Raw genomic sequence first — 56,596 nt, forward strand, 5'->3', positions numbered from 1 at the left:
AAAGCCGCAAATATATTAGTAGAAAAGAAGATTGAAAAAATCGGCCGAATCCAGAGCAAGTATACAGGTTAAGCAACAGGAGGTGAGAAGCATGCGCTATAAAAGCTTTAAAGATGTCATTGATGCTGCGAGAACAAGGCCGCCTGTAAAAATGAGCGTTGCGGCTGCACACGATTTGGATGTGCTCGAAGCTGTGAAAGCCGCAGTGGAACTCGGAATCATTGAGCCGTATCTAGTCGGCGACCCGCAAAAAATCTTTGAACTGGCAAGGGAACTCGACTTTTCTGTTGAGGAATACCCTGTTTATCCGGCCTATACTGAAAATGAAAATGCGTTTATTGCTGCAAAACTGGCTAGCGATGCTCAAGTGCAGGTAATCATGAAAGGCTTTGTGAATAGCACTCCATTTTTAAAAGGGGTGCTTCATAAGGAGCTCAATTTAAAAACTGGCTCTGTTATCAGTCATATCTCCGTGTTTGACATCCCGGGTGCTGATCAGCTTATTAGTATGAGTGATGGCGGTATTAATATAGCGCCAGATTTTCAGCAGAAGAAGCAAATCATCCTAAATGGTGTCGAATTCCTCGACAGAATTGGTGTGGACCGGCCGCGTGTAGCAATTTTAGCAGCGAACGAACGAGTCAGCGAGAAGATGCCAGTGACCGTGGAAGCTGACCATCTGGCCATGCTGATTAAAAATGAATCGAGCCAGGATCTGCTGATAGAAGGACCGCTTCCGCTGGACCTCGCCATCAGCAGGGAATCTCTTCTGCATAAAGGACTGGAAAGTGAGCTTGAGGGAGCAGCCGATCTGCTCATTGTCCCAACAATCGAGGCAGGAAACTTCCTTGGCAAGGCGATCACATATTTTGCGAAGGGAACGATGGCAGGAATCGTGCTGGGTGCGAAAGTACCGCTCGTATTAAACTCCCGGTCAGATACAGCAGAGGCAAAATTGGCTTCGATTGCACTGGCCGTCGTTGCGGCATCCAATACAACGGTCAGCGTTGGAAGATAGGAGAGTTATCATGAAAATCCTTGCAATAAATCCAGGTTCCACTTCTACCAAGCTAGCAGTTTATGAAGACGAAAAATTACTTTTTGAAGAAACCATCCGTCATGCGGATGCTGAAATCATGAAGCTGCCGGAACTAGCCGACCAGCTGCCATACAGGCTTGAGTCCATTATGGAGGCTTTACGTTTGAAGGAATTCAAGGCTTCAGAGCTCGACGCGGTCGTTGGCCGGGGCGGCATGCTGAAGCCAATGGACAGTGGAACGTATTTTGTAGATAACCATCTGCTAGATGATGCACGCTCAGGCAAATATGGCAATCATGCATCGAACCTGGGATCCATTATCGCAGCGGAGATAGCTGGAACTCATCAAATACCTGCCTATATCGTTGACCCTGTATGTGTGGATGAACTGATTGATGAAGCGAGAATTTCCGGCCTCGCTGATATCGAAAGAAAAAGCCATGTTCATGCTTTAAATATCAAGGCAGTCTCCCGTAAAATTGCAGCTGAGATCGGGATGGACTTGGTTGAAACCAGTTTTGTTGTGGCCCATCTAGGTGGCGGCATTTCAGTCGCTGCACTTCGGAATGGCAGGATCATTGATGTTAATAATGCTGAAAATGAGGGACCGTTCTCTCCTGAGAGGGCAGGCGGTCTTCCGGCAAAACAGCTTGTCCAGCTTTGCTTTTCAGGGAACTATACGGAAAAAGAATTGCTTCAGAGGATGACAAAGCTGGGTGGGATGTATTCCTATCTCGGTAACAAGAATCTTATAGAAGTTGAGAATCGGGTAGTTGAGGGTGACTTGGATGCCGGTCTAATTTTAAAAGCTATGGTACATCAGATAGGAAAAGAAATTGGTGCCATGGCCACGGTACTTGAAGGGAAGATTGACGGAATCATCCTTACCGGGGGAATCACCCATTCAGATATGATTACAGGTTTGATTCAGGAGAAAATCAGTTTTCTAGGAAAAGTTTTCGTGCTGCCTGGTGAAGCCGAAATGGAAGCCCTGTCTGCAGGTGCTTTTAGAGTGATGAACGGGCAGGAACATGCGAAAATCTATTAAAAAGCCTGAGCCAATGTGTTTTGTGAGGACACATAAAGGCTCAGGCACTTTTTTTGACTAGAACAGTGGAATTATTCACAAAAAAAGCATTTTAATCGAAAAAAGCCAGGATTTATTCACAAGTAAATAGAGTTATTGACATTTTTTTCGCAAATAAATGAAGTTTATTCTCAAAAAATAAGAGTTTATTCGCAAATAAACAACTTTATTCGCAAAAAACACCCTCTTATTCGCAAACTGGAAATTATCGCGGATTTTTTCCAGCATCAAGTCCACTTTCATAGATTTCCACATTAGCATAAATGGCAGATAGGATCGACGCCGCCATTCCTGACTGCTCAGCATTCTCCAGCAAGTAGCCAAAGAGGTGGTCGCCTTCTGTTAGCAGTGACTTTTCCATATCGCGCTGCAGAGAGGATTTCATTCCATGGCCGATTTCCTTCATTCTTCCAAGGGTAGCCTCCACAGCTCCTGGTGCAAGCGGCGCGCCGATTTTCTCCATGATAGCCGCCGTCTCAAGGACCAGACGCTCGATTGTTTTCCAGCCATGCTTCTGTTCGCGAATAGGACCAATCGGTGATCTAAATAAGGAGGTGATGCCGCTCATCGAAGTGATGAATAAGTATTTGTGCCACATTTCCTGCTCAATTTTTTCAGAAAGTCGGAAGTTTGCTTTCGTTCCGTTAAATGCTTCTTCCAGCTGTAAAATTTGTTCAGTCTTTCCACCATTCCGTTCACCGAACACTAAATCATGGATCGGGCTGGTTTGAACTATTTTTCCATCCTGAGTCAGGGTTGTCTCGATAAAGCATAGGCCTCCAATTACCTTTTCAGCCCCGAAAGTTTCCGTCAGCACATCAAGATGCGCAATTCCGTTCAATAATGGCAGAACCATCGTCTCGTTTCCAACATAAGGCTGGATGCTCTTTACCGCGCCTCCCAGATGGTAGGACTTTGTGGAAACAAGGATAGCGTCATATGGTTCCGCGTTTTCTCCTGCCAATATAGTCTTAGGCTCCGGAAAATGCATATCTCCATGAATGCTTTCCACTACCAACCCAGTTTCACGAAGCTGCTGCTTTCGCTTCTCGCGGACCAAAAATGTGACATCTTCTCCTTTTTCCAAAAGGCGGCCGCCGAAGTAACCGCCAATTGCTCCTGCTCCCACGATTAATATTTTCATATCCATCAACCTCCTAGACTATGTAAAAGTGCACGCCTGGAATCAAGCGTGCACAATCCTTATCTTATTATTATACAAGATAGGCTGCGAGCAGCCCTCCTGCAGTAATGAAAACAATGATGATTTTAGCGAAAAGGGGAAGCTGCTCTTTCCCTTTCTCATTCACCTGGCTTTCCTTCTCATTGACCGATTTGCGGTATTCAGGACTGCAGCATCCGCTCATCGTTACGCCACCTTGTTATAGTTTGAAATATCTTCGTCGAGCGGGATATTTTTAGCTCGTGCTTTTTTAGCAGCGTTAAAGAAAATAACCGTGATGGCGACTGTAACAATGAATGCTCCGATATTGGATACTGTCAGCGACTGGCCGAATCCGATTTGTGCATTAAGGATGTAGGAAGTCGTAGCTGCTGTCATGAACATACCAGGAATCACGGCGATCCAGTAGTTCTTTTTGGCGATGAACAGGTACATGGCACCAACCCACAGCGCGATTACCGCAGTTGATTGGTTAGCCCAGGAGAAGTATCTCCAAAGAAGAGTGAAATCCACTTTTGTAAGAGCGAAAGAGATAACGAATAATGGGACAGCGATCCATAGACGGCTAGCGATTTTCTTCTGTGAAAAATTGAAGTAGTCAGCAATAATCATACGCGCACTACGGAAAGCAGTATCACCTGATGTGATTGGAAGTACGATGACACCAAGAACTGCAAGAGTTCCGCCAATTGCACCAAGCATCGCTGTTGAAGCTTCACTTACGATAGCAGCAGGTCCGCCGTTTGCAAGCATGTCGTTCAAACCGTTGTAGCCATCGAACAAGCTCATTGCAGCAGCAGCCCAGATCATTGCGATGACACCTTCAGCAATCATCATGCCGTAGAAAATCTTGCGGCCATTCTTTTCATTTTGCGTTGTACGTGAAATGATCGGTGTTTGTGTTGCATGGAAACCTGATAGAGCGCCACATGAAATTGTTAAGAACAATAGCGGGAAAATCGCTGCATTACCAGGGTGGAAATTCGTTAAAGATAATTCAGGAATCGGTGCACCAGTGATGACAAGCATTGCGCCTACTCCGATTGCACTGATCAACAGCAATGCGCCAAAGATCGGGTAGAAGCGGCCAATGATTTTATCAACAGGAAGCAATGTCGCTAAAATATAGTAAATAAAGATTGCCCCGATAATAAGGCCCATTGTTACTTTTCCATCCATCAAATTGTGAAGCAAGCCAGCTGGAGCTGTAACGAAAACGGTTCCAACTAAAAGTAAAAGAAGAATGGCGAATGCGTTAACGACATGCTTCATGACTTTGCCAAGAAATTTTCCTGCAAGTTCAGGAAGGTGAGCGCCTCGGTTACGGATTGAAATCATCCCTGTAAGGTAATCGTGGACAGCACCAGCGAAAATTGCGCCAAGAACGATCCAAAGGAAGGCAACCGGTCCGTAAAGCGCTCCCATGATCGGCCCGAAAATAGGTCCAACACCAGCAATATTAAGAAGTTGGATCAGAGAGTTCTTTGCTGTGGACATTGGCACATAGTCAACGTCATCTTTATGTGTATAAGCCGGAGTGGAACGACCTTCGTTCACGCCGAAAACCTTTTCTACAAACTTGCCATACGTAAAATAACCAATAATTAAAAGTGCGATACCAGCTAGAAAGGTATACATATGGAACCTCCTCAAAGTATAATGTATGCGTTTTCATTAAGTATAATAGAGAAGGAGAAATTATGGCTGTTTTGTGAACAAGATGCAGGAAAATGAGCCTAACGTGCAAAAATTGTCGATTAAAATGCAAAAAAGCATCCTTAAGATGCTTTAAGAGAAGTTATAATTCTAGCTTGGTCCTCAGGGCTTTTACATAATTCCGGCTGACTGACAGCATTTCATCCTCACCTTCGATTTCCAGTTGATAGGCTCCGTTGAACCATGGGGTAAGGCGGATAACATAATCCAGGTTCACAATATAGCTTTTATGAATGCGGAAAAAAGAGTATGGCGTAAGCCGCGTTTCAAGATCCTTCAAGGGAATTCTTGTTTCGTATTCTCTTGCTTTCGTGACGATTTTAGAGTATTTTTCTTCTCTCGATATATAAAGGATATCCTTCGGGTCGAGGTAGAAGATTTCTCCGTCTCCTTCAACGGCAAGCTTGCCAGTTTGCTTGCCTGACTCTTGTTCGGCGGGCATCAGGAAATGCTTCTCAATCCTGAGAACCGTCTCCATCAGCTGATTCTCGTCATAGGGTTTAAGCAAATAATCAACTGCCTCGTATCTAAAAGCCTCTGCAGCAAATTGCGGATAGGCGGTTGCGAACACAATCAGCGGTGTTTTCTTTAATTCCATCAGCGCTTTTGCTGCTTCCATCCCATTCATTTTCGGCATTTCGACATCAAGGAAGACGACATCGGGATGGAGCTGCAGGGCCTTCATGACCGCAGCTTCACCTGATTCAGCTTCCCCGACAACCTGGATGGAAGGGAAGGATTGCAATAAGTGCCTCAGCTCATCCCTGCTGTACAATTCATCATCAACGATTAGAGTACGTATCATCTTGTCCATCTAAAAATTCCTCCGCTTGTGGAATCGTAAAAGAAATCTTTGTGCCTTTTCCTGGCTCGCTATCAATCCGCAGTGAGGCCTCTTCCCCGAAATTCATCGTAAGCCTTCTGTTCACATTGAAAAGTGCGATTCCGCTGCCTGTTTCAGAATCAATTATTTGTTTGCCTAACTGGTTGATCCGTTCCTTACTCATTCCCTGTCCATTATCTCTCACCGTTACTAGCGTGCTGTTATCGACTTTATGAATCTCTATATGAATTTGGCAGTCATGATCCATATTCTTGATTCCATGTTTTACGGCGTTTTCTACAATTGGCTGTAGCGTCAGCGGTGGAATTTTTACAGGCAAAGCGTCATCTTCAATATCATAGGTAACCTTCAGTTTTTCTACAAACCGGGCCTCTTCAATAGATAGATAGGCTTTAACATGGGCTAATTCCTGCTCAAGCGTTGTCATCGATACTGTCGTCGCGGTCAGGTTCTGACGCAGGAAATGGGAGAGAGAGACAAGCAGCATCCTAGCTTTTGCAGGATCAATTCTGATCAGCGAGGTGATGACATTCATGGTATTGAAAAGGAAATGAGGGCTGATTTGTGCCTGCAGAGCCTTTACCTCTGCTTCCTTGGCAAGCTGATAGGCTTTTTCGGCTTCGGCAATTTCAAGCTGGTTGCTAAGCAGATTGCTAAGGCCGGAAATCAGCTCAATGACGACATTGGTGATTTCTTTTTCAGATTTAAAATAAAACTTGAGTGTGCCAATTGTTTCGTCGCGTAGTTTTAAAGGTGCGATCACCGCAGCGCCAAGAGGGCAGCTTTGCTCGCGGCAGTGGATCGTTTCATCATTGGCGACGACAAGTTTGCCGCTTTTCAGTACATCCCTCGTAATCTGCGTCTGAATTGGACTTGTTGAGCGATGATGATCATCAGCAAGACCGATATGGGCCAGGATTTCAGTTTGGTTGGTGATTGCGACCGCACTAGTCTGCACCTCGTTGTGTAAAATCTGGCAGACTGCCCTGGCTGAATCCTGATTGATGCCCTTGCGCAAGTATGCGAGTGTCTGGTCGGCGATTCGCAATGTTTTTTGCGCAAGCATCGCACCAGTCTTTTCTTCTTCGGAAACAACATTCTTGATCACCATCAAAAATAAAGCAGACCCAAGGCCATTTGCGATAATCATTGGAACACCGATAATTTCGACGAGTGTTTGCGCTTGATCATAAGGTTTCGCAATCAAAAGGATAATCAGCATCTGCACCGTTTCGGCAATTGCCCCAACCAGGAAGGCTGTACTCAGATTGACATTGTTTTTCTTCTTCTGAAAGCGGCCGGCAATGATTCCGGCAACGATGGCCGCAAGTCCGCAGGCAAGAGCAGTGAACCCGCCGAGTGTGAAACGATGCAGACCTGCTATGAGCCCGGCACCAATTCCGACCTTATAGCCGCCAAGCATACCGGCAATCACAATCCCGATAACCCGGGAATTGGCAATCGCTTCATCCGATGCCAGGTCGGCAGTCCAGGGGTCGAACCGTAGCGTATCAGTTGAGAAGCTCATGCCTGAATATGTACCGATAATCCCGAAAAAACCAAAGAATACAATCGCAAAGTATTGCTGTCGCCTATTCAGTGAATCATGGTAAATCAATCCACGGAAGAAGCGGAACCTTGTTAAAATAAATGCAATTGTCACAATGATGCCAAGCCGTTCCAGCATCGTAATGAGTAATTCGAACATAACCGTACTCCTCAGGAAGTATTTGCATTCATTTTAAATGAACAGTGATGAAAAACAAAGATATATAGATGCAAAAAGAAGCCCGGTCAGCAGCAACCAGGCTTTGTTTCGGTTGAATACAGGTTTTCTAATCCGGTTTTATATCGAAATTGTTATTTATATAGCGAAAAACAATGTTTTATAGCGTTTTGGAAATAATCAGCAGTTTTTTTTAATCAAATTATAGGGAGATAGGCTCTCTAAGTTTGAGCTTCCCAACTTTATTGGCGAAAATCTGATTATATTGGCGGAGTTCACAATTTTATTGGCGATAATCAGATTATATTGGCGATGTTCACAATTTTATTGGCGATAATCTAATTATATTGGCGAACTGGAAATTACACTTCATTTTTTCCAGTTCGCCAATATGAGTGGCTAGAATATTTTAATATCGCCGCTCGATACATCAGCGTTGATTTCGTATTTACCACTGCCTTGTTTGCCGCGAAGGCGGTTATCGGATTCTTCTTTGTTTTGAAGCGGGAATTGACTCGATATGTCACCGCTGCTTATTTTTCCGTTCAATGTAAAATCGGCTTCATCTGGCAAATCCAGCTCGATATCACCTGAGCTAACATTTAAGTTAACGTCATCTGTCAATGAATCCATCTGGATTTTGAGCTCACCCGATGACACATCTGCCTCAAGCTTGCCAGAGTAGTTTTTGACATGGACGCTTCCGGAGCTGACTTCAAATGAACCAGACCTCGCAGCAATTGAGTTGAATTCAGCTTCGCCTGATGAACTTTGGTGTTCAAGTGATTCTACATCCAGATTCTCCAAAACCATGCTGCCTGATCCGATTTCAATCGCAAGATTCTTTAGCTTCATCGGAGAGTCGATCGAATCTCCTTTGAATACCACTTCACCTGAGCCGAGCTTGATTTGCATATTCTTTTCATAGTCTTCAGGTATATAAACTGTCAGAGACGTTTTATCCAACTCAAACCAGTTGAACCAGAAGAAGCCTTTGCGTTTAACAGCAACCTCAATCTCATCGCCATGTTTATCAACTTTTACCGTACCTTTGCCCTTTAGCTCGGCACGAACATCGTCCCGCTCTTCTGCCACAATCATCGTCTCGACACTGGAGATATCAATCGAGATATTTTCTGTTGCGCTGGTCACCTTCACCGCGTCATCCGTTTTTGCAAAATTAACTCCGCTGCCATCAAACATATAGTTCCAAACGATATAAGCCCCTGTAATCAACAGGAAAATAACCAAAATCCGTTTCATTTTAAAAATCTCCTCTCAGGTCTCATTCTATATTCAGAATACGGCAAAACATTCTTCTCCCCAATGCCCCTCCGATTTAAATCCGGATAGGACCTGAGGCGGATTTTGAGTTAAGTCGATCATCGGGGCTCTTTTCGAGAAGACCTCAGAAAAAAATTGCATTTATACAGGTTAAGAAAGCAACAAATTTTACGAAAAGAGCCAAAAAAAGCCAGATTCCGTTCACAGTCGGGAATCTGGCTTCTTGTTGTTATTAGTTAAGCTTTTGCTTCATAAAGTTTGCCAATCTCTACAATGGTTTCAACGGATTTCACCATATTATCCACAGAGATATATTCGAACCTTCCATGGAAATTCTCTCCGCCTGTAAAAATATTTGGTGTCGGCAATCCCATATAGCTAAGCTGCGAACCATCTGTGCCGCCGCGGATTGGCTTGACAATCGGCTTGATGCCGAGGTTTTCCATTGCCTCATAAGCAATGTCGACGATTTCTTTTACCGGCTCGATTTTATCCTTCATGTTGTAGTACTGATCGTTCATTTCAAGTTCGACCCGGGTCTCGCCGTATGTCAGTCTCAATTCATTGGTGATTTTCTGCATTAAATCCTTCCGCGACTGGAAGTTGTCACGGTCAAAATCACGGATGATGTAGTGAAGGGTTGTTTCCTCCACATCACCGTTGACCGAGCTGAGGTGGAAGAAGCCCTCGTATCCTTCCGTATGCTCAGGTGCTTCTTCTGCTGGAAGCTTGCTGTTGAACTCCATGGCGATCTTCGCTGAGTTCACCATTTTTCCTTTTGCCGTACCAGGGTGGACGTTTTTGCCTTTACAAGTCACCTTGGCGCTTGCTGCGTTAAAGCTTTCATACTCCAGCTCGCCAAGCGGTCCGCCATCAACGGTATAAGCGAACTTCGCATTGAATGCTTCAACGTCGAACTTATGCGGTCCTCTGCCAATTTCCTCATCTGGTGTGAACGCGACACGGATCTTGCCATGTTTGATTTCCGGGTGCTTGATCAAATGAGCCATCGCTGTCATGATTTCGGTGATTCCAGCCTTATTGTCCGCGCCGAGCAGAGTAGTGCCGTCAGTCGTAATCAATGTGTGGCCCTTATACTGAGGCAGCTCAGGGAAATCGGCAGGCGAAAGGATAATATTCTGTTCCTTATTCAGGTTGATTTGATTTCCATCGAAGTTTTCCACAACCTGCGGATTGACATTTTTGCCGGTAAAATCAGTTGCCGTATCGACATGGGCAAGGAATCCGATTGTTGGAACCTCTTTATCGGTATTGGCAGGAAGTGTCGCCATCACATAACCATTCCCGTCAATCGTCACTTCTGACATTCCAATCGTTTTTAATTCCTCGACAAGCATGTTGGCAAGAGTCAACTGGCCTTCTGTCGATGGAGTGGTTTCACTGTTTTCATTCGACTGGGTGTCCACTTTGACATATGAGGTGAATCTTTCGATGATTTCATTCTTCATATACTTTCAACTCCCATTACTATGTATATTTTCATATTAGCATAGAACATCAGAAACGCCATTTTAAAGGAATCTCAAAATTCAATTTTTAAGGTATAATGGTGAAAAGGAGGCTGGGGAATTATGGGATATATATTAACCGCCATTGTCCTGACTGTCGTGTTTTATTCGATCTATAAAATAATCACATCCGGAAAATTGCCGAGCAACAACTATACTCCATTTGATGATATTGCAGAAGGGAAAGTTGATAAGGATGAATGAATTGGGTATCATCGCACTCTTGTTATTGTTCCTGTGGTCCATCACGAAAACGCTGGAAAAATTGGCTGACAGAATCATGAAAAAACAGGATCAACAATATGAGCTGCTAAAAGAAATCAAAGATTTATTAAATAACGAAGAATAGCAGAATATGAACTTTTCACTTTACATATAAAAGAGTTAAGGCTAGGATAAAGACAATTGAATATTCGATTTACTACTAGGGGTGCCCTGCTGCGGGCTGAGAGAAAGACGCTAAGTCTTTTAACCCTTCGGACCTGATCTGGGTAATACCAGCGTAGGAAAGTAGTGTGAGAGATGTTTTCTTTCTTACTTTGCTTTTAAGCCAGGTCCTTTCAAGGATCTGGCTTTTTTATTTTTTCAAGGAGGTTTTATCAATGAAACTAAAAGATCAGGTTGTTCTAGTGACTGGCGGAAGCCGGGGACTGGGGGCAGAAACGGTAAAGGCGTTTGCAAGGGAGGGTGCGCGAGTCGTTATTAACTATTTCCAGAACGAAGAAAAGGCAAAGGATCTGGAAGCAATGATTGGTGAGAATGCCCTTGCTGTAGGGGCGGATGTAAGAGACCCAGCACAGGTTCAAAGCATGTTCAGGCAGGCAAAGGAGCATTTTGGCTCTCCTATCACGACAATTGTGAATAACGCTCTTGTGAATTTCAAATTTGACCCTGTGGCAAACAAGGATGCTTTTGCAGTTGGCTGGGAGGACTATCATCAGCAGCTTGAGGGAGCGATACGCGGTGCATTGAATACGATACAGTCGGGACTTCCAGACATGAAAGAATTAAAGTTTGGCAAAATCATCAACATTGGCACGAACCTGTTCCAGAACCCGGTTGTCGCTTATCACGACTATACAACAAGTAAAGCTGCCTTGTTGGGGTTCACCAGGAATATGGCAAGTGATCTCGGGAAATATGGCGTTACTGTCAATATGGTTTCCGGAGGATTACTTAAAAAGACCGACGCAAGCTCTGCTACTTCGGAGGAAATATTCGAGCTCATCGAATCATCAACACCGCTTAGAAAGGTGACCGAACCGGCTGAAGCTGCAGATGTGATATTGTTCTTTGCATCACCATGGGCACGTGCGGTTACCGGACAAAATCTGGTCGTTGACGGCGGCCTTGTGATGGATTAAGAAGGAGGGATTTTACATGGAGGCAAGAGAGATTGCTAGTTTGCTTGAAAAAGTTCGGAGGGAGAATCCGCTCGTCCATAACATTACCAATGTTGTGGTCACCAATTTTACCGCCAATGGCTTGCTGGCTCTTGGGGCGTCCCCGGTAATGGCATATGCCCAAGAGGAGGTTGCCGAAATGGCGAGGATAGCCGGGAGTGTTGTTCTCAATATCGGCACGCTGAGGCCAGAAGTCGTAGAGTCTATGCTGATTGCGGGCAATGCGGCAAATAAACAGGGAGTGCCGATTATTCTTGATCCGGTTGGTGCAGGGGCTACCACCTATCGTACCGAAACGGCAAGAAGACTTATGGAAGAATTAGAGGTTTCGATCATCCGAGGAAATGCGGCGGAGATTGCGAATGTTGCGGGAGAAAGCTGGAGCATACGCGGCGTTGATGCGGGAGAATCTGGCGGGGATGTTTTCAAGTTGGCCGTATCCGCTGCGGAAAAACTCAAGACAATTGTCGTGGTTACTGGCAAAGAAGATATTGTTACAGATGGCAAGACCACTTTTATTGGGCATAACGGGCATCCGCTGCTGACGAAAGTGACGGGAACTGGCTGCCTGCTTACATCTGTAATTGGGGCCTTTGCAGCTGTTGAAAAAGACTTGCTCAAGGCAGGAGCAGCTGCAGTAACCACATATGGAGTGGCAGCAGAAATCGCTGCAGAAAAATATGCAGAACGGGGGCCGGGGAGTTTCCAGGTTGAATTCTTGAACCAGCTATACCTTGTCAACGAAGAGGAGATTAATAGAAAAAGTTCTTTTGATCAGCAGGAGGTCGATTGAAATGGAAAAAGTTTTAACCATTGCGGGCTCGGACAGCGGCGGCGGTGCTGGCATCCAGGCAGATTTAAAAACATTCCAGGAGATGAACGTTTTTGGGATGTCTGCGCTGACCGCTGTAACAGCGCAAAATACGCTTGGGGTCCAGGGAGTCTTTCCGATGGAGGCAGAAGCAGTCGCCCGGCAAATTCAATCTGTCGGAGAAGATATAGGCGTAGATGCATTGAAAACAGGAATGCTTTTTAACGCTGAAATCATTGAGACCGTTGCTGAGAAAATAAAGCATTTCTCCTGGGAGAATGTTGTTGTCGATCCTGTCATGATTGCGAAAGGAGGGGCATCATTGCTTCACCAGGAAGCTGTTTCTGCCTTGAAAGTGCATTTGCTGCCGCTTTGCCTCGTGGTTACACCTAATATTCCCGAGGCAGAGGTGCTGACCGGGATGACTATTCACAGTCTCGATGACAAGAAGGAAGCGGCCAGGCGCATCCATGCCCTTGGAGCAAAAAACGTCGTCATAAAAGGCGGTCATGATGAGGATGCAAATGAGTCTGTTGATCTCCTTTTTAATGGTGCAGACTTTGTGTTCTTCTCTGTTCCGAGAATTGAAACGAAGAACACTCACGGAACTGGCTGTACTTTTTCCGCCGCCATCACTGCACAGCTTGCGAAAGGATCGACTGTATATGACGCGGTATCTGTAGCTAAGGAGTTCATCCATGCTGCCATCGCCACCCCTCTGAATATTGGTCAAGGCCACGGCCCAACAAACCATTGGGCTTTTAACAGGGAGAAAGGAAGGGTTATGACATGGCAAGGATAAGCACAGGGAAAATGAGAGCTCTGCTCAAGGTGTATTTTATCGCAGGCAGCCCAAATTGTCTGAAGGGACCTGGAAAAGTACTAGAAGAAGCAATCCGCGGGGGCATCACTCTTTTTCAGTATCGTGAAAAAGGGAGTAACTGCCTTGAAGGGACGGAAAAGCTGGCGTTGGGAAAGGAGCTGCAAAGAATCTGCAAGGATAACGGCATACCGTTCATTGTGAACGACGATATCGAAATGGCCCTTGAGCTTGATGCGGACGGCGTCCATATTGGCCAGGAGGATGAGGATGCACAGGAGGTTCGTAAAAAAATCGGTGAAAAGATTCTGGGAGTATCGGTGCATTGTGTAAAAGAGGCAGAAAAGGCAAAGCTTGCAAGTGCGGATTATTTTGGCGTTGGCCCGATTTTTCCAACAGAAACAAAGAAGGATACAAGAGCGGTTCAGGGAACGGCACTTATCGAGGAGTTAAAAGATTTTGAGATTCCGATTGTCGGTATCGGAGGAATTACCGCTGAGAATGCTTCGCTCGTGATGGAAGCCGGAGCCGATGGAGTTTCAGTGATTACTGCGATCAGCCATGCAGATGACGTCAGGGAAGCAGCAGCCAAACTTAGAGGGAAAATTTTTCACTAAATGGAGGGTAAAATGAGAAACACACAAAAGCTTACACTTACTGCTATGATGGTAGCCATCGGTACAATGACCAGCCATATGCTGTTTATCCCGCTTGGTATTGTGAAGGTGTTTCCTGTGCAGCATTTCATCAATATATTGTCCGCCGTGCTGCTTGGACCATATTACGCGGTAGCCCAGGCCATGGGCATTTCATTGCTGAGGAATTTGATGGGAACTGGTTCAGTCTTTGCCTTTCCGGGGAGCATGATTGGTGCGCTCCTGGCTGCTTATTTATATAAAAAAACGAAGAAAATAGGTTTCGCTTTTACCGGGGAGGTTGTTGGCACTGGAATCATCGGTGCAATTGCCAGCTATCCAATCGCGGTACTTTTTCTTGGCCAGGAGGCAGCTTTATTTGGATTCATTCCTGCGTTCCTTGCGAGCTCACTTGCTGGGGCGACATTAGGTTTTGTTCTTTTGAAAATTTTTCTGAAGAATGCTGGTGGAAGTATTGAGATGACCAGCAAGCTTTAATTTGGAAATAGTTTCTTCCGTATGTCTTTAGCTGGAAATGGGTGAATTCCTGCTATATGATTATAAATAGAATCATATATTCCAGCTGAAAAGGGTGACATTTTTGAACAAAGAGAACAAGCTTGGATTGGTAGTGGACGTAGAGACAACTGGACTTGGTCCAGATTCAGATGAAATAATAGAACTGGCTGTTAAGCTATTTTCCTTTCACGAGGAATCAGGAGAAATAATTGATATTCTTGATGAAGATTCTTACTTAAGAGAGCCGCTGTCGACAACCGCGCAGAGAAATTATGACAGAGCATACCGGATTCATGGGATTTCTTATGACATGGTTCGTGGAAAGACATTTTACGATGAAAAAATCATGGATTATTTCAATCGTACCGATGCGATTTTTGCCCATAATGCCTCATTCGACAGAAGCTTTTTATTCAGGATGTATCCAGAAGTCAACGAGATGAAATGGTATTGCACGATGAAGAATGTTCAATGGAAGAACCACGGCTTCCCGAACAGCAAACTGCTGACTTTATTGCAGGCGCATAACATCTCGAAATTCCAGACGCATAGGGCGATGGATGATATTACATATTTGGCGGAACTGCTTAAGCAGCAAAACCCACATGGTGATTATTATTTGAAGGAAGTATTGGATTACGGTCCGATGCGAAAGTACCAGCCTGCCCAAAAACAAAGAAGAAGAATGTTTTATTAGAAGAAGGTGCCTGATTTTGCAGGCACCTTTTCTAATTTTATAGAACATACAAGTAAACACTCAGGAAATGGGCAGTGCTCCCAAGCATGATGAAAATATGGAAAATCTCATGGAAACCGAGATGCTTGGAGCGAAGGAAATCAGGTTTCAACGCATAAATGACGCCGCCTATTGTGTACATGATGCCTCCGGCAACCAGCCAGAAGATACCGGCAGGATTTAAGACAGATGAGAGGGGAGAGACGACGAAAATAACCATCCAGCCCATAACAATATAGATAGAGGTAGACAGCCATCTTGGACTCCTGAACCAAATCATCTTAAAGAGGATTCCGCACAAAGCAGCGAATGTAATGATGCCGAACAAGGTCCAGCCTGTGACTCCATTAAGGCTGATCAGGCAAAACGGTGTATAGGTTCCGGCAATCAATACGAAAATCATGGAATGGTCAATTTTTCTAAGAAAGGCGATCACGCTATCTTTGCTGATGACCATATGATAGGTCGCAGATGCCGTATAAAGAAGGATCATGCTGATGCCAAAAATCGTGACAGAAGTAATAGCCAGCGCTGAGCCTGTGGTAAGCGAAGCTTTGATGACGAGCGCTAGCAGGCCTGCAAAGGATAGTAAAGCACCGGCAAGATGAGTCAGGCCATTAATTGGTTCGCGGATGTAGCTGTTCATTTTTTAACCTCCATATCACTTTATATAGTATTGATAACTACTTATAATAATATCCGCATAACGGTACATAGTCAATGTTTACGATTGTGTTTTTTTGCATTATAATAAAATAAAAACATGAGGGATTACTATTGAATAATTTAGAACAGCTGCTGGCTGAGCTTAAACTTGAAAATAATATCGCACTGGAAGACATCCCGGAAATCGACCTGTACATGGACCAGGTGATCCAGCTATTCGAAAAGAATTTTGGAAGCTCGACACGGAATGAGGATGAAAAAGTCCTGACGAAAACAATGATCAACAATTACGCAAAGGGGAAGTTGTTCTTCCCTATAAAAAATAAAAAGTATTCGAAGGAGCACCTGATCCTGATCAGTTTGATCTATCAGCTAAAAGGTGGTTTATCGATCCAGGATATCAAACAGACACTTGAGGGAATTAACCAGAGGACGGAGTCGGGGGATATTCCACTAGGCCACTTTTATCAAAGTTATTTAAAGCTTTATGAGAAAAATGTTGAAATCTTCAGCGAGGATGTCCTGAAAACGGAGCAAGATGTTAAACAGGAAGTGAAAAGGCTGGAAGCAGATGAGCCAGAGGAACTCGAATCGGTATTATTGATTGCTTCACTCATTAATATAAGTAATTTTTACAGAAGGACAGCAGAAAAGCTGGTTGACAGGCTTGCGGCTGAAAATAAGAAAAAGGACTGAACCAGGGTGTATTTGACAGTAAAAGAAACAGCAGAATATTTATCGATCCCGGAATCGAAAGTAGAAAAGATGATTTTTCAGCGAAAAATAAGGGCCATTCATGATGGCGACCATTATTTGATATACAAAGATCAATTCAACATGCATATGAAACAGATGGAGAAATATAAAAAACTTGTTGAAGAAATCATGAATGAACCGGTGCCTGAGGATATTGATATTAAAGATGAGGATTAAAAAAACGCGAAAGGACTCATCCTTTCGCGTTTTATCTTGCTGTTGTTTCGATTCCTCTTACTTTATCACCGTGCTTGATTGGCAATTGAACGATTACGTCTGTGCCTTTATCAGGCTCGCTTCTAAACTTGATTGTGCCATTATGAGATTGAACAATTTTGAAGCTGACGGTCATTCCGAGTCCGGTACCTTTTTCTTTGGAAGAATAAAAAGGTTCACCAATTCTTTCGAGCAGCTCTTTGGATATCCCAACACCCTGGTCCTTAACCACAACTGTAACATTGTTATCAAAGCTCTCGAGTGTGATGTTGACGACATCACCCGCTGAAGATGCTTCAATTGCATTCTTTAAAATGTTGATGAACAACTGTTTCAGTTGATTCGGCTCGCATTCAATCATGATAGGCTCGCTTTGTACCTGAAACTCGATTTGGATATTATGCAGGCTCGCTTCTGATTTTAAAAGTGAGATGACATCATGTAAAATAACCTGTAAATCTGCTTCTGAGTATTTAATTTGCTGCGGCTTGGCCAATAATAGCAATTCGCTGACGATATGGTTGATCCTGTTCAGTTCATCAATCATGATCTGGTAGTATAGCTGATGCTTCTCATCCTCCATCTGCAATAGCTGGACAAGTCCCTTTAAAGAAGTAAGAGGATTGCGGATTTCATGGGCTACGCTCGCTGATAGCTCACCGACTACAGACAGCTTGTCCGTTCTTCGCAAACGCTCTTCAGTTTGGCGAAGTTCCGTAACGTCCCTGGAGTTGCAGATTATTCCCGCGATTTTATCATTCACAATAATCGGCAGGGAAGTGCTCTGAAAAATGAGCGGCTTACCATTTTTTTGCAGTAATTCCAGTTCAAACATTTGTGGGCAGTGATTTTCCACCACATTGGCAACCTTATCTAAAACAATCTGCCTGTGGGAATCCGGAATTAAATCTGCCAGGTTTTTTCCGATATACTCGTCCCTGCTATAACCAGTGATTCTTTCAAACTGTGGATTAAGATTTGTGATCGTCCCATTCAAGTCGAGCATCGAAACAATATCAGGACTATACTCAAATAATGACCGGTATTGCTGCCTGCTCTCTTCAAGGAGAGTTTCAACGTATTTTCGTTCAGTAATATCCCGGCCCATTATGACAAGACCTTGCCGGCTTCCATCATCATTGAAAAGCGGAACTTTAATCGTATCAAACGTCTTGGTTGTTCCGTCCGGCTGTGGAAGCACTTCCTCGACACGGATGATTCCGCCTGCCTTCCATGCTTCTTCATCGGATATTTCGCAATATCTTAATGCATCGCCGAAATAATTGCTGTATTCCGCAAGCTCCGAGTCTTTCTTTCCTCTATAGTCAACGTTTTCAATATCAAACAGTTTTAAACCAAAATCATTGGCTTGTATCCACCGGCCTTCTCCATCCTTGAAGTTGACGAAATCGACCATTGAATTGATCAGTGTGGACAGTCGCTCTTCTTCTTCTTTTGACGCACTCAATTCTTCCATCTTCGAGATGAAAAAATAGAAAAACCATCCTGCCAACAAAACATAAAGGACTTCCTTAGTATGTTCGATAATGGCAACAAAGTCTGAAGGAGCGTATAAATTCAGCAGGTAATTTGTTCCGAAAATCCAGGCAATGCTCAGTATGAAAAAGATCAGGACATATTGCTTTTTTTTCATCTCTTGACTCCTAAAGTAAGCATTAGCTTACGCAATTTAAATAAGTGTTACTTTTCTATAGTAGCACAATTCATTCAATTAAAATTAAGATTATTTTTAATTTATCTTCTCTACTATTTGGAAAAATATACAAAGGACCGAATTAGATTCGGTCCTGTTTTCTTCCCAGATAAGAAAGTGTAAATTTTTACTACGAGAATTGTCTAGCTCCAGCGCCTAGCCCCTCGAGTCGCTTCGGTCCGCCCAATGAAGTCAAAGAACGACTTCGCTGGTCGGCCTTCCGAGGCACACGATGTGCTAGACCCGCCAGCCACAGGACGTGGCGTTTTTAGGCGGGCAGCGCTTGTCGGGGCTGAACAAGGCGCTTGCGCTTTCTTATTAAAAATCTCCATCAGAGGCCTGGAATGGAATATTCAAACGGTTTTCAACTGTCCGGAGTCTCTGGTTCAATCGATTTAAACGGCGCGTGTGTCGTTCGTCGTTTTGATTTAAGCGGGTAACCTCATTATTAAGACGTCCAATTTCCCTGTTAAGCCGTGCAATCTCCCTGTTTTGTCGGCCAATCTCTTTATTCTGTCTATCCAGCTCTGTTTTTTGAACCTGGAATTGCCGTTCAAGCTGATTGACCCTCCGTTCAAGAGCTGGCTGCCTTGCGTGATCATGTGATTCCTGCTGTTGCGTGTAATAGTTGAAATCATAATGAGTATAAGGGTCATATTGATGCGGACTGTAAGCATAGTGATTCGGATACATACGGGCACACTCCTTAGTTTTAGCCTGAGAATAAAATTCTCTATAAAATATGTAGGTGAACGCGGAGAGTGAAGGGCATTAGCCTAAAAGAGGAAAAAACTGGAGAAACAGCGAATGGATATACAGGGTGGTGAGAGTTTAATGGGAATGTCGAATTACTATCAGGATCTTCGAAATAAAGTGGGAAGTGACCTGATTTTTATACCCAGCGTGGCAGGAATAATCAGGAATGAAGCCGGAGAGATTTTATTCCAGAACAAAGGCAATGGAGAGAAGTGGAGTTTGCCAGCGGGAGCAATCGAATTAGGCAAAGCCCCGGCAGAAGCAGTTGTCCGCGAAGTATGGGAAGAAACCGGGCTCCATGTTGTTCCGAAAAGATTACTCGGTGTATACGGCGGGAAAGAGTTCCGTTACGAATATCCAAACGGCCACAAGGTGGAGTATATTGTGTTCGTTTTTGACTGCAGACCAGTCGGCGGTGAACATCACCCAATCGACAGCGAAACGGCAGAACTCCGTTATTTCAGCAGTGAAAGCATGCCAGAATTGGCACTTCCTTATCCAGAAAGCATTTTTGCCGAAATAGATGGAGAAACGACTGATTTTCAGTGGGACGATGGATGGGTGGAAAACCTTCATAAAGGGTGAATTTTGAGAATTTAATTAAGGTATAAAGTGAGGTATGGTTGCTGACTGTATCTAATGTAGGAATATCTGGAAATCAGCCTAAAAAAAGAGAGCGCATAACCCGCGCTCTCAACCTTTCCGTAGATGTTCCAAAATAACCTGTGCCTCATAACCGGCGGCGAAATCAATGATCGTTGCTTCTTCACCTTTAATCGCTTTTACGAGATTATCAACCAATGAATCTGTCAGGCTCTCATCGGCTTCCAAAGAACCAATCTTCTCGCCAATCTTTCCCCCTTCAAGCTGTCCCCAGTTCAAGAGTGATAACGTACCTTTATCTCCATAGGCAGTGAATGCAATTTCTTCCTTGCCAGCAATTTGGCTCATGCCATCAATCAGTACAGGAGTACCATCCGATAGCTCAAGAATAGCTAGAATCGCATTTTCACTAGCGTGCGGGTCCTCTGGAAATTGAACCTGGACGTCCTTCACCTCTACCGCTCCGAAGATCTTCTGCAGCTGCTGGATGAAATGGACCCCAACCTCCAGCACATAGCCACCCTGTTCCTTGCTCGCAACCCAAGCATTCTGCTGCCAAGGGCGCGGCCATTCAGGGAAGTGCATTTTTAACTGAACTCTTCGCAACTTGCCAACATAGTTTTCCTTGATTAATTTTTCAAAAGTCTTGCTGCCGGCACTATAGTTCAGCGGAAAATTCATCGCATGGACGACACCTGCATCTTCAGCTTGTTTCAATAGGCTTTCAGCTTCCTCTACCGAGTTTGCCAGCGGTTTTTCACATAAAATATGTACACCTTTTTCAAGTACATCAGATGCCACGGCATGGTGAAACTTAGGGGGAACAGCGACATATACAAGATCTAAATTAGTATTGTCGAGCATTTCTTTATGATTCACATAAGCCGGGATACCACCAAGTCCGGCTGCCGTTTCATTCACTCTAGCTTCCATAGTGTCACACACCGCTGCAATTTCCATCTCTGAGTGTTCTATAAAACCTCTTATCAAACGCTGGCCAATCGCACCCAGGCCAATCACTCCAACTTTTATCATAGGAAACCCTCCAAGTTTAATAGTTCTATCTTTTCATTATACAAATTATTGTAAAAATTAGTTTGAATAAAAATTCGGTAGTTTAAAATAAGGTCTTTAGGACTATAGATATTTAAATATTTAGATATTTTGGAATATTGTAATAAATAATTTAGGTAATTAAAATTATAGTGTAATAGACTAAATGACAGGAAGGGGTAAGGATTTGAAAAAGAAATTAGGCCTTAAGGTCCTATCGAGCATCACGATGACTGCAATGCTTGCAAGCACTCTATCGTTTGCATCAACAGGACCAGCAACAGTTAATGCAGTTGAAAAAGCAAGTATTCAGTCCCAGAGTGGAGCACCAATAGATTTAGGCATCGCGAACGATGAGAGATTAATAGAAATGCTGAAGAAAGAAGGAAAGATCGCTAAGAATGCAACACCTGCCGAGGCAGAGAAGGGGTTGCAAGAGTATTTGCAGAAAAGAGCATCAGGTGCTTCTAAAGAGCATGGTGAGCTTCATGGTCATGAGCAGGAATTAGACAGTACCCTGAAGGAAAAGCTGAACACAACCGGCCTGGTTAACGGTAAGGGAAACAAGGTCGGACACACAAAGGGGACAAGCGTTGCCCCGGTAAAGGAAGAAATGTGGGATGGTGGCAAGCGAAAGGATAATGTCCTTGTACTATTAATCGAATATCCAGATTTCCCTGCAACAAATATCCAGCCTGGCGAAACGGATATGTTTTATGATGAATACTTAAAAGAACACTATACAGATATGATTTTCGGGGACAACGGTTATACCGGTCCTAATGGAGAGAATTTAATTTCTGTAAAGCAATACTATGAACAGCAATCCGGCGGAAGTTACTCCATCGGGGGCCAGGTAGCTGGATGGTACAAAGCAAAGAATCCTGCTGCATACTATGGCGGCAATAATGCCTCGGATAACGATTCAAATCCTCGAGCTTTAGTAAGGGAAGCATTATTGGCAGCTGCTCAAGATCCTACTGTTAATCTATTGGATTATGACCAGGAGGACCGATATGATTTGGATGGCGATGGCAATTATCGCGAGCCAGATGGTTTAATTGACCACCTGATGGTTGTCCACTCTTCAGTAGGTGAAGAAGCAGGCGGGGGACAATTAGAGGGTGACGCAATCTGGTCTCACCGCTGGAATCTTGGTGGCATTTATCCAATTGCAGATTCACCAACTCCAGAAGTCGATTATTGGAAACAAGGTACTATGTACGCTTACGATTACACAATCGAACCAGCTGATGGCGCTGCAGGTGTATTCGCTCACGAATACGGTCATGACCTTGGGCTTCCAGATGAATATGACACCATTTACAGCAGCTCTGCAGGTGAGCCTGTTGCATACTGGTCAATCATGTCAGCGGGAAGCTGGGCAGGAAAGGTTCCAGGAACAGAACCGACTGGATTCAGTCCATATGCCAGAGAATTCCTGCAAGCCTCAATGCCTGGAAGCAACTGGCTGACTGGAACAACTGTTCATACGGATGAAGTGACGAATAAAGGCACTGAAGTATTGCTTGACCAGGCAAACTCAAAAGGCACAAATAACGATGCAGTAAAAGTTGACCTGCCGAATAAGGAAAGGGTCATCAACAAGCCGGCTGCAGGGGCATGGGAATATTTTGGCGGCAACGGTGATGAAATTGATCACAAGATGGTAACTGAAGTGGACTTAACGAATACTTCAAAAGCTACGCTGGAGTATGATGCATGGTATCAAATTGAAGATAATTGGGATTATGCGATGGTTCAGGTTTCCACTGATAATGGGGCTTCATGGAAATCACTATCAACACCAAATACTGACTCTGACATCGTGGCTGATGGATATCCAGAAATCATGGAAAACCTTCCTGGATACACAGGCTCAAGCAATGGCTGGATTCACGAGTCCGTTGACTTAAGTGAATATGCTGGCCAAAAAGTCCATCTCCAATTCCGTTATATGACGGACTGGGGTACCAATATGGATGGTTTCTTTGTGGATAATGTAAAAGTAACGGCTGACGGTGCCGTGCTTGTTAACGATGGTGCTGAGGGTGAAACAGCATTTGCAATGAATGGGTTCAATAAGCACGAGGGCAAAACCTCTACTAAACATTACTATCTCTTGGAGTGGAGATCACACAATGGTGTGGATGAAGGTTTGAAGAACATCCGCCGTGGTGCAAGCCTGATGAAGTACGATTCCGGACTTGTTGTATGGTACGTCGATGAGGCATTCGATAATAACTGGACCGGAGTTCACCCGGGAGACGGGTTCCTTGGAGTGGTTGATGCTGATCAGACAATTAACAGATGGAGCGATGGCGCACTTGGTTCCTCACGCTACCAGGTCCATGATGCAGCGTTCAACCAGGGTAAGACTGAAAATATGTATTTGGATTATAAGTCGTTATTAGGTGTCGCCATGACAGACAATGCAACACAAAGGACACCGATATTCGATGATAGTTCTAAGTATACTTCACCAGTCCTGCCTCAAGCTGGACGTAATGTTACATCATATGGCTTGAAATTCCGTGTTCTAGGTTCAAGTGCAGACGGAACAGTGGGTAAGGTATTGATCCATAAGTAAAAAAGAAGAGACGCTGCCGTTTTTGGCAGCGTTTTTTACTTTCTTTACTAATCAACATCCGGCTGGAAGCCTATTAACTTCGCTTTTTTATCAGCTCTTGGGTCTGCATCCGGGAAGGTGATTACAGAAGCGATATAATCCCAGCGCAGGAACATGTGGGTGATACAGGTTTCCTCGACCTGGTCTTCAGCGGGAATGGCCGATCCATCCTCTTTCTGGATTGGAGTCCGTTTATAGCATGGGTTCTCAACCCAAATTCCCATATTCTCAGCATGTACAATTTTAACAAGATACCATTCATCTGGCTGGTAGATTCCTGTAATATCACCAATCATACTATCGGGAAAATTTTTCAGCTTAACCTGAACCTTCTGGTTAACATAAGCATCTAAAAACATGAGCAATCTCCTTTCATAAAAGACTCATCTTTTACCTACTTCCTTTTTTAGCAAAAAATAAACATGAAAAAAAGGCCAATTCAGGCCTTTTATAAAAATAACACCATTAATCCTTCATCATGATAAGTCCCATCAATTAACATAGCTTTCTTATCCACACCATATGTGTCAAAGCCAAGAGAAGCATATAGCTTTTTGGCTGGCTCATTGCTGGCGTTCACTGTTAGGTAAATCTGCTCTACATTTGTTAACTCAGCCGCCTGTTGAATGGCCTTCTTCATTAAAAGCCTTCCAGTGCCATGACCGCGCTGTGAAGGAGTCACGTACATGGCAAAAATATTAGCACGGTGCCTTATTTTAACTTTCCCTTCAGGAACAAGGGTAACAACACCAACAAGTTGCCCCTCGTTGAATGCTCCGAAAGTGTATGTGAATTTACTATCTAGCCTTTGCCCGTAATCCGATGCCTCATAATACATCTCATCTTCATAACTCGAGCTGAATGCCTCAGGATTCTTAATTAAGGCCTCATGGCGAAGGGATCGATAACTCTCAGCATCCCCGCCATTTAATCTTCGAATTTCCATTATGCTCACCTCTGTAAAATAGTTGCTTTATAAAGTTCTAGATTAACAGCAGATTATCCTTTTAAAAAGAGAATTTGTGACTTAGGCAGCGAGAGGAACAGTTGTTATTGTGACAGGTTTGTCGGAGAGAACGGAAAAGCTGTCAAGAAAAAGCCGTTATTGTGACAGGTTTGTCGGAGAGAACGGAAAAGCTGTCAAGAAAAAGCCGTTATTGTGACAGGTTTGAGGGAGAGAACGGAAAAGCTGTCAAGAAAAAGCCGTTATTGTGACAGGTTTGAGGGAGAGAACGGAAAAGCTGTCAAGAAAAAGCCGATATTGTGACAGGTTTGAGGGAGAGCATAGAAAAGTTGTCAAGAAAAAGAAGGAAGTTGGGACAGGTTAGCAGGCATAAGGAGTTTATCTGTCCGAATGCACAAAAACATCACCCAACCCGAACTCAGCACCAAACAAAAACCTCCCCGAATCCTAACTCACACCCGGGGAGGTCACCAAATCAAATATTAAAGCTTAAACGAACTCTTCAGCGATACGATCCGGTTAAAGACTTTCTTGTCTTCTGTTGTATGCTTCGGATCGACGTTGAAGTAGCCGTGGCGGAAGAACTGGTATTTGTCCTGCGGCTTGGCGTCTTGCATGTTTGGCTCAATGTAGCCGTTCACGATTTCCAGGGATTTTTCATTTACCTGATCCAGGAATGATTTGTTCTCAGCTTCGTCTTGGCTCCCTTCTTCATCATCAAGAATCAACGGCTCATACAGGCGGAATTCTGCTGGTAGCGCATGTGTTGCGTCTACCCAGTGAAGAGTTCCTTTTACCTTGCGGCCAGTGAAGCCAGATCCGCTCTTTGTTTCTACATCATAGGTGCAGTGAAGCTCAACCACTTCGCCATTTTCATCCTTAACTACGTCATTACATTTAATGAAGTAAGCGTGCTTCAAACGGACTTCATTGCCAGGGAAGAGGCGGAAGTACTTCACTGGCGGATTTTCCATGAAGTCGTCCTGCTCAACATAAATCTCACGTGAGAATGGGATTTTACGCGTGCCCATTTCCGGATTCTCAGGATTGATGTCTGCATCAAGCCATTCCACTTCGCCTTCAGGATAGTTCGTGATGACGATTTTTAATGGACGAAGCACTCCCATCGTACGAGGAGCCTTCAGCTTAAGGTCTTCACGTACAAAGTGCTCAAGCATTTGTGCGTCAACTGTTGAGTATCCTTTGGAAACTCCAGCCGCTTTTACAAACTCACGAATCGCTTCTGGTGTGAAGCCACGTCTTCTCAAGCCGGAAATTGTCGGCAGGCGAGGGTCATCCCAGCCATCGACATACTTTTCCTCGACAAGCTGCTTCAGTTTGCGCTTGCTCATTACCGTATTTGTCAGGTTCAGGCGGCCGAATTCGATTTGCTGAGGTGTTGCTTCCATCTCACACTCACGGACAACCCAGTCGTAAAGCGGACGCTGGTCTTCGAATTCGGTTGTGCACAGACTGTGGGTAACACCTTCAAGCGCGTCCTCGATCGGATGGGCAAAAGCGTACATTGGGTAGATGCACCATTTATCGCCTGTGTTATGGTGTGTTGCATGGGAAATTCGATAGATGACTGGGTCACGAAGGTTGATGTTAGGTGATGACATATCTATCTTCGCGCGCAGTACCTTTTCACCATTTGCGAATTCACCGTTCTTCATCTTTTCGAACAGTTCAAGGTTCTCCTCAACAGAACGGTTGCGGTACGGGCTTTCCTTTCCAGGTTCAGAAAGGGTGCCACGGTATTCACGGATCTCATTTGCTGACAAATCATCCACATACGCCAGTCCTTTTTTAATCAACAGGACAGCACGGTCATACATTTCATCAAAATAATCAGACGCGAAAAACAATCCTTCCCACTCATAGCCTAGCCATTCTACATCTTCCTTGATAGCATCAACGAATTCCTGATCTTCCTTCAATGGGTTCGTATCGTCAAAGCGGAGATTGGTTTTGCCGCCGAATTCATCTGCAAGGTCAAAGTTGATGACGATGGACTTTGCGTGACCGATATGTAGGTATCCGTTTGGTTCTGGAGGGAATCGAGTCACGACTTTATCGCGCTTGCCACTCTCCAAATCTTCCTTAATGATCGTTTTTATAAAATTAGAGTTTTCTTCCAAGTGAAATCAGCCTTTCCTTTGATCAGTCTCATTATCTTTATTTTAATGATTACTATAATATATTTCCACTGAACTATATAGTAATAAGAAAAAAGCGGAAAAACAAGTAGTGAAATATCAAAAAGGTGCCTTAAAAAAGGCACCTGCAGATTATTTGGCTAAAACATTCCGAATGACTTCGTAAGTCAGGTTCGGAACTATTTTAACAGAGTAGTCTATTTCCATTCGTTCATATCGTTTATGGGCGTCCAACCCGTAAGGCCCAACGTTAATCACTGGCACATTCAGCTCGCGGATTTCCTGGTAGTCCACGAAAAATTTCGTTCCCCAGCTTGGATTGTTCCGGGATGCGAAGTCCAAAGCTTCATCATCATCACTCAAAGCGACAAAACTCATGTCAGATATATAAGGAAAGAAACTGCGGACAACGATTGGCTCATCGTAGTCCGGCTGTACCGTTTTGACAGCGTCGTCCAGGGCTTCAATCAGATTTCGTTCATCCTTGGTTTCCCCAGTCACTTCAATCCTTGGTGAGTAGAGGGAAGAGTAAAAGATAATGATTGCCGGACTCTGGTCGGGCATCCATTTCCAGGCTTCCTCAACGACTCTGGCTGCGTACATCCTCAGGTCTAGGCTGGCATCGAGAAGGAGATCATCCTTGAATTCCACCATGTGCGCGGTGTAATCAGTGCCATGGGCCTTTATGAGTTCAGCTTCCATTTCTTCAAAAGTCATTACCCTCGGTTTCCATTGCATCTTCCTACCAGGCTCACCGCTGACCTTGCAATATTGTTGATAACGATCCTCGTACAGCTTCAATGCTTTTTCAAAAGCGATATGAGCTTGCTCCTTCAACTTTTCCAAAACATCCTTTGGCGTCCAAGAGTGAATGAAGAAATTGTAATAAACATAAGCAGCTAGAGCCGTTTGCACAGTATAGTTTGGCTTCAGGTCCATCTGCTTCAGGGAAACCGGAGGAATCGTCGTTTCGCCGAACGCTTCATTGCACAGGTCAGGGTTATAGTCGATTTGTCTCGTCAATTCTGCAGCGATCAGGTTTGGATCAAGACCTTCGAAAGCGGAACCGACATGCGTTTCAGAGCCTGTAATGTAAAAAGAAGGGAGAAGCTTTCCGACAGTCCCTTTATAGATATAGCGGTTCTTATCTTCCGAATACCGGGGTGAGACAAAGTCGCTATTGACTGCAGCGACATATTCAAAGTTGTGCTCTTCTTTCCAAACGTTCAGGTCTTTGACTGCAGAGAGGATTCCATACGAACTGTCCTCTTCATCACACTCCGTTAAAAAAACAAGATTGCCATCGAGCTCCTCTGGGTGTTCAGAGAAGTATTTCAGGAGATAAAGGTTGGAAGCGACGCCGCTCTTCATATCAAGCACACCGCGGCCAAACATCCATTCACCTGATTGAGCATGTTCATCTACAAGGGCTGGCAGCTTTTCCTTTTTTAGCTCAACAAGCAGTTGGTCCGGATCAAATGCCAAATCAGCCAGCTGTGTAAAATCATCAATTCCTACTGTGTCAAGATGCCCCATCAAAATGACAGTACGGTTGCTGTTTCCTTTTGTGCCTTTTACAAAAGCCATGACATTGTAACGTTCGAGTACATCATTCTGGGTTTGCGGTTTGATGACGTGTGACGGATTCTCTATAAAATAAGGAAACGATGAAATCATCGTATAAAGTGCCTGGGCAATCTCGTTCTCTCCATTTGTGTTGACAATGCTCCCGATGTTCACAAGCTGCTTCGTATAAAATAAAACCTCATCCCTGCAATCAAGCATCTAAAGCATCCCCTTTCCGAATATTCAGGTTTTTGATTCAAACGTAACGCATATTAGTGGGAAATACAAGAGGTGCAATGTGGTATTTGTCACATGAAAAATCCTCCCCGGTATCGAGGAGGATTCTGGTTTATTTTTCCTTATCTTTATTTGATAGTGTGGTTACTTACTGGATGAGGCTGCTTGGACTGCTCCATAGGCGTTGACGTAGCCTGCACCCACTTCATGGAGCTGGTATCCAGGCATTGGATCGGCGGTTTGAATCATCAGGTCGAGTGCCAGATCCGGATTGAGAGAAGGGTTAGCTTCCTTCATTAAAGCAACAACACCAGAAATATGTGGTGCAGCCATGCTTGTGCCGCTTGATGTTGTATAGTAAGGCAGGTGAACTCCATCGATATAAGAGACATCGGTGACTGTACCTAATAGATTCATGACAATGCCGGTGGAAGAACGGGTTGCCACGATATCGACGCCTGGAGCTGTGATATCAGGGTGCAGGTATTCATCTCCCGCCACACCACGTGATGAGAAGTCGGCAAGTTGTTTATCCTTGGTTCCGGCCGCCACACTTATGACCCAAGGAGCCGCTGAGTATGGGTTTAGCGTGTTATCATCTGGACCTTCATTTCCTGCTGCAAACACAACGGTCATGCCTGCGTCATGCGCTTTTTTGGAAGCGACATTGATTGGGTGATCAGGAGAATACTCCCCGGTTGAACCCCAGCTGTTGCTGATGATGTCGATTCCGTACTTTTCTTGATTCTTAATGGCATAATCAAAAGCTTCCAGTGACCAAAGAATATTGATGGCCTCGCCAACGCCAAGCCCGACTAATTTAGCGTCTGGCGCAACTCCTTTATATAGGCCATCGCTAGAGGTCCCGCTACCGGCAATTGTACCGGCAACATGGGTGCCGTGGCCAGAGGTGGTGTCTGTGTTTAACTGGTTCTCAAGGTAAAGAGGCTGGTTGCCGAAAAGGTCACCAACAACGAATTTCACATTCTGGATAACCTTTTCACCGTACTGCAAATCAGGATGGGTGGCATCGATGCCGCTGTCAATTACAGCAACAGTAACTCCTTTCCCGGTGTAGCCCAGGTCGTTCCAAACAGCTTCTGCGCCGATTAGCGCCCTGCTGTCACGAAGGAAATATTCCAGATCATCACTTGCGTAAATCGAGACAATATTGGTTGCCGTAAGGAGCAGTTCATTGATGAGGCCAATCTTCCCTTTAACTGCCACTATTGGAAGCTCGCTGAAAGGGTTCACCTCGAAACCTAATAGTTTTAAAAGCTTAATATCCGAAAGCAATGGCATGTCTTTATAAGTGATGATCAGTTCAACTTCTTCATTGCTCAATGGATTAGCCAGCAGGCTTTCAAGCTTCGGGTCCAGCTCAACTGAAGGCAAGGATGCTTTTGGGCTGGAGAATGATGGTGATAAAATAAAACTAAATAACACGAGTGCTACTGCAAAAATACTGATCTTTTTCATATGCTCCTCCTTTAAAATGTGCGAAAATTCATACATCTTTATTTATCCAAAGCAAGTTAGTAAGAAACCTAAATGGAGTTGGGAAAATATTAGATTCATGATATGTTCATCGTTTCACAATCTGTACAAAACATCATGAACCTTTTGTGTCATTGGCTATTTTAAGAAGGAAATCAGCTTAAAAAAGAGGAAAATGGAGGTGAAAATATAAAGGAGGGAATATCATGCCAAAAGAAATTTTCAAAGCCACTGCTGCATTGCAAGAAGGGGTGAAGGTGGATGTTCAGGCCAGGGGGTTCCATATCACGATTGATGAGCCTGTCAATTTAGGAGGGACCGACCAGGGGATGAATCCTGTGGAAATGCTTCTTGGTGCATTAGGAGCTTGCCAATCCATCGTGGCACGAGTGTACAGCCAAAAATTCGGAGTAGTATTAGAGGATTTCCGCGTCGAATTGGAAGGGGACCTTGACACCGATGGGTTTATGAACAAGTCAGATGTGCGCCGCGGCTATTCAGATATTCGTTATACCTACTATATTAAATCGCCATCTCCGGAAGAAAACATCAGGGCCCTGGCAGATTTCATTGCTAAAACATGTCCGGTCGATGATACAATCTCAAATCCGGTGAATGTCACCAGAGCAGAAATTGTAATCGAAAAACCTGTAACATCTTAAATAGAGTTTATAGGACGGCACTCCATGTAGTGCCGTTTTTTTGTCTCATAAATAATCCCCTAATGGAGAAATTAATGGTAGAGATTTTTCTGGGAGGCGCTTATGGATTTCACTTTTGTATGGCAAACGGCTTTTTTGATTTTATCAGGAATTCTATTATTGAGAATCGCGGGCAGGAAGTCTATTTCTCAAATGACTCTGGCGCAAACAGTAGTCATGATCTCACTTGGAACAATCATTGTTCAGCCAATTGTGCAAAAGAGCATGTGGAAGGCGATTGCCGGGGCAGCTATTTTTGTCGCTGCAATTGTGATTCTGGAGTATCTACAGCTTAAATTTAACTTCTTTGAAAAGTTCATCACAGGGAAATCAAAAATCATCATCCAAAATGGGCAGCTTAATATCAAGAATTTGAAGAAGCTTAGGCTGACAGTTGACCAGCTGGAGATGAGACTGAGGAATAAAGGGATTACGAAACTGGAAGATGTTAAATTTGCAACAATTGAACCTAATGGCCAGATTGGATATGAGCTGGAGGATGACGCAAAACCGCTCACGGTCGGAGAGTTTAAAAAGATGTTAAATGATTATCTCCCAGCGATGATCATGAAAATTGACGAGAAGCCGGAATCGGCAAAGCCTGACATTTTCGATGAACTCAATAAATCAAATGCGCAGCAAAATCCTAAATACCTCCAATAAAACAAAATTTCCCTTTTATTTATACTGTGTGCTGTGCTATTATTTAGAGATGCGAAATACACGAAAATCTTCTTCTGCAGAAGATTTTTTTCTTTTTTTAGTAGGCTCTTTTCTCAAACTTTGTTGCTATTGACTACAAAATAGGATTAAATGACCTATGTTTCTTCACAAAATTAAAGATTATTAAGAGAAAAGAGCTTGCACACTTAATACCGAACTAGAAAATAGCTATTTTCACGTTAAAATCGGCTTTAGGATTTTAACAACAATCTTTACGAAAACAGCCTTTTAGTAAAAGGGGAGATATACATTGTCACTACCGAAAGAGCCATTATGGACCTCTTCGTTCATTAAATTGATGGTCGGGAATCTATTTATCTTTATGTCATTCCAGATGTTGATTCCTACATTGCCACCATATATAAAATCAATCGGTGCGAGCGGGACTGAAATTGGTCTTGTTACCGCGCTATTCTCGATAGGGGCTGTTTTGAGCCGGCCGTTCATTGGATTTATGCTTGAATATAAAGCACGAAAACCGCTTGTCTTGATCGGTGCCCTGATGCTTCTATTGATTACATTCCTATATCCGCTGTCTCAGGTCGTTGTCATTTTCCTTGCATTTCGATTGTTACATGGTCTTGCATGGGGCTGGTCTACAACAGTAAACGGAACGGCAGCAGTGGATGTTGTCCCTAACTCCCGGCTTGGGGAAGGAATGGGCTATTTTGGTCTTTCGATAACAATCGGGATGATTATAGCACCGAGTCTGGGAATCTTTTTATACCAGGTTACTACCTTTGAAAACCTCATTTACATTTCGGGGGTACTTGGCGCCATTGCCTTGCTGTTGCTTGCATCGGTTCACTACCAAACTCCTGATCAGGTTTTAGAGACGAAGAAAGAAGACTTAAAGTTCACCTACCTGGGATCGCTTGTTGAGAAATCTGGCTGGTTCCCTGCGGTCTTGACGTTGTTGATCAGTCTGGGCTATGGAACGATTGTCACATTCATTGTCATTTTTGGCGAAGAACGCGGAATCGAGCAAATATTCTTGTTTTACCTGTGTAATGCGGTTTTTGCATCACTCTCACGTCCGGTTGCCGGAAAATGGTTTGATCAGAAAGGACCAATCGGTCTTGTCATTCTAACAATCTCCATTACATTCGCAGGTATGTGGGTGCTGTCATTTGCTCATTCCAATATGATGATTGCTGTTGCTGGAGTACTATTCGGTATAGGATTCGGTTCATTGATTCCAACTCTGCAATCATGGACATTATCGATTACACCGGCAAACCGACGTGGAGTCGCGAATGGAATGTTCTTCTCATCCATTGACCTGGGAATCGGTTTAAGCGGGTTGGTTTTCGGCGTCCTGGCCCAGTATATTGAACTGGGAACTTTGTTCCAGATATCCAGTGGATTTATCTTAATAGCATTAGTTCTGACCATTTTAAAGGGGAGACGTACAAAAGCTATCCGTCAGCCGGAGGAAGCTGTTTCCTGAGAAGCCAGCCCTGTGTGAAGGGCTGGTTTTTTCTATGGTTGCTAATAGGCTCTGTTTTGATTTAAACTGATAAAGAAATTTAGACAGTACGGATTGGTAAGTGAGGACTTTTATGGAGAATCAGGATCAAACATTTGAAGTGATGCGTGCATGCATGCTAGCGGGGAAAATCATGCTTCAAAGCGGTGCTGAGACATATCGCGTTGAGGACACGATGTCGCGGATGGCTTCTGCGTTCGGCATTGATAAGACGCACAGCTATGTGACCCCAACCGGCATTATTTTTTCAGTAGAAGGGGTTGGCCCCGAGAGAACGAAACTCGTACGGATTTCAGACCGGACAACGGATTTGCGAAAAGTGGCGATGGTCAACAGCGTTTCGCGAAAAATCAGCAGCGGCGATGTCGATCTGGGGGAAGCCTGCAAGCTCCTAGGGGAGATTGAGGAAGCCAACCTGACCTATTCGTTTATGATTCAAATCCTTGCAGCAGCGATTGCGAGCGGCTGTTTTACAATTATGTTCCTGGGAAGCTGGCTCGACTTCCTGCCATCAATGGCAGCAGGAGGTATTGGTTTCTTCTTGGTCGTTTATTTTCACAGGATTGTACCGGTAAAATTCTTCGCCGAATTCCTGTCTTCTTTCTTTATTGGGATGGTAGCATTCTTTTTTGTGAAATTTGGCCTAGGGCAGGAACTTGATAAAATAATCATTGGATCGGTGATGCCGCTTGTGCCGGGCTTGCTGATCACGAATGCGGTCAGGGATCTGATGGCCGGCCATTTAGTATCAGGGTTATCAAAAGGAGCAGAAGCACTGCTGACGGCATTTGCGATTGGCTCAGGAATTGCGGCGATTTTATCTTTTTTATAGGCAGGAGAAATTGCGATGATTTATGTTGAACAGCTAATAACGAGTTTTATTGCCTCCGCTGCGTTCGGTATTATTTTCAACGCGCCGAGAGAATCATTGGTTAAATGCGGCTTCTCCGGGATGGTAGGCTGGATGGTTTATTTTGCGCTAGATATTAATGGTTTCGGGACGATTTTTGCCACATTAATGGCTTCATTTTTAATCGCAGTTGTCAGCCAGGTATTCGCGAAGGCTTACCGGACGCCGATCATTATTTTTAGTGTAGCGGGAATTATCCCGCTGGTGCCAGGCGGTCTTGCCTACGATGCAATGAGGAACTTCGTGGAAAATGATTATAGTGTAGCCCTTTCTTTGGCAGCAAAAGCTTCGATGATTTCTGGAGCGATAGCCGTTGGGCTTGTGTTTTCTGAAGTAATCAACCAGGTGATCAGAAGATCAAGCCTTGGTCCTGTAAAATAGGGAACATGACTCATGTGAAAATGTGAGTCATTTTTTATGGAGAAAAAGAGTACACTCAGGGGGGCATCCAAATTTACCGTCGTTAAAAGGGATTTTCATGACCATGTAGAATAACTTTTAATATACTTTTTAAAAGGGGAAAAGACATGGAAATTCTATTGATCAGGCATGGTGAGTCGGAGGGAGATATTCTTCAGGTGCATGAGGGCCGGGCGGATTTGCTGCTGACAGATCATGGCCGCAGGCAGGCAAAGGAAATGGCGAAAGTGGTAAAAGAGAAATACATGCCAGAGGTCATCTGGGCAAGCACCCTGAAACGCGCACGAGAAACGGCAGAAATTCTTAGTCAAGAAACGGGAATCCCGGTCATCGAAGAGGATAGTTTGAGAGAGTTCAATAACGGTGTTCTTGCAGGTTTGCCGTTTGCTGAGGCCAAATTGCGCTATCCAGAACCAGAGGGAGGCAGGAAACCTCATGAACCTATTGAAGCAGGCGAATCAGAACTAGAATTCCGCTTCCGCGCCCAAACAGTATTTTCAAAGATACTTGCAGAAAGTGCAGGAAGGAAACGAATTGCCATTGTTTCACATGGCGGAATGATTTCTAACCTGTTAAGAGCTTTCTTGAATCTGCCAGTTTTATCGGATACTTATTTTCCTACAGGAGATACCGGAATTCATTTGCTCAAGGTGAATGGAGTACAAAAGACAGTGATGTTCCTGAACGACTGCGGTCATCTGGCAAAAATAGATTCAAAGCAGCTGGCAGCACAAAATTAATTGATCGATTCCTCTAAAAAATCCCGAAACCAGTATGAAACTGGATTCGGGATTTTTTTACATTTTCACAATCGTCCGTCCACGGTTCTCACCTTTTAAGATTCTTGAAAGGACGCCAGGCAGTTCTTCTAATGACACTTCGTTTTCAATCGTTTCCAATAATCCCTCTGGCTTCAAGTCGGTTGCCATTCGCTGCCAAAGAAGCTTTCGCGTCTCCATTGGGCAGTACACGGAATCGATGCCAAGAAGGTTTATTCCTCTCAGTATGAACGGGAAAACGGTTGTTGGGACATCAGTTCCGCCAGTTAAACCGCTGACTGCGACAGAACCGTTGTAATCGAGCTTGCTGAGAATCGCTGACAATGTCTTGCCGCCAACCGGATCAACGGCTGCCGCCCAGAGTTGTTTGTCCAGAGGTTTTATTTTTTCACCTGCAAGGTCTTCGCGGCTGATGATCTCGGCTGCACCAATTTCGTGAAGAAAGTTATGTTCCGATTCTTTCCCAGTGCTGGCAACGACGTGATACCCTCTTTTCGCCAGCATCGCCACAGCGACGCTGCCAACTCCTCCGGTTGCTCCCGTAACGAGAACTTTCCCCTTCTCTGGAGTAAGTCCATTCTCTTCTAGTCGGTGCACGGACAATGCTGCGGTGAACCCGGCTGTTCCGAAAACCATGGCTTCCCGTAAATTTAGTCCCTCAGGCAAAGGCACAATCCAGTCTGCCGGTATTCGGGCAAATTCGCTGAACCCTCCATAGTGGGAAACCCCTATTTCATAACTGGTGGCGATGACTTCATCACCTTCCTTGAAGCGATTGTCTTCTGAACTGACAACCGTACCTGCAAGGTCGATGCCAGGGACGAAGGGATAGGATCTGACAATTTTGCCATTCGGGATGCTCGCAAGCCCGTCTTTAAAGTTGACGCTTGAGTAGGCAACCTTGATCACCACTTCACCCGCAGGAAGATCCTCCAGCCCAATCGTTTTTACCTCTGCTGAAAAATCAGTATCTGTCTTGTTCACCATAAAAGCTTTGAAATTGTCCATAACTCCCCCAACCTTTCTAGCTTGATAGTTTCAGTATAGGGCATAAGCATGCCGGACTTCTAATAACTCAACTTACTCAAGCCCACCATTTTACCATCCACTAAAAAAAGCAGAATATAACTTGGCTGCTGCCTGGAGAATGATGATGAAATGTTAAGTCCATCACGAATTTATTACGATTTTGTGTCCACTTAATCTGGTGTGACGGACTTCACATATCTTTTATTCTGCCTCCCTTAAGATTTAGATAAGTAAGGTACACAGTGGAGATTAGGGCTTATAAACATTATTAAATCAATTTTTCACTATTCACAAAGTGTTTACAATTTAACCCTATTTAGACTGTTTTTCCATGATAAGATGAATTTTGAAATCGGGAACGATTTACAGGGAGGTAGCAAAGTTGTACAAATTCGAGAAATCTTTTTACTCCAAAACAAGCATGTATTCCTTTGTCGTAGTAATGATCTTGTTTTTCTCAATGTGGTATTCAACATCGAAGTTTGTCCATATTGATATGGCGCTTCTGGGATATGCAATCTCATCAACAGTCTTTGCGATTGGCCTGACAATCAGGATGAGCTTCTGGATGTGGCGCAAAGCCACTAACAGGGTGGCAAAGCGGAGTGTTGATAACCTTTTTAATAAAGAAAGATTGAAAAGAAATTCAAAAGCGTTAGTTAAAACCTTAATCGATAATATCATTTTGCAAAAATTCATTTTCCAGCGCGGGATCTACCGCGGCATTCAGCACTTCATGATTTCTTGGGGCTGCATCATTTCATTCGCTATCACCTTCGGGCTTACCTTCGGTTGGATGCGTTTTGATCTGATTGACCCGGAAACATACCAGATCATCGTGTTCGATATGCCGACCATCACGATGGCGGCTCACGGACTGTTCGCTGAAATCGTTTATAACGGTTTGAATATCGGGGCGATCATGGTGTTGATCGGAGCGGGGATGGCTCTCTACCGACGCATCACTGATTATGATGTAAAAGTAACCCAGCGATTCGAGTTCGATATTCTGCCATTAATCATTCTATTGGCAGTAACAGTTACAGGCTTGATCCTGACAATTCAGTACACATTCCTTGATGGATGGATGCACCATTATATGTCGCTCATCCACCAGGTTACAGTCATCATCATGCTTATGTACTTCCCGTTCGGTAAACTGTTCCACGTGCCAATCAGGCCGCTGGCAACAGCTGTTCCAATGAGTTATCAAGAGGTGGTCAAAGTGGATACGAAATCATGTAAAAGCTGCGGACAGCCATACAGCAATGATGACCAGATTGCGGATGTCCAGGCAATTTTAAAAAGCCAGAACTTCGACCTGCAGCTTGCAGATGGCACTTACCTGTCAGACTACTGCACGGGCTGCCGCCGCAGGATGAGAGCATTGAAACAAATGAATCTTGAAGCACCAAAAGGCAATCCATACGGACCAGTTAATACAAATAACGGTATTCACATATCAGGCTTTAGCAAAAAGCGTTCGGAAGAGTTTTACGGACTTGACCAGGATTTAAAGGAGGAAAAAGTAGATGAGCCAGTTTCTCGTTAAAGAAGGCGTAAAAAACCAGATCCGCAAAGGTGAAAAGCTAGTCACAACCCACTGCTGCTACTGCGGGATGCAGTGCGGCATGCACATCCGAGTTGACGAAAAGAATAACAAGGTTGTCGGTGTAGAACCGCGTTATGACTGGGTTTTAACAAAAGGGAAGATGTGTCCTAAAGGGGTCACTGCTTACCAGACGATCGATCACCCAGACCGAATCAAAACTCCTCTGATCAAAAAGAACGGCAAGTTCGTAGAAGCAACGTGGGACGAAGCACTGGATTTGATCGAGAGCAAGTATAAAGGAATCCAGGAAAACTACGGAAAAGATGCGGTCGGCGTTTACGGGGGCGTGTCGATGACAAATGAGAAGTGTTACCTTGTTGGTAAGTACGCCCGTGTCGGCCTTGGCACTCGTTACATTGACTATAACGGCCGTTACTGCATGAGCTCTGCTGCCGGCGGTTTCAACAAAACACTCGGCATGGACCGTGGGTCTACGCTTCCTTGGACTGAGCTTGAGCACACTGATACTTTCTTTATGGCAGGTTCCAACACAGCGGAATGCCATCCGACTAGTATCCAATGGTTCTGGAAGGCAAAGGACAAAGGCGCGAAATTCATCGTAGCAGATCCGCGTGAAACTGCAACAGCACGAGTTGCTGACGTCCACCTTGACCTGCTTCCAGGGACAGACTCAGCTTTGGCGAACGGAATCATGCACCTCCTAATCAAGCATGATTACGTGGATAATGAATATGTCCAGGAACGCTGCAACAATTTTGAAGAATTAAAAGAAATGACGGCGAAATTCACGCCAGAATATACATCAAAGCTTACAGGTGTCGCAGCTGAGAAAATCATCAAGGCAGCGCACATTTTCGGTAAATCACCACGCTCAGTGGTCATGTTCGCACGCGGTGCGGAACAACAGACTTCTGGCGTTGACAATGTAAGTCTATATACATCAATGGCATTGTTAAGAGGCCAAATCGGCAAATTCGCATCAGGCGTTGCTACTTTTACAGGTCAGGGCAACGGCCAGGGCGGACGTGAACACGGACAGAAAGCAGACGCGCTTCCTGGATACCGTAAAATCGCAAACCCTAAAGATGTCGAGCATGTCGCAGGAGTTTGGGGCATCAAGCCAGAAGAAATGCCGAAGGAAGGCGTTTCCGCATACGAAATGTTCCACCTGATGCAGAACAAGACAATCCGCGCATTGCATGTCATCTGTTCGAATCCGGTTGTTTCATCACCAAATATCAACTATGTCCAGGATTCACTAGAGAAGCTTGATTTCCTTGTCGTAAACGACTTCTTCATGTCAGAAACAGCTGAGCTTGCAGATGTAGTTCTTCCAGCAACGACTTGGGCGGAGGACGAAGGAACGACTACAAACATCGAAGGCCGTGTCATCCGTATCCGTAAAGTGGTTGATCCAATTGGAGAATCGAAGCCGGACTGGGAAATCATGAGCATGATCGCTGAACGTCTTGGTAAAGGAAAGTACTTCGATTACAACGAACCAAGAGAGATTTTTGACGAGCTTCGCCACGCTTCAAAAGGCGGTAAGGCTGATTACTACGGTGTAACTTACGAAAAAATTGATGAGCAGGACGGCGTTTTCTGGCCAGCACCAGCAGAAGATCACAAAGGAACTCCATCCGTATTCCAGGAGCGTTTTGCTACGGAAGATGGTAAAGCGAATCTTGCAGTCTGCGATTTCAGAGGACCTTCAGAGGTTCAATCAAACGAGTATCCTTTATGGCTGACTACAGGCCGCGTGGTCTTCCATTACTTATCAGGTAACCAGACACGACGTGTTGACTTCTTAATGGAGCAATGCCCTGAGCCATTCGTTGAAATGCACCCAGAACTGGCAAGTAAGTACCAGATTGAAAACGGTGAAAGAGTGAAGCTTTCCACACCGCGTGGCGAGATGATCACACCGGTTAAAATAACAAAAGCAATCCGCAAAGACACGATGTTCGTCCCTTACCACTGGGGCAAAAAGCTGGCAGTCAACCAATTGACCAGCCCGGCACTGGATCCATTCTCAAGGATGCCTGAATTTAAAGTCTGTGCTGTAAAACTCGAAAAGCTGACTAAATAGGAGGAACGGCTATTATGAATAAAATTATGTATCTAGAATTTGAACGCTGTATCGGATGCCGTGCCTGCCAGGCAGCCTGCCGTGAGTGTGGGGACCATGATGCCAAGGAACGGAACTATGTAGAATATGTAGACTTCACTGAATCCCGCCAGACATTCCCGATGCTTTGCATGCAATGTAAAGACCCGGCATGTGCGCGTGTCTGCCCGGCCAACGCCATCCAGATCACGGATGAAGGCGTCGTGCTGTCAGCGATGGAAGAAAAATGTATCGGATGCCGCAACTGTACATTCGGCTGTCCATTCGGTATTCCTAAATTCGACTTCGAGACGAACAAAATGTACAAATGTGATATGTGCTATGACAGAACTCGTCATGATATCGCGCCAATGTGTGCATCTGTTTGCCCGAGTGATGCAATCCGCTTCATCGACTTCGATGAAATGCAGCAATTACGCAGAAAACGTACCCAAATGAATCTTGTTGAAGGAAAAAAGCCGCAAGAGGGCAATAAATGGGATTACGTACCTGAATTCTTCGGTGTTTATACTGATTCGCAGTCATAATTTAATGGAGCCGGCCAGAAAAGAGCGCTAAGTTCATTAGGGCCGGCTCTATTTTTCTGGATTTAGCCCAGTTTTAAAGTTTATTGGCGAAAATCTGATTTTATTGGCGGTTTTCACAACTTTATTGGCGAAAATAAAATTATATTGGCGAAGTTCACAACTTTATTGGCGAAAATAAAAATATATTGGCGAACTGGAAATTAAGAGCGATTTTTTCCAGTTGGGTTTCAACTAATTTGATATAAGGTAGGGAATACTAACCCATCCAAAAAAAGAGGTGCTTAACATGTTAAAAGGAAATGTGCTGGCGGTGACAAGCGGAAAAGGCGGAGTTGGGAAGTCTTCACTATCAGTGAACCTTGCGCTCGCGCTCCAAAAGCTTGGCAAGTCTGTTGCAATCATCGACCTTGATATATACGGATTCAGTGTACCGAAAATACTTAACATAGATGCAAAACCAAAAACTTTCAACGGAAAAATCATTCCGGTTGAAGCGCACGGCATTAAAGTGATGTCAATGGGCTTCCTTGTAAAGGACAATGAACCAATTGTCTGGCGCGGGCCGATGCTCGGAAAGATGATCCAGCATTTTACCGAAGATGTACTGTGGGGAGAAATGGATTATTTCATCCTAGATATGCCTCCGGGTACGGGAGATGTCGCTCTCGATATGCACCTGATGATTCCGCAAAGCAAGGAAATCGTCGTGACAACACCGCATAAGGCTGCTTCATTCGTTGCTGAACGCGCTGGGTCAATGGCGATCAAGAGCAAGCATGAAGTCATCGGCGTGGTTGAAAATATGTCATACTTCAAGCCTGAAGACAGTGACCAGAAATATTTCATTTTTGGCAAAGGCGGTGGCGAGGACCTAGCAGCACAGCTTGGTACGGAATTGCTGGGACAACTGCCGATCCAGGAAGCGGATGAGAATAGTGAGACACCTGCAATTGCAACGGAATATACCCCGCTATTCAAGGAATATCTAAATCTGGCAGAAAAAATCGATGCTAAGTTTTAGCTCTAGGAACAGGAGGATTTGGCTATGAGTGATGATAAAAAACAGACACATCATGAAGATGATAAAGATATGATCAAGCTGATCGATAATCTGAACAGGAAAGACGATGTTCATTTGAATAGAAGGGCGTTTTTAAAAGCTTCGTTTGGTGCCACGGTCGCCATCGGACTTGCAACGACTCCATTCGGAATCTTCACATTCCTGCGCGATGAAAACGGTGAAGTGAAGCGAGTAGAAATCACCGATATCGAAGACCTGGCAGTCGGCGAATCAAGAAACTTCAACTACCCGACGAAGAATGAACCGGCCATTTTGGTGAGGACACCGGAGGACAAATTTGTCGCGTACAATAATAAATGTACTCACCTTCAATGCCCAGTCTTTTATGAGCATAAGGAAAATGTCTTGCTGTGCCCTTGCCACAAAGGTTATTTCAATGTAGACAGCGGCCAGCCTATGGCAGGACCGCCGCAGCGCGAGCTTCCAAAAATCCTTCTTGAAATCAAGGATGGCAAGGTGTTTGCAGTAGGGAGGGAAGTAAGGCATGGATAAAAAACGAATTGCTTTTTTCTCGATTTTCCTGTTCCTGGCCATCAACGTGTTCTCACTATCCAATGCGATCGAGGGTTATTATGGCCATGAAGATGAGCGTGTATATGGTGCGGTGATTGTCGCGCTGATTTCGACTCTGTTGGCAACAACGGCCTTCTTCATTTGGAGGAAGGCAGAGTATAAAAAGTAAGCTGGTGGCGATGATAAAAAGAGAGCTCTTTTTGGATATGGACAATTTGCGGCAGCACTTGGAATTGGTTGCCTGATTGTTACGAAAAGAGTCTGAAAGGGAGGATTGAACATGGTTTCCCATTCTTTTTTTCATCACGACAGCAAAAAAGAATCAATTGAGGAAGTACTTGAAAATTCCGTTGAGATTGAAGAAGATTTGATGCGTACTTACTTAATAACAGCTGAACGAGTCCACGACGATCCTGAGCTGAAGGAACGCCTTGAAAACTTCGCGGAAGGAAATGCGAAACGGACCAAGCAGCTGATTGATGAATTGAATAAAGAATAATGAAGAAGCAGCGGATGGGTCCGCTGCTTTTCTATTTGCTGTATTCGTGTCGTTAGCTAAACTGATTAGTCGGCACAATCCTAATATTTTCCCCTTCGAACTTCCTTTCCCCAAATAGGGTGATCAAGGTGCAGCTTGTGATTCGGAACGGATTTTCAGCGATTTCATATTCAGCAAGCAGGCCGGATCCGAGTTCTTCGCCTTCTGGATTTAAGGCCTGGACGTTCTGGCCTTCTAGTGTCCTTAATTTGGCTTTCATCAAGAATACCTTCCACTCTTCCCAGTTCTTGATCAAGTACGCCTTCTCACCGTTCTCCAGATAGCCTAGCTGGCAGTCTCTTTCATCAATGGCGGCTTCGTTCCCATAGCTGAGATCGATGATAATATCCCGTAGAAATTGAAATTCATCGAGGTCAAGGTATGGATCGATCTGGAATTCAACTTCTTTTCCACTTTCCTTGATTGTAGCAAGCGTTTTGTTGTTCCTGATGACAGATTTGTTTTTGATATGTTGTGATTTAATATGTTCGAGGGGAGTGCCCATAAGTTTCAAAGTAAGCATAATAATCTCCTTTATTCAGTCGACTTGTTACCTTCATTATAATGATTTTGCCCTATCTGCGGTGTGACAAACTTCATTTCTTACCCATAAACCCAGGATATAGTTCGAAAGATATAGTTAGCATCACCATTCGACAGCAACTGGCAAATAACTGGTTCATTTATTAAAAAGATTACAATTTTTGCAGTGCTTGTAGCAAAACTGAAAGCTGGCTGAAATCTTGAATGAAAAATAGTTTGATAGAATACAATGATAAGGTTTGAGGGCAAGGCGCAAAAGGGAAAAAGAACAGTTAGCTAATACAAATTTTAATGCCTGAAGGAGTCCGAAGGCTCTTTTTTTGGATTGATCATTATGAGAAGTCGGAGGAAAGTCATGACATTTGAAGAGCAATTAATCAAAAAGTCGTATTTTGAAACTTATATGGAATCAGGAAACAGGACACATCCTGTTCGTGTACTCGGGGAACTTTACCTTGAAGAGCAGAAGAGTGATATGCCAGATTTGTCGTATATCCGTTTTGCTCAGGGAGAGGTATATTTTCACAATAAAGATTTTGAAGCAGCGATTTTTAAGTGGGAGAACATTACAAATGAATTCGAGCCGTGGGCGAAAAAGAACATGGGTGATGCCTTCCTTGAGCTTGGTCTGCTTACTTCCGCGGAGGAGCTGTACCTGTCGATTGAAACGGAGAGCAATGTTCTTAAAATCGAGAGCGGCCTTCAGCTTTTATCTCTCTACATAGAGCAGGGAAAGCTTGAAAAAGCGGTTGCTGTCATCAAAAAATCAGTTTCACTTGATCCAGATTATCCTGGTGTAACGGAGATTGCCCGTGCTTTCTTTGAAGAGCACCATGACTGGGATAATGCAGTCGAGCTGGCAGTCAATGAAGGTGTTCGCACCGGTTCGCCTAAGTGGTTGGACGTTTTGAATCAATATGTAGAACAGGGGCATACTGCTCAGTTCGCACCAGATTATTTTAACGAAGCATTATCTGTTCTTTTCCAGGTGGACAGAAGCCGGTTTGAACAGTTGGCAGTATCCCTGTGGGAAAGCTATAAGGGTCAAAGTTCATACATGACATGGCTAAGGGAATTCAACCAATTGTTCAGCGGAATGGACGGCAATAGAAAAGATGGCTGGACCCATCTGTCAGCCGTCTATCAGGACACATATTTTGAGTTGATTAACGGCGATCGATTGATCAAGCAAATTTCACCGTTGATCCCTGAATTGCTTACCAATTGGCTGAAAATCACAAGTCCTGTTAACAGTCTTGTATCGGCATCATCTATTATTGCATGGAATGAGGTATTTCCAGGAACCATCACCTCGTCCGCGATTCACGATGCCGAAAATCTTGTGCTGAATTCGCGCGAGTACCATGATGGCTATGAGGATAGCATGCAGCTATTCAAGACGATCATTGAATGGGCGGAAAATCATGAGATTGAGGTCGGCAACAGGATTAAGTGGATGGTCCAGGAGCTGCAGGAATCACAGGTCCATAATCTGTTGATCGCCGGTATAACTGGCAATGGGAAGTCCTCATTCGTCAATACCATTGTTGGGGAAGAGCTGATCATGGCACCTACTGCTGCTGTCATCCGTTTCAAGAATGAGGAGAATCCAGAAATCCAGGAAATTACGGATACGGACGTCCGCCAGATCACGGATATCGAGGACTTCAAAGAAGCGTCAGGAGTTCGCCGTCAGACGCACAAGAATGAAACAATCATTGATTTCAAGGCAGAGTTCCCATTCCTGCGGGAACACGAATTGGCATTGATTGATACTCCAGGGATCAACAGTAATAACTATGACAAGCATCCATTGTACAATTACTTGAGATTTGCTGATAGTCTGCTTTTCGTGCTCAATGCGAATGATCCTTTTACGGAAAAAGAAAGGGAAATCCTCTCGAAAATTTCAGAGTACTTCCCGGATCTGCCTATACACTTCTTGTTGAATAAAATAGATGTGATATACAGTCAGCAGGAGGCAATGGATGTTTTTGACCAGACATGGGCTGAAATCAGCCAATATTATCCTGATTCGAAGATGTTTGCTTTCTCATCTAACTATGATAAAGGCAAGCAGCTGAGGGATTTCTCTGATTTCATACGAACAAACAGAAGCACAGTCGACTTTGAGCAGGAGCGTACTGCAAAACTGCAATTCTTCGTCAGACGGGCGATCACGTATTTGCTTGATAAACGGATTGAAATCGAGAATAACCATATGGAATCAATCAGCTGGAACGAAGAAATGGTGAGCAAGCTTAACGGTGCCATTAACCAGCTGGGAGATATTGAAGAAGAGAAGTCAAGTTCTATCCAGAAGTCATACCGAAAAATTAAAGATGAAACCCGTGCGGAAATCATTGAACAGATTCCAGAAATATTGCGTGGGTGCTCGGAATTGGTGAGGGAGGACAGTGATTTCGGAAAGATCCATGCTGAAATGGACGAAGAAATGAACAAGAAAATCCAGGAATATCTTGATGGAACCGTGCTGCCGAAATTCCATGAAGATTTACGAGGCTGGATTCAACATTCGAAGGACGAATTCGACCAAAGCCAAAACTATTTGAATGAAATGGCCGAGGGTTTTAATGCCATGTATGGAGATGAAAGGATCAGCCTCGACTGTGATTTCAGGGTGCTTGATGACTGGCGTCGTGATGCAGACCGAATGACAAACGGTGTCCACTATGAAAAGGTCAACATCATGAATCGCTCGACGCCGCAGCAGTTCTTCTTGAAAAGCGCTGGCAAGCTGCTCGGAGTGCTGCCGCAAAACAATGCGATGCTTTATAACAGATACAAAACCTATCTCGAGACTGAGGATTATTATGAAATCGGCGTAACTATTGCGAAAAGATTCCTGCAGCAATTCGAGATTTTCGAAAAATCGATTGAACGTGATGTGAATCTGTTCTTCAAAAACCCATTCAACGTTCTTGAAGTAGCAGTAGAAGAAGCAAAATCCGAAATCGAATATGGAAAGAACGAACTTGAAAAAATGAGAATTAATCCTGAACTATATCGCGACCCATTGACACTTTATGAAGTAAAACTTCGCCAGTACGAATGGATGACCGCGGCAGGCAGAGGTTAACCGAAAAAGGAAGATTCCGATTTGGGATCTTCCTTTTTGCTTGATACGAAAAAAAGAATATAATTAAATTTTCATAATAATATTGACAATATGAGTATAGGAGTTTAAAGTGAGATTTATCGATTTGCAACATTAACTTAATAAAGAAATTCTCTTATCAAGAGTGGCAGAGGGACTGGCCCTGTGACGCCCAGCAACCGTTCCAAATGGAATTGGTGCTAAATCCTGCAAAACATTTATTTGTTTTGAAAGATAAGAGAGGAATCCGACCTTTGTATTCTACTGCGTTTGAAACCTCTCTTTTCTGGAGAGGTTTTTTTATTTGGTTTAAGCAGATCAATTAAAGGGGGAATTTTAGATGAAAAAAGGAATTAAAAAGGTATTTTTAAGTGCAGTTGCTTCTGCTTTGCTGCTTACAGGCTGCGGCGGGGGAGAGACGAAGACTGCTAGTGGTCCAGTTGAAGGAGTGCCGGAGCGATTTGCCAAAGGTGAGGAAGTTAAAATCAAAGTTATCCGCAAGATTGGCGGAGATGACCATACGGCGCAATTTTTAGCCGGAGCGAAGGCTGAAGGGGAAGCGCTCGGCTTCAAAGTGGACGTCTTCACAGCAAATGGAGATACAGCCAAATTTCATGACGCGATCAACCAGGGGCTGCAGCAGGACTATGATGGCTTCATCATTTCCCATGGAGATGACGCAGCTACAGTAGACGATGTAAAGAAATTAGTTGAAAAGGGCAAAAGCGTCGTTACCTTTGACTCCAATCCTGATCTGGCTCAGGTAGAAGGCGTCACACTCACATCCCAGGATGATGAGGCTCTCGCAACTCAGGCACTCGACCAGCTTGTGAAGGACCAAAATGGAGAAGCGAATATTGTTTACCTCTGGGTCGATGGCTTCCCGCCAATGGTCAGAAGAAATAAAGTTTACCAGGAAACACTGAAGGCGAATCCGGGAATCAAAGAGGTTGAGAGGTTCGGAGTAGCCGCTGCTGATACAAGCGTCCAGACACAAAACGCAGTGTCGGCGATGCTGAACAAGCATCCAAAAGGAGAAATTGACGCGATCTTCGCAACATGGGACGCTTTTGCGATCGGCGCAGCTCGTGCCATCAAGGAAGCTGGCCGAGATGAAATCAAAATTTATGGAATTGATGTATCCAATGCCGATCTGCAGGAAATCCAGGGAGAAGATAGCCCATGGAAATACACTGCCGCTGTTGATCCAAAGCTGATCGGAGAAGTAAATATGAGATTGCTGGCGAAAAAGTTGGCTGGCGAAGAAGCACCAGCAACATATGACCTTGAAGCCTCACTGATTTCACAGGAACAGCTGCAGCAGTCAAAAAATCCGGTGAACATGGTTAATCTTGCTGAAATCATCGAAGGATGGGGCAAATCTGATGCATTTTTGGAAGATTGGATGGAAAAATTGAAGGATCACTATAAAAAGTAACGTTATTTCTTCAGAATGTGCTCCTAGTTTTAGGAGTTGAGAATTATATTGGCGGTTTTCACAAATTTATTGGCGAAAATCGATTTTTATTGGCGGAGTTCACATATTTATTGGCGATTTCAGGAATTTATTGGCGAAAATCAAACTTTATTGGTGAACTGGAAATTTCCTACGATTTTTTCCAGTTCAACAAACCAAACAAAGCAGACACTCTCAAAACCAAGGAGAGTGTCTGCTTTGCAGATTGATAGGGAGGGGGAACCCGGATGAAACTTCAAATGAAAAACATCAGCATTGATTTTCCGGGAGTGCGTGCGCTGAATGGTGTGGATTTCAACACGGAAACTGGCAGCATCCATGCGTTGATTGGCGCAAATGGCGCTGGTAAATCGACATTGATGAAGGTGCTTTCTGGTGCCCATGACCACTACACAGGGGAAATCCAGCTGGATGGAGAAAAGGTGGGAATAAGGACGCCGGCCGATGCGCAGAAACTCGGAATCCAGACGGTCTACCAGGAGGTTGACACAGCGATCATTCCGTCGCTGACTGTGGCTGAAAATATCATGCTGAATCAAACAGTGCAGGCGATGGAAAACAAGCACTGGGTTAATTGGAAACAGCTTTTCAAAAACGCTGAGGCCATTCTGTCCGGGATGAACCTTCGCATTCCTGTAAAAAAGCTTGCCGGGGAGCTGACACTTGCAGAGAAGCAGCTTGTGCTGATTGCCAGAGCGATCTCAAGCAATTGCTCGTTCCTCATCCTCGACGAACCAACCGCTCCTCTCAGCCATACCGAAACATCTGAGCTGTTCCGGATCACCCGGGGATTGGCGAACAGGAATGTGGGCATCATCTTCATCTCCCATCGAATGCCGGAAATCTTTGAATTGTGCGATGAGCTTACCATCATGCGAAATGGCGAGCTGGTCGTGAAAAAAGCTATTCCTGAAGTCGACACTCACCAGGTGATTGAATACATGCTTGGCCGCAAGCTGGAAGACCAATTCCCGGCAAGGGTCAGCACGTTCGGTCAAACTCTTCTGGAAGTCGAAGGCCTAACAGATGGAGACAAAGTGAAGAATACTTCCCTGCATGTAAAAGCAGGGGAGGTTGTCGGTCTTGCCGGCCTGGTCGGAGCAGGAAAGACAGAGCTGTGCAAAGCACTGTTTGGCGCGTCACCAACAACGAGTGGAACTGTAAAGCTAAAAGGAAAATCCATTAAGCTTACGAGTCCTCATGCTGCTGTAAAAAGCGGTTTGGCCCTGGTGCCTGAAGAGCGGCGCAAGGAAGGTGTGCTTGTCGCTGAATCTGTTGCCTCCAATCTTACGGCGGTCAACCTCAAAAAGTTCACCAAATTACTAGGCTTTATCAACAGACGGGCAGAAAAGAAAACGGCCCAGGAGTACATAAAAGCCCTCGGCATCAAGACACCATCGGAAAATGCCAAAGTTGAAAATCTCTCAGGAGGGAACCAGCAGAAGGTGGCGATTGGCAGGTGGCTGATTGCCGATGCGGATGTGTATATCTTTGATGAGCCAACCAAGGGCGTGGATGTAGGTGCGAAACGTGATATTTTTGAGCTGATTGCCCAGCTCGCAGCGGAGGGGAAGGGTGTCATTTATGCATCCTCGGAGCTGTCAGAAATCGTCGGCATCACGAATCGGGTTTACGTGCTCTATGACGGTGAACCTGTCAAAGAGCTTGAAACAGGCGCAACAACAGAAGAAGAACTTTTATTTTACTCAACAGGAGGAAGATAGGATGGAAGCGAAACTCCCATTGCAGCAAGAGCCAACGCCGAAAAAGACATTCGAACTGTTCCAGTTCCTATATAAATATGGGACGATTTTGACAATTTTTGTCCTGGTCGCCATCTTCGCGGCAGTGAATCCTTCTTTTATCAACGGTGATAATGTCATTAATATCCTGCGTTCGATTTCCATCGTGACCATCATCGCGATTGGCATCACCATCTCGCTGACAGTTGATGGCTTTGATTTATCTGTCGGCTCTGTCGCATCCCTGTCCAACGCCATCGTCATTTCGATGTTCGTCTGGTTCTCGCAGAACACTTTGATTGCCGTATTATCAGCAATCGGGGCTGCACTGATTGTCGGCGCACTCAACTCATTGATGATCGTAAAGCTGAAGATTCCTGACATGCTGATGACACTGGCGATGATGTTCATCATCCAGGGAACGGCGCTGACTTATACGAAGGGCGCAACGGTTTCGGAGAATATGATTCTCCCTGATGGAAGCTTTTCAACAGGAACAATCAGCCCGTTTTTTGCTAAAATAGGGCAGGTTCCATGGATTATCCTGATTATGGCGATCGCTGTCATAGTTGTCCATATATTCCTGACATACACAAAGCACGGCCGCTATATGTATGTGATTGGCGGCAATAAAGAAGCGGCAAGGCTTTCAGGTATCCCGGTCAATCGCTATAAAACAGCAGCGTATCTGCTTTCCGCTTTATTCGCAGCAATTGGCGGAATCGTTTTGGCTTCCCGTGTCATGACTGCGGAAATAAATGCCGGTTCACCTTATTTAATGGATTCGGTAGCAGCTGCTTTCATTGGCTTTTCCGTTCTTGGAGCAGGCAAGCCGAACGCATTCGGTACCTTTGTCGGGGCAGTGCTGATCGGCATTTTGCAAAATGGCCTCGTGATGATGTCGGTACCATATTACGCGATGGATATTGTGAAGGGAACTGTGCTGGCATTTGCGCTGGGGATTACTTATTACAAGCAAAAACACTAGAGAGCAGTTACATACGATGTCGGTTTGGAAATGAAACGGTCACCAGGATATAGAATATTTCTATATCCTGTTTTATTGTGAAGGAAAATTAGAATCTGGGAAGAAGTATAAAGGTAAATGGTTTTGGAGGAGGGATGAGAATTTACGGCAAGACCTTTATTTATTTAGGTGAATGGCTATTGTTTTTAATTGCCCTTTTTTATAATCTAACCCTTCAACTAATATTTCTGGGGAACATCGTTCTGGTTGACAAGAATGAAGAAGCTGCATCTTTTCCATTCAGCTATTCACTAATTGTAGTTATACTTGGGATTTTGTTCTATTTTTACATAAAGCATCTCCAAGGGAGCCGTAGATACCGGAAAGTCAAGGAGGTCATATGGGGGTTATTTTTCACGGCCACTGCAGTCAGCAGCCTGTTTTGGTTTTCGGTGAATGCGGTAGTTTATTCACAAGAATTGCTGAGTAATCAAGTACTACTTACCATCATATTTATAGTGTCCGCCATGCTGGCAGTTCAAATAGCGATTAAATACAAAAGGGAAGGCTCAGACTAAAAATCTGAGCCCTTTATCATTCCTCAAAAAATGGTTTGTTCGCATAGTAATACATCCAGCCCATCATGATTCCACCGCCAATCAGGTTGCCGATCGTCACGGGTATCAGATTGTGGATCACGCCTGGAAAAGTAACAGATTGAGGATCGTCCAGGACCATGCTGATCGCAAAGGTGCACATATTGGCGATGCTGTGTTCATAGCCCGAAATGAAGAAGCAATAGACGAAAAACACCATTGCAAACATCTTGGCTCCGTCGCCCTTCATCGACATCGGCAGGAAGAACGCCAGGCAGACGAGCCAGTTACAGAGAATTCCCCTGAAAAAAAGCTCTGAAGTTGGTGCAAGAGTCTTTTTTTCAGCAACACTTAGCAAGAATCCGTTCACGGAATGATCATCAAACAATCCTGTTGTGTAAATCAAAAATGCAAACGCAGCTGCGCCAATGATATTGCCGATATAGCTGTAAATCCACATACTGGCCACCTGCAGCCAGGCCATTTTTTTCCTTAGTGCTGCAAACGTATAGTAAAAGGTGTTTCCTGTGAACAGGTCTCCTCCGCCATAGGCAATCAGGATAATTGCGGCACCGAAGGTAATGGCAGCTATAGGATAGGCAAAGGGCGAGTGTTCCACATAAAATGGATTTCCCGTCTTGAACGCAACAATCACACCAAAGCCGATGAACATAGAAGCCAGGGCAGCCCTGGCCAGATAGCGTGTTTTGCTTTGTTTAAAAATTTTGTGTTTTTTTAAGGCCAGTTTTTCGACCTCCTGCAAGGCTTGAACTTCCAAATAAAATCACCCGATTTTCCATATGTAATATGAACCTATTCTTCCTCTAAATTTCATTCATATGTAAATGGTTCCCTCAGGCAGCGGTTGAAAAACAGTAATGTGAATAATTCTTCCATCTGAATAAAAACTGGCAGTGGCAGGAGTCGTTTAATGGAACATGTGACGATCGGAAATTTTTGATATAAACTTCTGAGTTGCTTTTACTTGGATTTGACTCTTAATAAGTAAAGAAGACTGAATCACTAGGATCCAGTCTTTTTCCGTTTTATTTTTAAAAAGTATCTCTAACGAACTGGGGATTGCGCTGCATCGAGGCAAACAGGACAAATCCGCTCACCAGCAGGAGTCCGCTTGTCAGTACGAATACCGAGGTGAAACCAAAGTATCCCGCAAGGAAACCGCCGAGCACTGGACCGACAATGTTTCCGAAGAAACGGAGACTCGTGTTGTAGCCGAGTACTTCTCCCTGCATGGCAACAGGTGCTTCCTGCCTGATATAAGCCACCCTGACAGGGATGATGCCGCCAATGGTGATTCCTAGGAGGAACCTGATTAAGACGAGCTGCCAGATGTTACCGACAAAACCGCCAGGCAGATAGATGATAGCTGATAAAAACAGGAGTACGACAAGTATTTTAATATAGCCAACCCGGTCGGCAATTTGGCCCCATTTCCGGGCCATTAACAAATTGCCAAGCCCCGCTGCCGAAAAGGCGATTCCAGAAAAGAATGCCAGGTTTTCCGGACCATGCAGCTCTCCCACATATAATGAAAGGATTGGCTGGATACTGAAATGAGCAATCTGCACAAGCATCGACATGAGCAGGACATTGACCATGATTGGATTTTTAAAAATATGCTGAAGAACCTCTTTGCGGCTGTAATTTGTTTTTGTTCCTTTCTTGATATCGACTCTGTACTCCATGACAAAGAATACGAGCAGACCAGAAAGGACGATGAATGCCGAGGTTGATTGGAAGGTTGTCGCATATCCTAAGGTATCAGCAAGAACCCCGCCGAGCATCGGGCCGAGCAATGAGCCTGTAATACTGCCTGTTTGCAGTGTTCCTAATACTTTGCCTGCTTCTTCCTTCGAAGTTTGCGTTGAAATAAGTGCCTGTGATACAGGAATGAAGCCAGAGAATAATCCCATGAACATTCTCAGTAAAAATAACTCCCACACGGAAGTTGCAAATCCTAATAGAAAGACGGCTAAGCCCATCCCGATTCCCATAAAAATCAGGATTCTCTTGCGTCCGAACCGGTCGCCCATTCTTCCAATTACAGGTGAAAATAGAAAGGCAGTTACGAACGTAATACTGAACGTCAGGCCTGACCAGTTTTGGACATACCTTTCTGAAAAATCTCCAAAAGTTTCGATGTACAATGAGAGAAAAGGCATTACCATTGTCATGCTGCCGGCAATGAAGAAATTTGCGAACCACATGATCATCAAGTTGCGTTTCGCCTTTTGCTGCTGGGTCATTCCATCAACACTTCTTTCTCGGAACGAATATTTCGCTTTTCTAAATATTATACCAAATTTTTGCTCGATTGAAAACCAATCGAGCAAGCAGAGACCACTACTTTAGCTTTTTACCCATTCGAGCAATTCAATTCTATTCCCAAATGGATCATGGACATAAATCCTATTCGCACCTGGAAGTTTGTCATCTACAATAAAATCAATCCCTGAAACCGATAAATGCTGTTTCAATTCCTCAATATTCTCAATTTCAAACGCTGGATGCGCTTTGCGTGCAGGTACAAATGGTTCCTCAATCCCGATATGAATTTGAGAATTTCCATACTGGAACCATGCTCCGTCTCGCTTTTTCAACTCTGCCGGCTTTTCGATTTCTTCAAAACCCAATACTTCTCCGAAAAATCTCCTGGCCTGCTCTTCTGATCCCTTAGGTGCTGCCAGCTGAACATGATCAATTGCTTTAAATTTAAATGCCATATGCAGTCCCCTCCCTAGTAAAATCTTAATCTAAAAGGAAACATAAGGAAATAACAAGGAATGAATCTCTAAATATAAGTTTTTCTTATCACTGTAAAAAGTAATACAAGCCCGTCTGAATACATATAAATTATTAAAGTTTGCACGTTTTTAAAAGAGGGGGCAATCGGAATGAAAAAAAGATTTCTTGGTATCGCGATGATGGCAATCATGGCGCTTATAGTGTCTGCATGCGGTACAAGCAATTCAGGAGGAACAGGATCCGATGATGAAAAGAAGGAGCTAAGGGTGGTCACGGACGCAGCGTATGCGCCATTTGAGTACATGGAAGGGGACAAGATTGTTGGTTTCGATATTGACTTTCTAAAAGCTGCCGCGAAGGAAGCCGGGTATGAGCTGAAGATCGAGAATGTCGGCTGGGATCCGATTTTTGTTGAGATCAAGAGCAAGCGAGCTGATCTGGCTGTATCATCGATCTCAATCAATGATGAGCGCAAACAGACCTATGATTTTTCTTTGCCATATTTCTTATCCACCAATAAAATCCTTGTCCGTGAAGACAGTGATATTAAAAGCGCTGCTGATCTAAAAGGCAAGGTAGTGGCAGTCCAAAATGGCACAACCGGGCAAGCAGCGATGGATAAGCTCCTCGGCAAGAATAACGAGGATATCAAAAAATTTGATAATAACAACCTGGCAATCATGGAAATGCTCTCGGGCGGAGCAGATGCAGTTGTTGCGGATAACGGTGTTGTCGAAGTATATGCAAAAAATAACCCGACAGAAAAACTGAAGGTCATTGAAGACAGCGGCAGCTTCGAGGCGGAATACTATGGAATCCTGTTCCCGAAAGGCACAGATCTGAAGGCAGACTTCGATAAAGCAATCAAGAAAATCGTCGAGAATGGAACGTATGAAAAAATCTATCAGGAATGGTTCGGCCAGGAGCCAAACATGGAAATGCTGAAGGCGGAACAAGAAGCATCAGAGTAATTTCATGTAAACAATTAATCATCGAAGATGCGTAACTCTTAAAAACAGCGTTACGCATTTTTACTGGATAAGTATAAATTTTTTTCACTTAGATTAGTGCCTAGCTCCAGCGCCCAGCCCCTCGAGACGTTTCGGTCCTGCCAATGAAGTCAAAGAGCGACTTCACTGTCAGGCCCTCCAACGCTTGTCGGGGCTGACCAAGGCGCTTGCGCTTTTCTTAGTAAACTTCATCAAAATCTAGTCCCAGGCCTGGGGGCTTTGGAGGGCAAGCTATGGATTTTCGTTTTGATATTATTGTTGAATATACACCTTATCTAATAAAAGGCACGCTGCTGACGATCGGGCTATCATTGGCCGGGATCTTAATCGGGACAATCCTCGGCCTGTTCATCGGCCTTGGCAAGATCCAGCGCCGGAAATTGCTGTCCTGGCCATTTGTCTGGTATATTACTTTCTTCCGGGGAACCCCGTTATTTGTGCAAATATTGCTGATTCATTTTGGCGTCGTCCCTATGCTCATCGGGGAAACAAACGGGATTGTCGCGACAATCCTCGCCCTGTCCCTAAATGCGGCAGCATATATCGCCGAGATTTTCAGGGCTGGAATCCAATCGATCGACCGCGGGCAGATGGAAGCAGCCCGCTCACTAGGGATGACTCATGTCCAGGCTATGAGGTATGTCATTTTACCTCAGGCATTCAAGCGGATGATCCCGCCTTTGGGTAATGAGTTCATCGTGCTTATTAAGGAATCATCACTAGCGGCGATTGTCGCAACTCCAGAAATCATGTACTGGGGCCGGGCGATGGCAGGTCAGTATTATCGCGTATGGGAGCCCTATCTCACCGCAGCAGTCATTTATCTCATCCTGACACTTTCGCTTAGCTTTTTATTAAATCTCCTTGAAAGAAGGCTGAAAACAGAATGATCAAAGTCGCTAATCTGCAAAAATCATTTGGCAGCCACAAGGTTCTGAATGGAATAAATGTGGAGGTCCAGCCACAGGAGGTTGTGGTGGTGATCGGCCCATCAGGATCCGGGAAATCCACCTTCCTCCGCTGCATAAACCTGCTCGAAACAATTACAGACGGACATGTGCTAATTGAAGATATTGACATTACTGATAAAGGTTCGGATATCAACAAGGTGCGCGAAGAGGTCGGGATGGTATTCCAACACTTCAACCTTTTCCCTCATAAGACAGTGCTTGAAAATATCATGCTGGCACCATTGAAGGTACGAGGTGTTTCAGAACTGCAGGCAAGGGAGAAAGGAGTAGAATTGCTGAAAAAGGTAGGGCTCGAGGACAAAGCAGAAGCCTACCCGGATTCACTTTCCGGCGGGCAAAAGCAGCGGGTGGCGATCGCCCGTGCCCTTGCGATGGAGCCAAAAATTATGCTGTTCGATGAACCAACCTCAGCCCTCGATCCGGAAATGGTCGGAGAAGTATTAGAGGTAATCAAACAACTTGCACGCGAAGGAATGACGATGGTCGTCGTCACCCACGAAATGGGCTTTGCCCGCGAAGTCGGTGACCGTGTCATTTTCATGGATGGGGGATTGATCGTGGAAGAAAATAAGCCAGATGAAATATTCGAAAACCCACAGCATGAGCGTACGAAAGCTTTTTTGAGCAAGGTATTGTAAGGTTATATAGACTTATGGGGTAACTGCTTAATTGAGCGGTTTCCCTTTTTCTATGATAATGCCTATTCGGTGAAATCGGGAATATATTGAGGGAAACCGGAAATATATTGTCCGAAAGCCCATTTTTATAAAAATTTCCAACTTAACTATTGCTAAAACTAATGGTATTAGGTTAATATAAAACTAACGATATTAGTTTTATATGGAGG

The 56,596-nt window shown here is 44.3% G+C and carries 57 protein-coding genes and 2 riboswitches (1 of these 59 cut by a window edge); of the genes, 36 read left to right on the forward strand and 21 right to left on the reverse strand.

What is annotated here, in order from left to right; all coding sequences use genetic code 11:
* The 3 genes in view from AC0VX7_RS05045 to buk are tightly spaced (at most 19 nt apart) and all read left to right on the forward strand, a layout consistent with a single transcriptional unit that may run on beyond the window.
* A protein-coding gene (locus AC0VX7_RS05045; RefSeq protein WP_475426953.1) for a Glu/Leu/Phe/Val family dehydrogenase crosses the window boundary here: on the forward strand, positions 1-72 show its 3' end. Its footprint begins 1,029 nt before the window's first position; the window shows 72 of its 1,101 coding nt (coding positions 1,030-1,101); the start codon falls outside the window, past its left edge; it ends in the stop codon at positions 70-72.
* Between the two features lie 19 nt (positions 73-91).
* Complete coding sequence (locus AC0VX7_RS05050; protein WP_475426954.1) at positions 92-1,018, forward strand: phosphate acyltransferase; 927 nt, start codon at positions 92-94, stop codon at positions 1,016-1,018.
* A gap of 10 nt (positions 1,019-1,028) precedes the next feature.
* On the forward strand, positions 1,029-2,087 hold the full coding sequence (buk, locus tag AC0VX7_RS05055; protein WP_475426955.1) for a butyrate kinase: 1,059 nt from the start codon (positions 1,029-1,031) through the stop codon (positions 2,085-2,087).
* Between the two features lie 244 nt (positions 2,088-2,331).
* Here the strand turns inward: buk and AC0VX7_RS05060 are convergent, their stop codons facing one another.
* The 7 genes from AC0VX7_RS05060 to pepT all read right to left on the reverse strand — a co-directional run bounded on the left by AC0VX7_RS05060 (position 2,332) and on the right by pepT (position 10,348).
* Positions 2,332-3,270 carry a ketopantoate reductase family protein gene (locus tag AC0VX7_RS05060; protein WP_475426956.1) on the reverse strand — a complete coding sequence of 313 codons (939 nt, stop codon included), beginning with the start codon at positions 3,268-3,270 and terminating at the stop codon, positions 2,332-2,334.
* Positions 3,271-3,340: 70 nt separating this feature from the next.
* Positions 3,341-3,493 (reverse strand): hypothetical protein, encoded by a 153-nt coding sequence (locus AC0VX7_RS05065; protein ID WP_475426957.1) that lies wholly within the window; start codon positions 3,491-3,493, stop codon positions 3,341-3,343.
* Between the two features lie 2 nt (positions 3,494-3,495).
* Complete coding sequence (locus AC0VX7_RS05070) at positions 3,496-4,947, reverse strand: carbon starvation CstA family protein (RefSeq protein WP_475426958.1); 1,452 nt, start codon at positions 4,945-4,947, stop codon at positions 3,496-3,498.
* A gap of 160 nt (positions 4,948-5,107) precedes the next feature.
* Positions 5,108-5,839, reverse strand: a complete 732-nt coding sequence (locus AC0VX7_RS05075; protein ID WP_475426959.1) for a LytR/AlgR family response regulator transcription factor — start codon at positions 5,837-5,839, stop codon at positions 5,108-5,110.
* The gene (locus AC0VX7_RS05080) at positions 5,808-7,577 is read right to left on the reverse strand and encodes a LytS/YhcK type 5TM receptor domain-containing protein (protein ID WP_475426960.1); all 1,770 of its coding nucleotides are present in this window, start codon (positions 7,575-7,577) and stop codon (positions 5,808-5,810) included. Before AC0VX7_RS05080 ends, AC0VX7_RS05075 begins: the two co-directional genes overlap by 32 nt.
* 417 nt (positions 7,578-7,994) lie before the next feature.
* Positions 7,995-8,858: a LiaG family protein gene (gene liaG / locus AC0VX7_RS05085; RefSeq protein ID WP_475426961.1), complete on the reverse strand. Its 864-nt coding sequence runs from the start codon at positions 8,856-8,858 to the stop codon at positions 7,995-7,997.
* A gap of 257 nt (positions 8,859-9,115) precedes the next feature.
* Entirely contained in the window at positions 9,116-10,348 is a 1,233-nt protein-coding gene (pepT, locus tag AC0VX7_RS05090) for a peptidase T (RefSeq protein WP_475426962.1), read from the reverse strand.
* A gap of 123 nt (positions 10,349-10,471) precedes the next feature.
* On the opposite strand from pepT, the gene AC0VX7_RS05095 reads away from it, so the two are divergent.
* The 8 genes from AC0VX7_RS05095 to AC0VX7_RS05130 all read left to right on the forward strand — a co-directional run bounded on the left by AC0VX7_RS05095 (position 10,472) and on the right by AC0VX7_RS05130 (position 15,293).
* On the forward strand, positions 10,472-10,612 hold the full coding sequence (locus AC0VX7_RS05095) for a hypothetical protein (RefSeq protein ID WP_475426963.1): 141 nt from the start codon (positions 10,472-10,474) through the stop codon (positions 10,610-10,612).
* Position 10,613: 1 nt separating this feature from the next.
* Positions 10,614-10,757, forward strand: coding sequence for a hypothetical protein (locus tag AC0VX7_RS05100; RefSeq protein ID WP_475428234.1), 144 nt, complete (start codon positions 10,614-10,616; stop codon positions 10,755-10,757).
* A 67-nt stretch (positions 10,758-10,824) separates the two neighbouring features.
* Positions 10,825-10,934, forward strand: a riboswitch (TPP riboswitch).
* Between the two features lie 76 nt (positions 10,935-11,010).
* Positions 11,011-11,772: a 3-oxoacyl-ACP reductase gene (locus tag AC0VX7_RS05105; protein ID WP_215035914.1), complete on the forward strand. Its 762-nt coding sequence runs from the start codon at positions 11,011-11,013 to the stop codon at positions 11,770-11,772.
* A 16-nt stretch (positions 11,773-11,788) separates the two neighbouring features.
* Positions 11,789-12,604 (forward strand): hydroxyethylthiazole kinase, encoded by an 816-nt coding sequence (gene thiM, locus AC0VX7_RS05110; RefSeq protein WP_475426964.1) that lies wholly within the window; start codon positions 11,789-11,791, stop codon positions 12,602-12,604.
* 1 nt (position 12,605) lies between these two features.
* Positions 12,606-13,424 carry a bifunctional hydroxymethylpyrimidine kinase/phosphomethylpyrimidine kinase gene (thiD, locus tag AC0VX7_RS05115; RefSeq protein ID WP_475426965.1) on the forward strand — a complete coding sequence of 273 codons (819 nt, stop codon included), beginning with the start codon at positions 12,606-12,608 and terminating at the stop codon, positions 13,422-13,424.
* A complete protein-coding gene (gene thiE, locus AC0VX7_RS05120; protein ID WP_475426966.1) occupies positions 13,412-14,059 on the forward strand; it encodes a thiamine phosphate synthase in 648 nt (215 codons plus the stop codon). Before thiD ends, thiE begins: the two co-directional genes overlap by 13 nt.
* Positions 14,060-14,071: 12 nt before the next feature.
* Positions 14,072-14,575, forward strand: coding sequence for an energy coupling factor transporter S component ThiW (gene thiW, locus AC0VX7_RS05125; RefSeq protein WP_475426967.1), 504 nt, complete (start codon positions 14,072-14,074; stop codon positions 14,573-14,575).
* Between the two features lie 103 nt (positions 14,576-14,678).
* Positions 14,679-15,293 (forward strand): exonuclease domain-containing protein, encoded by a 615-nt coding sequence (locus AC0VX7_RS05130; protein WP_475426968.1) that lies wholly within the window; start codon positions 14,679-14,681, stop codon positions 15,291-15,293.
* Positions 15,294-15,330: 37 nt separating this feature from the next.
* Here the strand turns inward: AC0VX7_RS05130 and trhA are convergent, their stop codons facing one another.
* On the reverse strand, positions 15,331-15,978 hold the full coding sequence (trhA, locus tag AC0VX7_RS05135; RefSeq protein ID WP_415799271.1) for a PAQR family membrane homeostasis protein TrhA: 648 nt from the start codon (positions 15,976-15,978) through the stop codon (positions 15,331-15,333).
* 131 nt (positions 15,979-16,109) lie between these two features.
* On the opposite strand from trhA, the gene AC0VX7_RS05140 reads away from it, so the two are divergent.
* Entirely contained in the window at positions 16,110-16,694 is a 585-nt protein-coding gene (locus tag AC0VX7_RS05140) for a DUF1836 domain-containing protein (RefSeq protein WP_475426969.1), read from the forward strand.
* Positions 16,695-16,700: 6 nt separating this feature from the next.
* On the forward strand, positions 16,701-16,931 hold the full coding sequence (locus AC0VX7_RS05145; protein WP_475426970.1) for an excisionase family DNA-binding protein: 231 nt from the start codon (positions 16,701-16,703) through the stop codon (positions 16,929-16,931).
* Between the two features lie 31 nt (positions 16,932-16,962).
* On the opposite strand, the gene AC0VX7_RS05150 is transcribed toward AC0VX7_RS05145, so the two are convergent.
* Positions 16,963-18,624: a PAS domain S-box protein gene (locus AC0VX7_RS05150; protein WP_475426971.1), complete on the reverse strand. Its 1,662-nt coding sequence runs from the start codon at positions 18,622-18,624 to the stop codon at positions 16,963-16,965.
* A gap of 378 nt (positions 18,625-19,002) precedes the next feature.
* Positions 19,003-19,377, reverse strand: a complete 375-nt coding sequence (locus AC0VX7_RS05155) for a hypothetical protein (RefSeq protein WP_475426972.1) — start codon at positions 19,375-19,377, stop codon at positions 19,003-19,005.
* Positions 19,378-19,518: 141 nt separating this feature from the next.
* On the opposite strand from AC0VX7_RS05155, the gene AC0VX7_RS05160 reads away from it, so the two are divergent.
* Positions 19,519-20,025 (forward strand): NUDIX hydrolase, encoded by a 507-nt coding sequence (locus tag AC0VX7_RS05160; RefSeq protein ID WP_475428085.1) that lies wholly within the window; start codon positions 19,519-19,521, stop codon positions 20,023-20,025.
* 108 nt (positions 20,026-20,133) lie between these two features.
* Here the strand turns inward: AC0VX7_RS05160 and AC0VX7_RS05165 are convergent, their stop codons facing one another.
* Positions 20,134-21,078, reverse strand: coding sequence for a Gfo/Idh/MocA family protein (locus AC0VX7_RS05165; RefSeq protein ID WP_475426973.1), 945 nt, complete (start codon positions 21,076-21,078; stop codon positions 20,134-20,136).
* A gap of 184 nt (positions 21,079-21,262) precedes the next feature.
* Between AC0VX7_RS05165 and AC0VX7_RS05170 the strand changes: the two genes are divergently transcribed.
* Positions 21,263-23,686 (forward strand): immune inhibitor A domain-containing protein, encoded by a 2,424-nt coding sequence (locus AC0VX7_RS05170; RefSeq protein WP_475426974.1) that lies wholly within the window; start codon positions 21,263-21,265, stop codon positions 23,684-23,686.
* A 47-nt stretch (positions 23,687-23,733) separates the two neighbouring features.
* Here AC0VX7_RS05170 and AC0VX7_RS05175 read toward each other — a convergent pair whose 3' ends face one another.
* From AC0VX7_RS05175 to AC0VX7_RS05195, 5 genes are all read right to left on the reverse strand, one after another.
* Positions 23,734-24,084 (reverse strand): hypothetical protein, encoded by a 351-nt coding sequence (locus AC0VX7_RS05175; protein ID WP_475426975.1) that lies wholly within the window; start codon positions 24,082-24,084, stop codon positions 23,734-23,736.
* Positions 24,085-24,173: 89 nt separating this feature from the next.
* The gene (locus AC0VX7_RS05180; protein ID WP_475426976.1) at positions 24,174-24,671 is read right to left on the reverse strand and encodes an N-acetyltransferase family protein; all 498 of its coding nucleotides are present in this window, start codon (positions 24,669-24,671) and stop codon (positions 24,174-24,176) included.
* A gap of 500 nt (positions 24,672-25,171) precedes the next feature.
* Positions 25,172-26,830 carry a glutamine--tRNA ligase/YqeY domain fusion protein gene (locus AC0VX7_RS05185; protein ID WP_475426977.1) on the reverse strand — a complete coding sequence of 553 codons (1,659 nt, stop codon included), beginning with the start codon at positions 26,828-26,830 and terminating at the stop codon, positions 25,172-25,174.
* Between the two features lie 150 nt (positions 26,831-26,980).
* Complete coding sequence (locus tag AC0VX7_RS05190) at positions 26,981-28,633, reverse strand: M20/M25/M40 family metallo-hydrolase (RefSeq protein ID WP_475426978.1); 1,653 nt, start codon at positions 28,631-28,633, stop codon at positions 26,981-26,983.
* A gap of 162 nt (positions 28,634-28,795) precedes the next feature.
* On the reverse strand, positions 28,796-30,130 hold the full coding sequence (locus tag AC0VX7_RS05195) for a S8 family peptidase (RefSeq protein WP_475426979.1): 1,335 nt from the start codon (positions 30,128-30,130) through the stop codon (positions 28,796-28,798).
* 224 nt (positions 30,131-30,354) lie between these two features.
* On the opposite strand from AC0VX7_RS05195, the gene AC0VX7_RS05200 reads away from it, so the two are divergent.
* From AC0VX7_RS05200 to AC0VX7_RS05225, 6 genes are all read left to right on the forward strand, one after another.
* Complete coding sequence (locus AC0VX7_RS05200) at positions 30,355-30,810, forward strand: OsmC family protein (RefSeq protein ID WP_475426980.1); 456 nt, start codon at positions 30,355-30,357, stop codon at positions 30,808-30,810.
* Positions 30,811-30,912: 102 nt separating this feature from the next.
* Positions 30,913-31,512, forward strand: a complete 600-nt coding sequence (locus AC0VX7_RS05205) for a DUF421 domain-containing protein (RefSeq protein WP_475426981.1) — start codon at positions 30,913-30,915, stop codon at positions 31,510-31,512.
* Positions 31,513-31,870: 358 nt separating this feature from the next.
* On the forward strand, positions 31,871-33,022 hold the full coding sequence (locus AC0VX7_RS05210; RefSeq protein WP_475428086.1) for an MFS transporter: 1,152 nt from the start codon (positions 31,871-31,873) through the stop codon (positions 33,020-33,022).
* 112 nt (positions 33,023-33,134) lie between these two features.
* Positions 33,135-33,893, forward strand: coding sequence for a threonine/serine exporter family protein (locus AC0VX7_RS05215; protein ID WP_475426982.1), 759 nt, complete (start codon positions 33,135-33,137; stop codon positions 33,891-33,893).
* A gap of 15 nt (positions 33,894-33,908) precedes the next feature.
* On the forward strand, positions 33,909-34,352 hold the full coding sequence (locus AC0VX7_RS05220; protein ID WP_475426983.1) for a threonine/serine exporter family protein: 444 nt from the start codon (positions 33,909-33,911) through the stop codon (positions 34,350-34,352).
* A 146-nt stretch (positions 34,353-34,498) separates the two neighbouring features.
* Positions 34,499-35,131: a histidine phosphatase family protein gene (locus tag AC0VX7_RS05225; protein WP_475426984.1), complete on the forward strand. Its 633-nt coding sequence runs from the start codon at positions 34,499-34,501 to the stop codon at positions 35,129-35,131.
* 57 nt (positions 35,132-35,188) lie between these two features.
* Here the strand turns inward: AC0VX7_RS05225 and AC0VX7_RS05230 are convergent, their stop codons facing one another.
* Complete coding sequence (locus tag AC0VX7_RS05230) at positions 35,189-36,178, reverse strand: NADPH:quinone oxidoreductase family protein (protein WP_475426985.1); 990 nt, start codon at positions 36,176-36,178, stop codon at positions 35,189-35,191.
* A 403-nt stretch (positions 36,179-36,581) separates the two neighbouring features.
* Here AC0VX7_RS05230 and AC0VX7_RS05235 point away from each other — a divergent pair, with 403 nt between their 5' ends.
* The 7 genes from AC0VX7_RS05235 to AC0VX7_RS05265 all read left to right on the forward strand — a co-directional run bounded on the left by AC0VX7_RS05235 (position 36,582) and on the right by AC0VX7_RS05265 (position 42,520).
* On the forward strand, positions 36,582-37,751 hold the full coding sequence (locus AC0VX7_RS05235; protein WP_475426986.1) for an MFS transporter: 1,170 nt from the start codon (positions 36,582-36,584) through the stop codon (positions 37,749-37,751).
* Positions 37,732-39,861, forward strand: coding sequence for a formate dehydrogenase subunit alpha (gene fdhF / locus AC0VX7_RS05240; protein ID WP_475426987.1), 2,130 nt, complete (start codon positions 37,732-37,734; stop codon positions 39,859-39,861). The genes AC0VX7_RS05235 and fdhF overlap by 20 nt, the downstream gene beginning before the upstream one ends.
* Before the next feature lie 14 nt (positions 39,862-39,875).
* Positions 39,876-40,427, forward strand: a complete 552-nt coding sequence (locus AC0VX7_RS05245) for a 4Fe-4S dicluster domain-containing protein (protein WP_023625614.1) — start codon at positions 39,876-39,878, stop codon at positions 40,425-40,427.
* A gap of 286 nt (positions 40,428-40,713) precedes the next feature.
* Positions 40,714-41,448, forward strand: a complete 735-nt coding sequence (locus AC0VX7_RS05250; RefSeq protein WP_475426988.1) for an Mrp/NBP35 family ATP-binding protein — start codon at positions 40,714-40,716, stop codon at positions 41,446-41,448.
* Positions 41,449-41,472: 24 nt separating this feature from the next.
* Complete coding sequence (locus AC0VX7_RS05255) at positions 41,473-42,000, forward strand: QcrA and Rieske domain-containing protein (RefSeq protein WP_215035939.1); 528 nt, start codon at positions 41,473-41,475, stop codon at positions 41,998-42,000.
* Positions 41,993-42,190: a hypothetical protein gene (locus tag AC0VX7_RS05260; RefSeq protein ID WP_102261554.1), complete on the forward strand. Its 198-nt coding sequence runs from the start codon at positions 41,993-41,995 to the stop codon at positions 42,188-42,190. Before AC0VX7_RS05255 ends, AC0VX7_RS05260 begins: the two co-directional genes overlap by 8 nt.
* Before the next feature lie 111 nt (positions 42,191-42,301).
* Complete coding sequence (locus AC0VX7_RS05265) at positions 42,302-42,520, forward strand: hypothetical protein (protein ID WP_475426989.1); 219 nt, start codon at positions 42,302-42,304, stop codon at positions 42,518-42,520.
* Between the two features lie 52 nt (positions 42,521-42,572).
* Here AC0VX7_RS05265 and AC0VX7_RS05270 read toward each other — a convergent pair whose 3' ends face one another.
* Positions 42,573-43,082, reverse strand: a complete 510-nt coding sequence (locus AC0VX7_RS05270) for a hypothetical protein (protein ID WP_475426990.1) — start codon at positions 43,080-43,082, stop codon at positions 42,573-42,575.
* A 375-nt stretch (positions 43,083-43,457) separates the two neighbouring features.
* Here AC0VX7_RS05270 and AC0VX7_RS05275 point away from each other — a divergent pair, with 375 nt between their 5' ends.
* The 5 genes from AC0VX7_RS05275 (at position 43,458) to AC0VX7_RS05295 (ending at position 50,984) form a co-directional block, all read left to right on the forward strand.
* Complete coding sequence (locus AC0VX7_RS05275) at positions 43,458-46,202, forward strand: dynamin family protein (RefSeq protein WP_475426991.1); 2,745 nt, start codon at positions 43,458-43,460, stop codon at positions 46,200-46,202.
* 151 nt (positions 46,203-46,353) lie between these two features.
* Positions 46,354-46,461, forward strand: a riboswitch (SAM riboswitch).
* Between the two features lie 99 nt (positions 46,462-46,560).
* Positions 46,561-47,658 carry a sugar ABC transporter substrate-binding protein gene (locus AC0VX7_RS05280; RefSeq protein ID WP_475426992.1) on the forward strand — a complete coding sequence of 366 codons (1,098 nt, stop codon included), beginning with the start codon at positions 46,561-46,563 and terminating at the stop codon, positions 47,656-47,658.
* 266 nt (positions 47,659-47,924) lie between these two features.
* Positions 47,925-49,421 carry a sugar ABC transporter ATP-binding protein gene (locus AC0VX7_RS05285; RefSeq protein WP_475426993.1) on the forward strand — a complete coding sequence of 499 codons (1,497 nt, stop codon included), beginning with the start codon at positions 47,925-47,927 and terminating at the stop codon, positions 49,419-49,421.
* A gap of 1 nt (position 49,422) precedes the next feature.
* Positions 49,423-50,427, forward strand: coding sequence for an ABC transporter permease (locus tag AC0VX7_RS05290; protein WP_475426994.1), 1,005 nt, complete (start codon positions 49,423-49,425; stop codon positions 50,425-50,427).
* Positions 50,428-50,561: 134 nt separating this feature from the next.
* The gene (locus AC0VX7_RS05295) at positions 50,562-50,984 is read left to right on the forward strand and encodes a hypothetical protein (protein ID WP_475426995.1); all 423 of its coding nucleotides are present in this window, start codon (positions 50,562-50,564) and stop codon (positions 50,982-50,984) included.
* A gap of 16 nt (positions 50,985-51,000) precedes the next feature.
* Here AC0VX7_RS05295 and AC0VX7_RS05300 read toward each other — a convergent pair whose 3' ends face one another.
* The 3 genes from AC0VX7_RS05300 to AC0VX7_RS05310 all read right to left on the reverse strand — a co-directional run bounded on the left by AC0VX7_RS05300 (position 51,001) and on the right by AC0VX7_RS05310 (position 53,746).
* The gene (locus AC0VX7_RS05300; RefSeq protein WP_475426996.1) at positions 51,001-51,780 is read right to left on the reverse strand and encodes a formate/nitrite transporter family protein; all 780 of its coding nucleotides are present in this window, start codon (positions 51,778-51,780) and stop codon (positions 51,001-51,003) included.
* Positions 51,781-52,054: 274 nt separating this feature from the next.
* Complete coding sequence (locus AC0VX7_RS05305; protein ID WP_215035948.1) at positions 52,055-53,269, reverse strand: MFS transporter; 1,215 nt, start codon at positions 53,267-53,269, stop codon at positions 52,055-52,057.
* 102 nt (positions 53,270-53,371) lie between these two features.
* Positions 53,372-53,746, reverse strand: a complete 375-nt coding sequence (locus tag AC0VX7_RS05310) for a VOC family protein (RefSeq protein WP_475426997.1) — start codon at positions 53,744-53,746, stop codon at positions 53,372-53,374.
* A 171-nt stretch (positions 53,747-53,917) separates the two neighbouring features.
* On the opposite strand from AC0VX7_RS05310, the gene AC0VX7_RS05315 reads away from it, so the two are divergent.
* The 3 genes from AC0VX7_RS05315 (at position 53,918) to AC0VX7_RS05325 (ending at position 56,387) form a co-directional block, all read left to right on the forward strand.
* On the forward strand, positions 53,918-54,739 hold the full coding sequence (locus tag AC0VX7_RS05315; RefSeq protein ID WP_475426998.1) for a basic amino acid ABC transporter substrate-binding protein: 822 nt from the start codon (positions 53,918-53,920) through the stop codon (positions 54,737-54,739).
* A gap of 272 nt (positions 54,740-55,011) precedes the next feature.
* Entirely contained in the window at positions 55,012-55,668 is a 657-nt protein-coding gene (locus AC0VX7_RS05320) for an amino acid ABC transporter permease (RefSeq protein WP_475426999.1), read from the forward strand.
* Positions 55,665-56,387, forward strand: a complete 723-nt coding sequence (locus tag AC0VX7_RS05325) for an amino acid ABC transporter ATP-binding protein (protein WP_475427000.1) — start codon at positions 55,665-55,667, stop codon at positions 56,385-56,387. Before AC0VX7_RS05320 ends, AC0VX7_RS05325 begins: the two co-directional genes overlap by 4 nt.
* The last annotated feature ends 209 nt before the right edge of the window (positions 56,388-56,596 follow it).

The organism is Mesobacillus sp. QJM3NY_10 (genome assembly GCF_056173465.1).

What these genes read in the sequence shown, in the direction of transcription:
- AC0VX7_RS05180 (WP_475426976.1), bottom strand. Translation starts at nt 24,671, where the DNA reads ATGGAAATTCGAAGATTAAATGGCGGGGATGCTGAGAGTTATCGATCC.
- AC0VX7_RS05270 (WP_475426990.1), bottom strand. Translation starts at nt 43,082, where the DNA reads ATGCTTACTTTGAAACTTATGGGCACTCCCCTCGAACATATTAAATCA.
- trhA (WP_415799271.1), bottom strand. Translation starts at nt 15,978, where the DNA reads ATGAACAGCTACATCCGCGAACCAATTAATGGCCTGACTCATCTTGCC.
- AC0VX7_RS05225 (WP_475426984.1), top strand. Translation starts at nt 34,499, where the DNA reads ATGGAAATTCTATTGATCAGGCATGGTGAGTCGGAGGGAGATATTCTT.
- AC0VX7_RS05265 (WP_475426989.1), top strand. Translation starts at nt 42,302, where the DNA reads ATGGTTTCCCATTCTTTTTTTCATCACGACAGCAAAAAAGAATCAATT.
- AC0VX7_RS05320 (WP_475426999.1), top strand. Translation starts at nt 55,012, where the DNA reads ATGGATTTTCGTTTTGATATTATTGTTGAATATACACCTTATCTAATA.
- AC0VX7_RS05290 (WP_475426994.1), top strand. Translation starts at nt 49,423, where the DNA reads ATGGAAGCGAAACTCCCATTGCAGCAAGAGCCAACGCCGAAAAAGACA.
- AC0VX7_RS05205 (WP_475426981.1), top strand. Translation starts at nt 30,913, where the DNA reads ATGGATTTCACTTTTGTATGGCAAACGGCTTTTTTGATTTTATCAGGA.
- AC0VX7_RS05215 (WP_475426982.1), top strand. Translation starts at nt 33,135, where the DNA reads ATGGAGAATCAGGATCAAACATTTGAAGTGATGCGTGCATGCATGCTA.
- AC0VX7_RS05160 (WP_475428085.1), top strand. Translation starts at nt 19,519, where the DNA reads ATGGGAATGTCGAATTACTATCAGGATCTTCGAAATAAAGTGGGAAGT.
- AC0VX7_RS05190 (WP_475426978.1), bottom strand. Translation starts at nt 28,633, where the DNA reads ATGCTTGATTGCAGGGATGAGGTTTTATTTTATACGAAGCAGCTTGTG.
- fdhF (WP_475426987.1), top strand. Translation starts at nt 37,732, where the DNA reads ATGAGCCAGTTTCTCGTTAAAGAAGGCGTAAAAAACCAGATCCGCAAA.
- AC0VX7_RS05210 (WP_475428086.1), top strand. Translation starts at nt 31,871, where the DNA reads ATGGTCGGGAATCTATTTATCTTTATGTCATTCCAGATGTTGATTCCT.
- AC0VX7_RS05075 (WP_475426959.1), bottom strand. Translation starts at nt 5,839, where the DNA reads ATGGACAAGATGATACGTACTCTAATCGTTGATGATGAATTGTACAGC.
- AC0VX7_RS05245 (WP_023625614.1), top strand. Translation starts at nt 39,876, where the DNA reads ATGAATAAAATTATGTATCTAGAATTTGAACGCTGTATCGGATGCCGT.
- AC0VX7_RS05105 (WP_215035914.1), top strand. Translation starts at nt 11,011, where the DNA reads ATGAAACTAAAAGATCAGGTTGTTCTAGTGACTGGCGGAAGCCGGGGA.
- AC0VX7_RS05175 (WP_475426975.1), bottom strand. Translation starts at nt 24,084, where the DNA reads ATGTTTTTAGATGCTTATGTTAACCAGAAGGTTCAGGTTAAGCTGAAA.
- AC0VX7_RS05275 (WP_475426991.1), top strand. Translation starts at nt 43,458, where the DNA reads ATGACATTTGAAGAGCAATTAATCAAAAAGTCGTATTTTGAAACTTAT.
- AC0VX7_RS05200 (WP_475426980.1), top strand. Translation starts at nt 30,355, where the DNA reads ATGCCAAAAGAAATTTTCAAAGCCACTGCTGCATTGCAAGAAGGGGTG.
- AC0VX7_RS05165 (WP_475426973.1), bottom strand. Translation starts at nt 21,078, where the DNA reads ATGATAAAAGTTGGAGTGATTGGCCTGGGTGCGATTGGCCAGCGTTTG.
- AC0VX7_RS05295 (WP_475426995.1), top strand. Translation starts at nt 50,562, where the DNA reads ATGAGAATTTACGGCAAGACCTTTATTTATTTAGGTGAATGGCTATTG.
- AC0VX7_RS05095 (WP_475426963.1), top strand. Translation starts at nt 10,472, where the DNA reads ATGGGATATATATTAACCGCCATTGTCCTGACTGTCGTGTTTTATTCG.
- AC0VX7_RS05250 (WP_475426988.1), top strand. Translation starts at nt 40,714, where the DNA reads ATGTTAAAAGGAAATGTGCTGGCGGTGACAAGCGGAAAAGGCGGAGTT.
- AC0VX7_RS05150 (WP_475426971.1), bottom strand. Translation starts at nt 18,624, where the DNA reads ATGAAAAAAAAGCAATATGTCCTGATCTTTTTCATACTGAGCATTGCC.
- thiD (WP_475426965.1), top strand. Translation starts at nt 12,606, where the DNA reads ATGGAAAAAGTTTTAACCATTGCGGGCTCGGACAGCGGCGGCGGTGCT.
- AC0VX7_RS05080 (WP_475426960.1), bottom strand. Translation starts at nt 7,577, where the DNA reads ATGTTCGAATTACTCATTACGATGCTGGAACGGCTTGGCATCATTGTG.
- thiM (WP_475426964.1), top strand. Translation starts at nt 11,789, where the DNA reads ATGGAGGCAAGAGAGATTGCTAGTTTGCTTGAAAAAGTTCGGAGGGAG.
- AC0VX7_RS05065 (WP_475426957.1), bottom strand. Translation starts at nt 3,493, where the DNA reads ATGAGCGGATGCTGCAGTCCTGAATACCGCAAATCGGTCAATGAGAAG.
- pepT (WP_475426962.1), bottom strand. Translation starts at nt 10,348, where the DNA reads ATGAAGAATGAAATCATCGAAAGATTCACCTCATATGTCAAAGTGGAC.
- AC0VX7_RS05255 (WP_215035939.1), top strand. Translation starts at nt 41,473, where the DNA reads ATGAGTGATGATAAAAAACAGACACATCATGAAGATGATAAAGATATG.
- AC0VX7_RS05315 (WP_475426998.1), top strand. Translation starts at nt 53,918, where the DNA reads ATGAAAAAAAGATTTCTTGGTATCGCGATGATGGCAATCATGGCGCTT.
- AC0VX7_RS05155 (WP_475426972.1), bottom strand. Translation starts at nt 19,377, where the DNA reads ATGTATCCGAATCACTATGCTTACAGTCCGCATCAATATGACCCTTAT.
- AC0VX7_RS05310 (WP_475426997.1), bottom strand. Translation starts at nt 53,746, where the DNA reads ATGGCATTTAAATTTAAAGCAATTGATCATGTTCAGCTGGCAGCACCT.
- AC0VX7_RS05195 (WP_475426979.1), bottom strand. Translation starts at nt 30,130, where the DNA reads ATGAAAAAGATCAGTATTTTTGCAGTAGCACTCGTGTTATTTAGTTTT.
- AC0VX7_RS05260 (WP_102261554.1), top strand. Translation starts at nt 41,993, where the DNA reads ATGGATAAAAAACGAATTGCTTTTTTCTCGATTTTCCTGTTCCTGGCC.
- buk (WP_475426955.1), top strand. Translation starts at nt 1,029, where the DNA reads ATGAAAATCCTTGCAATAAATCCAGGTTCCACTTCTACCAAGCTAGCA.
- AC0VX7_RS05305 (WP_215035948.1), bottom strand. Translation starts at nt 53,269, where the DNA reads ATGACCCAGCAGCAAAAGGCGAAACGCAACTTGATGATCATGTGGTTC.
- AC0VX7_RS05070 (WP_475426958.1), bottom strand. Translation starts at nt 4,947, where the DNA reads ATGTATACCTTTCTAGCTGGTATCGCACTTTTAATTATTGGTTATTTT.
- AC0VX7_RS05230 (WP_475426985.1), bottom strand. Translation starts at nt 36,178, where the DNA reads ATGGACAATTTCAAAGCTTTTATGGTGAACAAGACAGATACTGATTTT.
- AC0VX7_RS05060 (WP_475426956.1), bottom strand. Translation starts at nt 3,270, where the DNA reads ATGAAAATATTAATCGTGGGAGCAGGAGCAATTGGCGGTTACTTCGGC.
- AC0VX7_RS05170 (WP_475426974.1), top strand. Translation starts at nt 21,263, where the DNA reads ATGACAGGAAGGGGTAAGGATTTGAAAAAGAAATTAGGCCTTAAGGTC.
- thiW (WP_475426967.1), top strand. Translation starts at nt 14,072, where the DNA reads ATGAGAAACACACAAAAGCTTACACTTACTGCTATGATGGTAGCCATC.
- AC0VX7_RS05220 (WP_475426983.1), top strand. Translation starts at nt 33,909, where the DNA reads ATGATTTATGTTGAACAGCTAATAACGAGTTTTATTGCCTCCGCTGCG.
- liaG (WP_475426961.1), bottom strand. Translation starts at nt 8,858, where the DNA reads ATGAAACGGATTTTGGTTATTTTCCTGTTGATTACAGGGGCTTATATC.
- AC0VX7_RS05325 (WP_475427000.1), top strand. Translation starts at nt 55,665, where the DNA reads ATGATCAAAGTCGCTAATCTGCAAAAATCATTTGGCAGCCACAAGGTT.
- AC0VX7_RS05285 (WP_475426993.1), top strand. Translation starts at nt 47,925, where the DNA reads ATGAAACTTCAAATGAAAAACATCAGCATTGATTTTCCGGGAGTGCGT.
- thiE (WP_475426966.1), top strand. Translation starts at nt 13,412, where the DNA reads ATGGCAAGGATAAGCACAGGGAAAATGAGAGCTCTGCTCAAGGTGTAT.
- AC0VX7_RS05280 (WP_475426992.1), top strand. Translation starts at nt 46,561, where the DNA reads ATGAAAAAAGGAATTAAAAAGGTATTTTTAAGTGCAGTTGCTTCTGCT.
- AC0VX7_RS05050 (WP_475426954.1), top strand. Translation starts at nt 92, where the DNA reads ATGCGCTATAAAAGCTTTAAAGATGTCATTGATGCTGCGAGAACAAGG.